At 71.7% G+C, this 57,671-nt stretch carries 50 protein-coding genes and 1 riboswitch (2 of these 51 only partly in view); of the genes, 32 read left to right on the top strand and 18 right to left on the bottom strand.

The annotated features are described in order from the left end of the window. Positions 1–622 carry the 3' portion of a sulfite oxidase-like oxidoreductase gene (locus ACRAKF_RS11610; protein WP_447036884.1) on the top strand. Its footprint begins 11 nt before the window's first position, so only the last 622 of its 633 coding nucleotides appear in the window; its start codon lies beyond the left edge, outside the window; the stop codon is at positions 620–622. A gap of 6 nt (positions 623–628) precedes the next feature. Here the strand turns inward: ACRAKF_RS11610 and ACRAKF_RS11605 are convergent, their stop codons facing one another. The 5 genes from ACRAKF_RS11605 to thiO all read right to left on the bottom strand — a co-directional run bounded on the left by ACRAKF_RS11605 (position 629) and on the right by thiO (position 5,959). Continuing rightward, on the bottom strand, positions 629–1,513 hold the full coding sequence (locus ACRAKF_RS11605) for a deoxyribonuclease IV (RefSeq protein ID WP_447036882.1): 885 nt from the start codon (positions 1,511–1,513) through the stop codon (positions 629–631). Between the two features lie 236 nt (positions 1,514–1,749). Continuing rightward, positions 1,750–3,711, bottom strand: coding sequence for a Stk1 family PASTA domain-containing Ser/Thr kinase (gene pknB / locus ACRAKF_RS11600; RefSeq protein ID WP_447036881.1), 1,962 nt, complete (start codon positions 3,709–3,711; stop codon positions 1,750–1,752). An 87-nt stretch (positions 3,712–3,798) separates the two neighbouring features. Continuing rightward, positions 3,799–4,593 carry a thiazole synthase gene (locus ACRAKF_RS11595; RefSeq protein WP_447036879.1) on the bottom strand — a complete coding sequence of 265 codons (795 nt, stop codon included), beginning with the start codon at positions 4,591–4,593 and terminating at the stop codon, positions 3,799–3,801. Positions 4,594–4,595: 2 nt separating this feature from the next. Beyond that, positions 4,596–4,808: a sulfur carrier protein ThiS gene (gene thiS / locus ACRAKF_RS11590; protein ID WP_447036877.1), complete on the bottom strand. Its 213-nt coding sequence runs from the start codon at positions 4,806–4,808 to the stop codon at positions 4,596–4,598. After that, positions 4,805–5,959, bottom strand: coding sequence for a glycine oxidase ThiO (gene thiO, locus ACRAKF_RS11585; RefSeq protein ID WP_447036875.1), 1,155 nt, complete (start codon positions 5,957–5,959; stop codon positions 4,805–4,807). The genes thiS and thiO overlap by 4 nt, the downstream gene beginning before the upstream one ends. Positions 5,960–6,058: 99 nt before the next feature. After that, positions 6,059–6,171: riboswitch (TPP riboswitch) on the bottom strand. A gap of 184 nt (positions 6,172–6,355) precedes the next feature. Here thiO and ACRAKF_RS11580 point away from each other — a divergent pair. From ACRAKF_RS11580 to ACRAKF_RS11560, 5 genes are all read left to right on the top strand, one after another. Then, a complete protein-coding gene (locus ACRAKF_RS11580; protein WP_447041926.1) occupies positions 6,356–7,519 on the top strand; it encodes an NAD(P)/FAD-dependent oxidoreductase in 1,164 nt (387 codons plus the stop codon). A 70-nt stretch (positions 7,520–7,589) separates the two neighbouring features. Continuing rightward, positions 7,590–7,955: an Rv2175c family DNA-binding protein gene (locus tag ACRAKF_RS11575; protein ID WP_447036873.1), complete on the top strand. Its 366-nt coding sequence runs from the start codon at positions 7,590–7,592 to the stop codon at positions 7,953–7,955. 302 nt (positions 7,956–8,257) lie between these two features. Then, the gene (thiE, locus tag ACRAKF_RS11570; RefSeq protein WP_447036871.1) at positions 8,258–8,929 is read left to right on the top strand and encodes a thiamine phosphate synthase; all 672 of its coding nucleotides are present in this window, start codon (positions 8,258–8,260) and stop codon (positions 8,927–8,929) included. Positions 8,930–9,106: 177 nt separating this feature from the next. Continuing rightward, the gene (gene metF, locus ACRAKF_RS11565) at positions 9,107–10,024 is read left to right on the top strand and encodes a methylenetetrahydrofolate reductase [NAD(P)H] (protein ID WP_447036869.1); all 918 of its coding nucleotides are present in this window, start codon (positions 9,107–9,109) and stop codon (positions 10,022–10,024) included. A gap of 51 nt (positions 10,025–10,075) precedes the next feature. Then, a complete protein-coding gene (locus tag ACRAKF_RS11560; RefSeq protein ID WP_447036867.1) occupies positions 10,076–11,002 on the top strand; it encodes a hypothetical protein in 927 nt (308 codons plus the stop codon). 12 nt (positions 11,003–11,014) lie between these two features. Here the strand turns inward: ACRAKF_RS11560 and ACRAKF_RS11555 are convergent, their stop codons facing one another. The 3 genes from ACRAKF_RS11555 to ACRAKF_RS11545 all read right to left on the bottom strand — a co-directional run bounded on the left by ACRAKF_RS11555 (position 11,015) and on the right by ACRAKF_RS11545 (position 14,180). Beyond that, positions 11,015–12,517, bottom strand: a complete 1,503-nt coding sequence (locus tag ACRAKF_RS11555) for a phytoene desaturase family protein (RefSeq protein ID WP_447036865.1) — start codon at positions 12,515–12,517, stop codon at positions 11,015–11,017. A 51-nt stretch (positions 12,518–12,568) separates the two neighbouring features. Next, complete coding sequence (locus tag ACRAKF_RS11550) at positions 12,569–13,183, bottom strand: DUF4126 domain-containing protein (protein WP_447036864.1); 615 nt, start codon at positions 13,181–13,183, stop codon at positions 12,569–12,571. 376 nt (positions 13,184–13,559) lie between these two features. Then, complete coding sequence (locus tag ACRAKF_RS11545) at positions 13,560–14,180, bottom strand: TetR/AcrR family transcriptional regulator (protein WP_447036863.1); 621 nt, start codon at positions 14,178–14,180, stop codon at positions 13,560–13,562. 186 nt (positions 14,181–14,366) lie between these two features. On the opposite strand from ACRAKF_RS11545, the gene ACRAKF_RS11540 reads away from it, so the two are divergent. From ACRAKF_RS11540 to ACRAKF_RS11530, 3 genes are all read left to right on the top strand, one after another. Further along, positions 14,367–14,918 (top strand): SAV_6107 family HEPN domain-containing protein, encoded by a 552-nt coding sequence (locus ACRAKF_RS11540; RefSeq protein WP_447036862.1) that lies wholly within the window; start codon positions 14,367–14,369, stop codon positions 14,916–14,918. A gap of 43 nt (positions 14,919–14,961) precedes the next feature. Further along, a complete protein-coding gene (locus ACRAKF_RS11535; RefSeq protein WP_447036861.1) occupies positions 14,962–15,798 on the top strand; it encodes a class I SAM-dependent methyltransferase in 837 nt (278 codons plus the stop codon). 274 nt (positions 15,799–16,072) lie between these two features. Continuing rightward, a complete protein-coding gene (locus ACRAKF_RS11530; RefSeq protein ID WP_447036860.1) occupies positions 16,073–16,483 on the top strand; it encodes a DUF3040 domain-containing protein in 411 nt (136 codons plus the stop codon). 144 nt (positions 16,484–16,627) lie between these two features. Here the strand turns inward: ACRAKF_RS11530 and ACRAKF_RS11525 are convergent, their stop codons facing one another. The 4 genes from ACRAKF_RS11525 to ACRAKF_RS11510 all read right to left on the bottom strand — a co-directional run bounded on the left by ACRAKF_RS11525 (position 16,628) and on the right by ACRAKF_RS11510 (position 22,351). After that, positions 16,628–19,099 carry a transglutaminase family protein gene (locus ACRAKF_RS11525; RefSeq protein ID WP_447036859.1) on the bottom strand — a complete coding sequence of 824 codons (2,472 nt, stop codon included), beginning with the start codon at positions 19,097–19,099 and terminating at the stop codon, positions 16,628–16,630. Between the two features lie 58 nt (positions 19,100–19,157). After that, positions 19,158–20,525: a DUF58 domain-containing protein gene (locus ACRAKF_RS11520; protein ID WP_447036858.1), complete on the bottom strand. Its 1,368-nt coding sequence runs from the start codon at positions 20,523–20,525 to the stop codon at positions 19,158–19,160. Continuing rightward, on the bottom strand, positions 20,525–21,547 hold the full coding sequence (locus ACRAKF_RS11515) for an AAA family ATPase (RefSeq protein ID WP_447036857.1): 1,023 nt from the start codon (positions 21,545–21,547) through the stop codon (positions 20,525–20,527). The genes ACRAKF_RS11520 and ACRAKF_RS11515 overlap by 1 nt, the downstream gene beginning before the upstream one ends. Positions 21,548–21,793: 246 nt before the next feature. After that, positions 21,794–22,351: a beta-class carbonic anhydrase gene (locus ACRAKF_RS11510; protein ID WP_447036856.1), complete on the bottom strand. Its 558-nt coding sequence runs from the start codon at positions 22,349–22,351 to the stop codon at positions 21,794–21,796. Positions 22,352–22,768: 417 nt separating this feature from the next. Between ACRAKF_RS11510 and rsmH the strand changes: the two genes are divergently transcribed. The 16 genes from rsmH (at position 22,769) to ACRAKF_RS11430 (ending at position 40,422) form a co-directional block, all read left to right on the top strand. After that, positions 22,769–23,728, top strand: a complete 960-nt coding sequence (gene rsmH / locus ACRAKF_RS11505) for a 16S rRNA (cytosine(1402)-N(4))-methyltransferase RsmH (protein ID WP_447036855.1) — start codon at positions 22,769–22,771, stop codon at positions 23,726–23,728. A 67-nt stretch (positions 23,729–23,795) separates the two neighbouring features. Then, entirely contained in the window at positions 23,796–24,284 is a 489-nt protein-coding gene (locus ACRAKF_RS11500) for a cell division protein FtsL (protein ID WP_447036854.1), read from the top strand. Positions 24,285–24,290: 6 nt separating this feature from the next. Then, the gene (locus tag ACRAKF_RS11495; protein WP_447036853.1) at positions 24,291–26,252 is read left to right on the top strand and encodes a penicillin-binding transpeptidase domain-containing protein; all 1,962 of its coding nucleotides are present in this window, start codon (positions 24,291–24,293) and stop codon (positions 26,250–26,252) included. Between the two features lie 77 nt (positions 26,253–26,329). Next, a complete protein-coding gene (locus ACRAKF_RS11490; RefSeq protein ID WP_447036852.1) occupies positions 26,330–27,982 on the top strand; it encodes a UDP-N-acetylmuramoyl-L-alanyl-D-glutamate--2,6-diaminopimelate ligase in 1,653 nt (550 codons plus the stop codon). Between the two features lie 4 nt (positions 27,983–27,986). Continuing rightward, entirely contained in the window at positions 27,987–29,402 is a 1,416-nt protein-coding gene (locus ACRAKF_RS11485) for a UDP-N-acetylmuramoyl-tripeptide--D-alanyl-D-alanine ligase (RefSeq protein WP_447036851.1), read from the top strand. Further along, positions 29,399–30,469: a phospho-N-acetylmuramoyl-pentapeptide-transferase gene (gene mraY / locus ACRAKF_RS11480; RefSeq protein ID WP_358584294.1), complete on the top strand. Its 1,071-nt coding sequence runs from the start codon at positions 29,399–29,401 to the stop codon at positions 30,467–30,469. The genes ACRAKF_RS11485 and mraY overlap by 4 nt, the downstream gene beginning before the upstream one ends. After that, positions 30,451–31,890, top strand: coding sequence for a UDP-N-acetylmuramoyl-L-alanine--D-glutamate ligase (murD, locus tag ACRAKF_RS11475; protein WP_447036850.1), 1,440 nt, complete (start codon positions 30,451–30,453; stop codon positions 31,888–31,890). The genes mraY and murD overlap by 19 nt, the downstream gene beginning before the upstream one ends. 48 nt (positions 31,891–31,938) lie before the next feature. Further along, positions 31,939–33,249 carry a putative lipid II flippase FtsW gene (gene ftsW, locus ACRAKF_RS11470; RefSeq protein WP_447036849.1) on the top strand — a complete coding sequence of 437 codons (1,311 nt, stop codon included), beginning with the start codon at positions 31,939–31,941 and terminating at the stop codon, positions 33,247–33,249. 6 nt (positions 33,250–33,255) lie between these two features. Continuing rightward, the gene (murG, locus tag ACRAKF_RS11465; protein ID WP_447036848.1) at positions 33,256–34,350 is read left to right on the top strand and encodes an undecaprenyldiphospho-muramoylpentapeptide beta-N-acetylglucosaminyltransferase; all 1,095 of its coding nucleotides are present in this window, start codon (positions 33,256–33,258) and stop codon (positions 34,348–34,350) included. Between the two features lie 14 nt (positions 34,351–34,364). Beyond that, complete coding sequence (locus tag ACRAKF_RS11460) at positions 34,365–35,159, top strand: cell division protein FtsQ/DivIB (RefSeq protein WP_447036847.1); 795 nt, start codon at positions 34,365–34,367, stop codon at positions 35,157–35,159. A 275-nt stretch (positions 35,160–35,434) separates the two neighbouring features. Further along, positions 35,435–36,676: a cell division protein FtsZ gene (gene ftsZ / locus ACRAKF_RS11455; RefSeq protein WP_447036846.1), complete on the top strand. Its 1,242-nt coding sequence runs from the start codon at positions 35,435–35,437 to the stop codon at positions 36,674–36,676. 16 nt (positions 36,677–36,692) lie between these two features. After that, on the top strand, positions 36,693–37,424 hold the full coding sequence (gene pgeF / locus ACRAKF_RS11450; RefSeq protein WP_447036845.1) for a peptidoglycan editing factor PgeF: 732 nt from the start codon (positions 36,693–36,695) through the stop codon (positions 37,422–37,424). Positions 37,425–37,430: 6 nt separating this feature from the next. Beyond that, positions 37,431–38,150 (top strand): YggS family pyridoxal phosphate-dependent enzyme, encoded by a 720-nt coding sequence (locus ACRAKF_RS11445; protein WP_447036844.1) that lies wholly within the window; start codon positions 37,431–37,433, stop codon positions 38,148–38,150. Between the two features lie 125 nt (positions 38,151–38,275). Continuing rightward, positions 38,276–38,902 carry a cell division protein SepF gene (locus ACRAKF_RS11440; protein WP_369216023.1) on the top strand — a complete coding sequence of 209 codons (627 nt, stop codon included), beginning with the start codon at positions 38,276–38,278 and terminating at the stop codon, positions 38,900–38,902. 82 nt (positions 38,903–38,984) lie between these two features. Beyond that, positions 38,985–39,269, top strand: coding sequence for a YggT family protein (locus tag ACRAKF_RS11435; protein WP_447036843.1), 285 nt, complete (start codon positions 38,985–38,987; stop codon positions 39,267–39,269). Between the two features lie 46 nt (positions 39,270–39,315). After that, positions 39,316–40,422 (top strand): DivIVA domain-containing protein, encoded by a 1,107-nt coding sequence (locus ACRAKF_RS11430; RefSeq protein WP_447036842.1) that lies wholly within the window; start codon positions 39,316–39,318, stop codon positions 40,420–40,422. Between the two features lie 174 nt (positions 40,423–40,596). Here ACRAKF_RS11430 and ileS read toward each other — a convergent pair whose 3' ends face one another. After that, positions 40,597–43,743 (bottom strand): isoleucine--tRNA ligase, encoded by a 3,147-nt coding sequence (ileS, locus tag ACRAKF_RS11425; RefSeq protein ID WP_447036841.1) that lies wholly within the window; start codon positions 43,741–43,743, stop codon positions 40,597–40,599. A 593-nt stretch (positions 43,744–44,336) separates the two neighbouring features. On the opposite strand from ileS, the gene ACRAKF_RS11420 reads away from it, so the two are divergent. From ACRAKF_RS11420 to ACRAKF_RS11400, 5 genes are all read left to right on the top strand, one after another. After that, the gene (locus tag ACRAKF_RS11420) at positions 44,337–45,602 is read left to right on the top strand and encodes a TraR/DksA C4-type zinc finger protein (protein WP_447036840.1); all 1,266 of its coding nucleotides are present in this window, start codon (positions 44,337–44,339) and stop codon (positions 45,600–45,602) included. A 174-nt stretch (positions 45,603–45,776) separates the two neighbouring features. Further along, positions 45,777–46,430, top strand: coding sequence for a signal peptidase II (lspA, locus tag ACRAKF_RS11415; protein WP_447036839.1), 654 nt, complete (start codon positions 45,777–45,779; stop codon positions 46,428–46,430). Positions 46,431–46,479: 49 nt separating this feature from the next. Then, the gene (locus ACRAKF_RS11410) at positions 46,480–47,421 is read left to right on the top strand and encodes an RluA family pseudouridine synthase (protein WP_447036838.1); all 942 of its coding nucleotides are present in this window, start codon (positions 46,480–46,482) and stop codon (positions 47,419–47,421) included. Continuing rightward, a complete protein-coding gene (locus tag ACRAKF_RS11405; protein ID WP_447036837.1) occupies positions 47,418–47,951 on the top strand; it encodes a GNAT family N-acetyltransferase in 534 nt (177 codons plus the stop codon). Before ACRAKF_RS11410 ends, ACRAKF_RS11405 begins: the two co-directional genes overlap by 4 nt. A gap of 85 nt (positions 47,952–48,036) precedes the next feature. Continuing rightward, on the top strand, positions 48,037–49,623 hold the full coding sequence (locus ACRAKF_RS11400; protein ID WP_447036836.1) for a Na+/H+ antiporter: 1,587 nt from the start codon (positions 48,037–48,039) through the stop codon (positions 49,621–49,623). A 25-nt stretch (positions 49,624–49,648) separates the two neighbouring features. On the opposite strand, the gene ACRAKF_RS11395 is transcribed toward ACRAKF_RS11400, so the two are convergent. Further along, the gene (locus ACRAKF_RS11395; protein ID WP_447036835.1) at positions 49,649–50,761 is read right to left on the bottom strand and encodes a mechanosensitive ion channel family protein; all 1,113 of its coding nucleotides are present in this window, start codon (positions 50,759–50,761) and stop codon (positions 49,649–49,651) included. A 73-nt stretch (positions 50,762–50,834) separates the two neighbouring features. Between ACRAKF_RS11395 and ACRAKF_RS11390 the strand changes: the two genes are divergently transcribed. Further along, positions 50,835–51,404: a dienelactone hydrolase family protein gene (locus ACRAKF_RS11390; protein ID WP_447036834.1), complete on the top strand. Its 570-nt coding sequence runs from the start codon at positions 50,835–50,837 to the stop codon at positions 51,402–51,404. A gap of 15 nt (positions 51,405–51,419) precedes the next feature. On the opposite strand, the gene ACRAKF_RS11385 is transcribed toward ACRAKF_RS11390, so the two are convergent. From ACRAKF_RS11385 to ACRAKF_RS11370, 4 genes are all read right to left on the bottom strand, one after another. Next, the gene (locus ACRAKF_RS11385; RefSeq protein ID WP_447036833.1) at positions 51,420–53,102 is read right to left on the bottom strand and encodes an alkaline phosphatase D family protein; all 1,683 of its coding nucleotides are present in this window, start codon (positions 53,100–53,102) and stop codon (positions 51,420–51,422) included. An 80-nt stretch (positions 53,103–53,182) separates the two neighbouring features. Continuing rightward, on the bottom strand, positions 53,183–53,983 hold the full coding sequence (locus tag ACRAKF_RS11380) for a DsbA family protein (RefSeq protein WP_447036832.1): 801 nt from the start codon (positions 53,981–53,983) through the stop codon (positions 53,183–53,185). A 41-nt stretch (positions 53,984–54,024) separates the two neighbouring features. After that, a complete protein-coding gene (locus tag ACRAKF_RS11375) occupies positions 54,025–54,711 on the bottom strand; it encodes a hypothetical protein (RefSeq protein ID WP_447036831.1) in 687 nt (228 codons plus the stop codon). A gap of 51 nt (positions 54,712–54,762) precedes the next feature. Further along, on the bottom strand, positions 54,763–56,091 hold the full coding sequence (locus tag ACRAKF_RS11370) for a DUF2252 domain-containing protein (RefSeq protein ID WP_447036830.1): 1,329 nt from the start codon (positions 56,089–56,091) through the stop codon (positions 54,763–54,765). A 208-nt stretch (positions 56,092–56,299) separates the two neighbouring features. On the opposite strand from ACRAKF_RS11370, the gene dnaE reads away from it, so the two are divergent. After that, positions 56,300–57,671: the start of a DNA polymerase III subunit alpha gene (gene dnaE / locus ACRAKF_RS11365; protein ID WP_447036829.1), read on the top strand. Its footprint extends 2,171 nt past the window's final position; only the first 1,372 of its 3,543 coding nucleotides appear in the window; its start codon is at positions 56,300–56,302; the stop codon falls past the right edge of the window.

Genomic DNA, 57,671 nt, shown 5'->3' with positions numbered 1-57,671 from the left:
GGCGGAACGCGCATCTGGAGAGGCGGCGGAGCCGGAGCTTCCGCCGGGTCAGCGGTTGCAGCGTGGCTGGCCGGTCACGCACTACGGCCCGGTGCCGAAGTTCCGCCCCGAGCGCTGGGAGTTCCGGGTCTTCGGGGCCACCGCCGACGGCGAGAAACACTGCTGGACGCACGAGGAGTTCTCCGCCCTGCCGTACGAGACGGTGATCGGCGATCTGCACTGCGTCACGAAGTTCAGCATGCTGAGCGCAGAGTGGGGCGGCGTACCGGCCCGTACGCTCCTCGAACTCGCGCCGCCCGCGGCCGACGCCACCCATGTCATGGTCTGGGCCGAGTACGGCTTCAGCTCCAACCTCCGGATGGCGGACTTCGCCTCCGACCGCACAATCTTCGCCACGCACAAGGGCGGCGAGCTGCTCACCGCGGAGCACGGGTTCCCGCTGCGGCTCGTCGTGCCCCAGTTGTACGCCTGGAAGGGCCCGAAGTGGGTCCGCGGCATCGAGTACATGACCGCCGACCGCCGCGGCTTCTGGGAGGAGCGCGGCTACCACAACCTCGGCGACCCCTGGCGCGAGCAGCGCTACTCCTACCAGGAGGAGCCCGGGGAGGGCCCCGAGCTCTGACGGTGTCTAGATGCTCCTGAGGGCCTGGAGCCGTGCCACGTCCGCCGCGTGCCCCTCCTTGCCGCCGGGCGTCTCGATGACCAGGGGCACGCCCTCCGTGGCGGGGTGCAGCATCAGCTCGCGGAAGGGCTCCTCGCCGATGTGGCCGGTGCCGATGTTCTCGTGGCGGTCCTTGTGGGCGCCCGCGACGTCCTTGGAGTCGTTGGCGTGCACGAGCTTGAGGCGGCCCTCGCCGACCGTGTCCACCAGGAGGTCGAGGGTCTGCTTCATGCCGCTCGGCCCCGTCAGGTCGTGGCCCGCGGCGAAGATGTGACACGTGTCCAGGCAGACGCCGAGCTTCGGGTGCGAGTCGAGCGCCTCGAAGTAGGGGCCGAAGTCCCACGTGCGGGAGCAGAGCGAGGCGCCCTGGCCCGCGGTCGACTCCAGGAGCAGGAACGGGTCGTCGTCGTGCGTCAGCTCGTCGAGCAGCGGCAGCATGCGCTCGCGCACCTGCTGGAGGGCGACCGCGCGGTCCCGGCCGCCGGTCGCCGAGCCGGTGTGCACGACGACGCCGAGCGCGCCTATGTCGCGGGCCCTGCGCAGCGAGTGGCGCAGGGAGTCCACGGACTTCTCCGCGGTCGCCTCGGTGTGCGAACCGAAGTTGATCAGATAGGGCGCGTGGACGTACGCGGGGATGTTCCCGGCGGCGCAGGCCTCGCGGAACGCCTCGTCCTGCTTCGGGTTGCCCACGGGCGTCGCCCAGCCGCGCGGGTTGGCGACGAAGACCTGGACGGCCTCCGCGCCGATCTCACGGGCGTACGAGAGACCCACGGAGGACAGACCGCCGGCCACGGGGACGTGACCGCCGACGGGGTTGCGGGACGCTGCAAGGGGGAGGTTGTCGCTGCTCACGCCGTCAAGGGTGGCATGCCCGGCGGCCTGCTATGACCGCACCCGGGGGGCGGGCGACGCCGGTCACATCGGGCCCCGCGGGCCCCATAGGGGCGCGGGGAACTGCGCGCCCAGCCCGAGGCGACCCGGGGACGGGGATGCGCGGTCGGTCCCCGGACGCTGCCCGGACACTCCGGAAGCCCGCCGCGGGCGAAAATACCGCGCAGCCGAAAACACCGCCCAGCCGAAGGCGAAGCTCAGCGGATCTTGATGGTGATCGACGAACCCTTGGGGGCCTTGTCGCCGCCGTCCACCGACTGTTCCTTCACGGTGTCGCCGAAGAAGCCGAGCAGACCCCGGTCCTCGTCCGCCTCGAAGCCCGCCCGCTCCAGCTCGTCCGTGGCCTCGCCGACCTCCATGCCGGTCACGTCGGGGACCTCGATCATCTCGGGGCCCTTGGAGAGGGTCAGCGTGACCGCGTCGCCCTCGGCGAGCGACGTGTCCGGGGCGGGTGACTGCCGGACGACCCCGCCCTTGTCCACGTCCGTGGAGTACACCCGGGCCGGGGCGATCCGCACCTTGAGCCCGTCCTCCTCGAGGTCCTCCCTGGCGTCGTCCAGGGCGTCGCCCCGCACGTCCGGGACCTTGATCTCCTCGCCCTTGCTGACGACCAGGGCGACGGCGGAGTCCGCCTTGCGGGTGAAGCCGGCCCGCGGGTCCGTGCTCACCACGGAGCCCTTCTCGATCTCGTCGCTGAACACCTTCTTGACCATGCCCGGCGCGAGACCGGCGTTCTTCAGCTCCTGCCTGGCCTTGGCCAGCGGGAGATCCTTGACGTTCGGCACCTTCACCGTCTCCGGGCCACGCGAGACGGTCAGCGTCACCTTGCCGTTCTGCCGGATGCGCTCGCCCGCCCCGGGGTCGGTGGCCATGACCGTGCCGCGCTTGTCCGTGTCGCTGAACTCGCGCTCGACGCCCTTCACGTCGAGACCGGCCGCTTCCAGCCGCTGCTTCGCCTGCGCCTCGGTCTTCGTGAGCAGCGGCGGGACCTCCGTGAACTGCCCGGAGTTGATGTACCAGACCCCCGCCCCGAGGCCGAGGACCAGCAGGACGGCGGTCACCACCGCGACCATGCGGCGCCGGGGGTCGAGCCGCCGGCGCGAGGCCCGCGCGGGCGCGGGCGGCTCGGGCGGCGACGTCGACAGGATGCTGGTGCGGTTCAGCGGAGCCTGCGGGTCCGCCGCCTCGGCCTCGGCCTCGGAGGGCAGCGGAAGCTGTACGGAGCGCGCCGCGCGCGGGATCACGCTGGTGCGGTCATCGGCGTTGTCGTGCTCGGTCGCGTGGGCCTGCGGCGGCACCGCGTCGAGCTGCCGCTCGCTGAGGGCGGCCCGCGCCTCCCTGAGCCGGGCCAGGAGCGCCACCGCGTCGTACGGGCGCACGTCTGGCGTGCGGGCGGTCGCGGCGGCGACGAGATCGTCCAGCCCGGCGGCGAGACCCGGCACGGCCGCCGACGGGGGCGGCACGTCCTCGTTGAGGTGCTGGTAGAGCACCTGGGCGGGGGAGTCCCCGGAGTGCGGCTTGGCCCCGGTGAGCATTTCGTAGAGCAGGACCCCGCACGCGTACACGTCCACGCGCGTGTCCGACGTGCCGTGCTCGATCTGCTCGGGCGCCATGTAGGAGACGGTGCCGAGGACGGTGCCGGTGGTGTTCGTGACGGTGTCCACCGCGCGCACGAGACCGAAGTCGGCGACCTTGACCCGGCCGTCGTCCCCTATGAGCACGTTCTCGGGCTTCATGTCGCGGTGCACGAAGCCGGCCCGGTGCGCGGAGCCGAGCGCGGCGAGCACCGGCTCCAGGATGTCCAGCGCGGCCCGCGGCTGGAGCGCTCCGCGCTCGCGCAGGACGTCACGCAGGGTGCAGCCCGCGACGTACTCCATCGCCAGATAGACATACGAACCGTCGGTGCCCTGGTCGAAGACGCCCACCACGTTCGGATGCGAGAGGCGGGCGACCGACTTGGCCTCACGGATGAAGCGCTCCACGAAGGAGGCGTCGGCCGCCAGCGTGGGGTGCATCACCTTGAGCGCGAGCACACGGTCGAGGCGGGTGTCCACGGCCCGGTAGACCGTGGCCATCCCGCCGACCGCGATACGGCCGTCGATGCGGTAACGGCTGTCGAGCAGCTGCCCGACGAGCGGGTCCTGAAGGGTCGTGTCCACGCAGGGGAGTCTACGAGCCACCGCCGACACCCCGTCCCGGGCGGGCGTATTCACCGCTGGACTGCAGCCGAGCTGTAACAGGCGCTCTCAGAACGCGGGCCGCTCCGGGTCCAGCCGGGCCATGCCCTCCACCGGCGACGACGCCTCCGCGAAGTGCCGCCGCGGAATCCGCCCGGCCCGGTGCGCGAGGCGCCCCGCCTCGACCCCGTGCCGCATGGCCTCCGCCATCAGGACCGGCTCCTGCGCCCGCGTCACCGCGGAGGCGAGCATCACACCCGCGCACCCCAGCTCCATGGCGAGCGTCGCGTCGGAGGCGGTGCCCGCGCCCGCGTCGAGGATCACCGGCACGCGCGCGTGCTCGACGATGAGCTGGAAGTTGTGCGGATTGCGGATGCCGAGCCCGGAGCCGATCGGGGAGCCGAGCGGCATGATCGCCGCGCACCCCACGTCCTGGAGCTTTCGCGCGAGCACCGGGTCGTCGTTCGTGTACGGCAGGACCGTGAAGCCGTCGTCGACCAGCGTCTCGGCGGCGTCCAGGAGCTCGATGGGGTCGGGCAGCAGCGTCCGCTCGTCCGCGATCACCTCCAGCTTCACCAGATCCGTGCCGAGCGCCTCACGGGCCAGCCGGGCGGTCAGCACGGCCTCCCCGGCGGTGAAGCAGCCCGCCGTGTTCGGCAGGACGCGGATGCCGAGCCGGTCGAGCACGGAGAGCACCGAGCCCCGCACGCCCGGGTCCAGGCGGCGCATCGCGACGGTGGTCAGCTCCGTGCCGGAGGCGACGAGGGAGCGTTCGAGGACATCGAGGCTCGGCGCCCCGCCCGTGCCCATGATCAGGCGCGAGGAGAGGGTGAGCCCGCCGATGACGAAGGGGTCGTCCGCCATGGTCAGCCTCCCTGGACGGCGGTGAGTACTTCGACGCGGTCACCGGCGGCGAGCGCCGTGGTGGACCACCGCGCGCGCGGGACGACGGTTTCGTTGAGGGCCGCCGCGACACCGGAGTGGGCGGTCGTGAGGGTGGCGACGAGCGCGTCGAGGGTGGTGCCCGACGCCACGTCGCGCACCTCTCCATTGAGGGAAACGGTGAAGGGCGTACTCATGCGGGCTGCTCCGTGAACGACTGCGTGGGGAAGGCGGGGGAGGGCTCGGCGAAGCGGCACGGGGTGAAGGGCCGCGCCTCGTCGGGCAGCTCACCGCTGGTCAGCGCCTGCGCCATGACGTCACCCGTGACCGGGGTCAGGAGGACGCCGTTGCGGTAGTGCCCGGTGGCGAGGTGAAGCCCGGGCAGGCGCGTCGGGCCGAGCAGCGGCGCGTTGTCGGGCGAGCCGGGGCGCAGACCCGCGCGGGTCTCGGTGAGCGGCAGCTCGGTGATGCCGGGCACCAGCTCATGGGCGTCCCGGAGCAGCTCGTACACGCCGCCCGCGGTGACCGTGGTGTCCCAGCCGAGCTCCTCGCTGGTGGCGCCGACGACGAGCTCGCCGTTCTCGCGCGGTACGAGATAGACGTGGCTGCCGCGGACCACCGCGCGGACCGTGCGGCTCAGGAACGGCGCGTACGCCTTCGGCACCGTCAGGCGGCAGACCTGCCCCTTCACCGGCCGCACGGGCGGCAGCACGGCATCGGGCACGCCCGCGAGGCGCCCGCTGAGGCTGCCCGCCGCGAGCACGGTCTGGCCGGCGTGCAGCGCGGCGCCGTCCGCGAGGACCACCCCGCGGGCCCGGTCGCCCGCCACGTCGAGGCGCTCGGCCCACGCGCGGCGGAAGACCACGCCCGCCCGCTCGCAGGCGATCACGAGCGCCGCGGTGAGCCTTCTCGGGTCGATCTGGTGGTCGCCGTCGACCCGCAGCCCGCCGCGCACCCCCGGTGCCAGCATCGGCTCAAGGCGCCGGCACTCACGGCCGCTCAGCCACTCCGACTCCAGGCCCGACCGGCTCTGCAACGCGTGCAGCTCCCGGAGGTGGGCGCGGTCGTCGGAGTCCAGGGCGACGGCCAGCGTGCCGCAGGTGCGGTAGCCGAGGTCCCGGCCGCTCGCCTCGGTCAGCTCGGCGGCGAAGGCGGGGTAGCGGCGGGCGGAGGCGAGGTTGAGGCCGAGCAGCGCCTGCTCGCCGTGGTGCAGCTCGGTGACGGCGGCCAGCATGCCCGCGGCGACCTGCGCGGCGCCGCCGCCGGGCTCGGGGTCGACGACCGTGACGGAGAGCCCGCGCTGGGCGGCCCGCCAGGCCGTGACCAGGCCGATGATGCCGCCGCCCACGACGAGAACGTCCGCCGGGCGCGTCGATTCCTCGGGTGCCGACTCAGGCGCTGGCTCAGGCGCCGACTCAGGTTCTGCCTCAGATGATGTACGTGGATGCATGGGCGTCCAGCCCCTCCCTTCGCCGGCATGACCCGGATCAGGTTCGTACGGTCGGAGGCCGCCCAGCCTCCCTCTCAGCCCGGTCCGTCCGGGCTCCCGCGAGTGCTCTGCACGGACCACCCTAGCCCGTCACCCGGCGCGACAGTAGGGGAGCTGTCCGGATATGGGCGGTGACGGTGTGTCAGAGATCTCCTCGCCCGCCCCTGAGGGCGACCTCGTCCGCCGCCCTAGAGTGATCGGGTGAGTGAGCAGCGGAGGCAGGCAGAGCGGCACGTCGTCATCGTCGGTGCGGGGATGGCCGGCGTGCAGACCGCCGTGGCCCTGCGGGAACAGGGGCACGCGGGCCCGGTCACCCTCGTGGGGGCCGAGATCCACCAGCCGTACGACAGGCCGCCGCTGTCCAAGGCGGTGCTGCTCGGCAAGGCGGAGGGCTCCGCCTTCGACATCGACTTCGAGGCCCTCGGCATCGGGCTGCGCCTGGGCCTTGAGGTCACCGGGGTGCGCCTTGCCGACCACGAGCTGGACACCGCGGCGGGCCCCGTCCCGTACGACGTGCTGGTCCTCGCCTCCGGCGCCGAACCGATCCGGCTGCCCGGCACGGAAGGCGTCCCCGGGGTGCATTTCCTGCGCACGCTGGACGACGCCGAGCGGCTGCGGCCCGTCCTCGCCGAGCAGCACGACATCGTGGTCGTGGGGGCGGGCTGGATCGGCGCCGAGTTCGCCACCGCCGCGCGTGAGGCGGGCTGTTCCGTCACCGTGGTGGAGGCCGCGGGCCGACCGCTCGCCGGGGCGCTGCCCGCGGAGGTCGCGGCGCCCATGGCCGCCTGGTACGCGCACTCCGGGGCCGAGCTGCGCACCCACGCGCGCGTGGAGCGCGTCGAGCCGGGCGCCGTGCTCCTCGACGACGGCACCCGGCTGCCCGCCGGCGCCGTCGTCGTCGGCATCGGGGCGCGGCCCGCCACCGGCTGGCTCGCCGGCTCGGGCATCGAGCTCGGCGCCCACGGCGAGGTCGTCGCCGACGACCACCTGCGCGCGTCGGCGCCCGACGTCTACGCGGTCGGCGACTGCTCCTCGTTCCCCTCGGGCAGATACGGCGAGCGCCTCCTGGTCCACCACTGGGACAACGCCTTGCAGGGCCCTCGCACGGTGGCCTCCAACATCGTCGGGGACACCCCGGTGGCGTACGACCCGGTGCCGTATTTCTGGTCGGAGCAATTCGGCCGCTTCGTCCAGTACGCGGGCCACCACACGGCGGCCGACGAACTCGTCTGGCGCGGCGACCCCACCGGTGTGGCCTGGTCCGTCTGCTGGCTCAGGGGCGGCGCCCTGGCGGCGGTCCTCGCGGTGGGCCGCCCGAGGGATCTGGCCCAGGGCCGCAGACTGATCGAGTCGGCGATCCCGCTGGACCCGGCCCTGGCGGCGGACCCGTCGATCCCGCTCAAGAAGGCGGCGCTGTAGAGGGCGCCGCCGCGGAGGGCGCGCCGAGGCCGCGCGGTACGGGCTCCCGCCCGGCGCTACGCTTGGTCACGTGACCGAGATTGACGCAAAGACCGACGCACTCGTCCCCGCCTGGCTCCACCTCCCCGACATCGCGGAGATGCTCGACGTCGAGGTGACCCGCGTGCGCCAGCTGGTCAAGGAGGGCCAGCTGATCGCCGTACGCCGCGGTGAGAACAGGGCTCTCCAGGTGCCGGCCGCCTTCATCGACGACGACAAGGTCGTCAAGGGCCTGGTCGGCACGCTGACGCTGCTGAGGGACGACGGTTTCTCCGACGAAGAGATGCTGGAGTGGCTTTTCACCCCCGACCCGTCCCTGCCCGGCACCCCCGCGCAGGCTCTCAGCGAGAATCGTGGCACGGAGGTGAAGCGCCGCGCCCAGGCGCTCGCCGTCTGAGAGCCTGTGTCATAACCCCGGCCGGGCGTGCGACGCCTGGCACGCACGCTCGCAGCGTTGCCAAAACGCCCTAGTAGCTCCGCTACGAGGACGCTCCGGCGCCTTGCGATCGCACGCACCAGACGCCGCACGCTGATCCGACCGGGGTCATGACACAGGCTCTGGGCGAACGCGGCGGCCGCAGCGGGTGGCCGCCCGAGTGACAGGCGGGCGCCGAGCCGCCCGCACGAACATGCCGTCCGGCGCGCCGGCCGCACTCCGCGCGGCCCGCGCGCCGAACCGAACCCCGGGGGGACCTCTCCATGGCCGCAGACAAGATGGCCGCAGACAAGCGTGCCCAGCTCGCCGACGCCCGGCTGTACCTGTGTGTGGACGCCCGCAGGCGCCAGGGAGACCTCCAGGAGTTCCTCGACGCCGTCCTCGCGGGCGGCGTCGACATCGTGCAGCTCCGCGACAAAGGCATGGAGGCCGCCGAGGAGCTCGAACACCTCCAGGTCTTCGCCGACGCCGCCCGGCGGCACGGCAAGCTCCTCGCCGTCAACGACCGCGCGGACATCGCGCACGCCATCGGCGCCGACGTGCTGCACCTGGGCCAGGGCGACCTGCCCGTCCCCGCCGCCCGCGCCATCCTCGGCGGCAGCGACGACGTGCTGATCGGCCGCTCCACGCACGCCGAGTCCGAGGCCGCCGCGGCCGCGGTCCAGGAGGGCGTCGACTACTTCTGCACAGGACCCTGCTGGCCCACCCCCACCAAGCCGGGCCGCCACGCCCCGGGCCTCGACCTGGTCAGGTACACGGCCTCGCTCGGCACGGACCGCCCCTGGTTCGCCATCGGCGGCATCGACGCGGCCAACCTCGACGAGGTGCTCGAAGCGGGCGCCCGCCGCGTGGTCGTCGTACGGGCGATCACCGAGGCCGACGACCCGGGAGCCGCCGCCGCGGAATTCGCGAAGCGGCTGCGTACGGCCGTCTGAGCCGCGCTGCCGGCGGTCCACGGCTCATGTCGGGCCGAGGCCCGGCCCGTGTCCGGTCCGTGTCCGGTCGGTGTCCGGTCCGTTCCGGCCGTCCGGTCCGTGGACAAGAAAGCGGCAAAACAGGCCATTTCGCCAGGCCCAGTTGGGTGACCGCCGAGGCCTGGCTAACCTGCCGGTATGGCCCTAGGCACTGCTTCCACCAGGACTGACCGCGCACGCACCGTGCGCGACATGCTCGCGACCGGCAAGGCGACGTACTCGTTCGAGTTCTCCGCGCCGAAGACCCCGAAGGGCGAGCGGAATCTGTGGAACGCGCTGCGCCGGGTGGAGGCGGTCGCCCCCGACTTCGTCTCCGTCACCTATGGAGCGGGCGGCTCCACGCGCACCGGCACGGTCAAGGAGACGCAGCAGATCGTCGCCGACACCACGCTGACGCCCGTCGCCCACCTGACCGCCGTCGACCACTCCGTGGCCGAGCTGCGCAACATCATCGGGCAGTACGCGGACGCCGGGATCCGCAACATGCTCGCGGTCCGCGGCGACCCGCCGGGCGACCCGCTCGGCGACTGGGTCGCGCACCCCGAGGGCCTCACGTACGCCGCCGAACTGGTCGAGCTCATCAAGGAGTCGGGTGACTTCTGCGTGGGCGTCGCGGCGTTCCCCGCGATGCACCCGCGCTCGCCCGACTGGGAGAGCGACACCCGGCACTTCATCGACAAGTGCCGCGCCGGCGCGGACTACGCGATCACGCAGATGTTCTTCGACCCCGAGGAGTACCTGCGGCTGCGCGACCGCGTCGAGGCGGCGGGCTGCGACACGCCGATCATCCCCGAGATGATGCCGGTCACCAACGTCCGCCAGCTCGACCGGCTGCCCCAGCTCAGCAACGCCGTTTTCCCGGCCGAGCTGAAAGAGAGGATCCTCTCGGTCAAAGACGATCCTGCCGCTGTACGCTCCATTGGCATCGAGTTCGCGACGGAGTTCTGCGCGCGGTTGCTGGCCGAAGGTGTCCCTGGGCTGCACTTCATCACGCTCAACAACTCCACGGCGACGCTGGAAATCTACGAGAATCTGGGCCTGCACCGCCGGGCCTGAACGGCCCTACCCCCGTGCCCACGGGCGGCGGCCGTAGGGGAGAGGGGCGTAATGGGCTGGACGGTCCTCTACATCGCGTTCGGATGCGTCGCGCTGTGGCTGCTCGGCGAGGTGCTGCTGCAGTACAAGGCCAGGCTGCGCTGGCGGCTCCTGGCGTTCGTGGGCTTCCTCTGCGTGGTCGTCGGCGTGCTCATGCCGTCGGTGTGGGTCATCGGGCTCGGCGCCATCGCCTTCGCCACCGGCCAGACGTACGTGACGCTCTCGTTCCGCCAGGGCTTCTCCACCGGCTGGGCGCTCGGCGGCAAGCCGGGGCTGAGCAGGCGCCGCAAGGCGTCCGGCAGGTCAGCGGCCGTGCAGGAGCCGACGCTCCAGGTCTCCGACCTGGAGTACGAGCAGGCTCCCGACCAGCAGTTCGAGCCGGTCCCGCCGCCGCCCGCGCACGACCCGGGGGTCTACGCACCGGAGCCGATGCCCGACGACACCGGCCAGTACGGCGTCTACGACGACGCGGCGCACGCCCCGCCCGCCACCGGTGACGCCCACCAGGGCGCCGACCACGGCTACGACACCGCGGCCTTCGCGGGCTACGACCAGCCGGGTTACGACCAGCAGGGCTACGCGTACGGCGAGAGCGGGCAGCAGCAGTACGCCCCGTACTCCGACCCGTACATCGGCGGGCAGGGCTACGGCGCAGGGCAGGGCTACGACGCCTACGGCGGGCAGCAGCAGTACGCCCCGTACGGCGGCGACACCTACGGCGGGCTCGACGAGGTCTACAACGAGACCCCGCCCGGCGGCGTCTGGGTGCCCCAGCAGCGCTCCACCGAGGCGCAGTACGGCGGGGAGCTCCCGCAGGAGCAGCCGTATCCGTACGGGCACGGCGACGGCTACGACGGCCCGGACCAGGGCCCGAACTCGGGCTCAGGCTCGGGCCCGGGCCACCACCCGGACCAGAACGAGCAGCAGTACCGCTACTGACCCTCCGCCCGCTCACTGCGAGCCGCGGAACTCCGGCCCTTCGACGATCAGCCCGGCGACCAGCGCCCCCGACATACCCGCGTGGGGCAGTCCGCCACCCGGATGCGACCAGCCGCCGACGGCGAAGAGCCCCGGCAGCCGGGTGCCGTTGGCCGGATGCAGGAGCCCGCCGTCCGCCGCGGCGAGAGCGGGGGCGGGCACCGAGCCGCCGTCGGCGCCCGTGGCCTCGGCCACGTCGGCCGGCGTACGCACCTCGTGCCACAGCAGGCGGCTCCGCAGGCCGGGGACGGCGGCCTCGGCGCGGTCGATCAGCCGCTCCACGTCGGCCGGGGTGACCTCCAGACGCGCGGGCACCGTCACCGTGAGCGTCACCGCCTCGTGCGCGTCGTCCGGAGCGAGGCCGGGTCCTTCGGGGCGCAGCACCGTGAGGGAGGGGGCGGCGGCGAGGCCCGGCCGCTCCCCGAAGAGGTGGTCGAGCTCGGCCCCGCGGTCCGCCGCGTGCACCACCGTGCGGTGCGGTGCGGACTCGGGGCGGCCGCCGGACAGGGCCAGCAGAACCGTCAGGCGGCTCGGTGTCCCGGAGCGTCCGGGCACGTCACCCGCCGCCCGCACGTCCACGCCGCCCGGCAGCAGCCCGGCAAGCGCGGTGGGCGCGACGCCCGCGACCACGAAGTCGGCTTCCTCCGCCGTGCCGTCCGCGAGCTCCACGCCCGCGGCGCGGCCGTCCTTCTCCACGATCCGCGTCACCGCGGCGCCGAACACGAACTCGACCCGCCGGGCCAGGCACCGCTCGTACAGCGCCCGGGCCAGCTCACGCATGCCGCCCCGCACCGCCCAGACACCGAAGGTCTGTTCCATGTACGGCAGGACGGCCGCGCTCGCCGGGGTCGTCCGTGGGTCGAGGCCGTGCGCCAGGGCGAAGTGTTCGAGGAGCGCCACGAGGCGGGGGTCGCCGCCCAGCTCCAGCTCGCCGATCTCGCTGACCGTGGCCGCGCGGCGGTCGCGGCGCAGCAGCCGCTTGTGGACCACGGCGGGATACGGCTCGCGGGCGCCGAGCACCGTCCAGTCGTCGAAGAGCGGCTCCTCCAGGAGGGGGCGGCGGGTGCGGTCCCACGTCTCCCTCGCACGGTTCATGAACGCCGCCCAGCGGGCCCCCGAGCCGTCGCCGAGCGCCTTGTCCAGGGCCTCGCCGATGCCCGCGCGCGAGGCGTTCGGCAGGTCGGTGACGGTGCCGTCCGCGAAGACGTGCCGCACGGCGGGCTCCACCTGGGTGAGCTCGACGCACTTCTCCAGGGGCTCCTTGCCGGTCTTGACGAACACGTCGCGGTAGACCGCGGGGAGCTGGAGCAGTCCCGGTCCCGTGTCGAAGGCGAAGCCGTCCCGCTCGAAGCGGCCGAGCGCGCCGCCGTACGTCTCCCCGCGTTCGTACACCACCACCCGGTGGCCCGCGACGGCGAGCCGGGCGGCGGCCGTCATCGCGCCCATCCCGGCGCCGATCACCACAATCCGTGCCATGCCAGGGACTTTATCGGCCGCCACTGACAGTGACACCGGAGCCCCTCGCGCTCAGCCGGGCGGCGGCCCCGCGCGGCCCGCGAGCCGCCTCTCCTCGCGCCGCTGCGCCCTGCGCCGCAGGAACCGGCGGATGCGGGAGACGAGGAGGACGAGGAGGAACAGGCCGAGCACCAGGAGTACACCCGCGATGATCGCGGCGGCCTCCGGATGGAACATGGCGAAGGAGATGATCCCGCCGACCCCGAGGTCCTCCGCGATGCTCAGCACGACGTTGCTGAACGGCTCCGGCGAGGTGTTGACCGCCATCCGCGTCCCGGCCTTCACCGCGTGGCTGGCCAGCGCGGTCGAGCCGCCGACGGCCCCCGCCGCCAGATCGGGGAGCGAACCGCTCTGCCCCGCGAGCAGCGCCCCGACCACGGCTCCGGAGACCGGCCGGATCACGGTGTGCACGGAGTCCCACACCGAGTCGACGTAGGGGATCTTGTCGGCGACGGCCTCGCAGGCGAAGAGCGCTCCGGCGGCGATCAGGACGTCCGGCCGCTGGAGCGCCTCAGGGACCTCGTCGCTGACGCCGGTCGCGCCGAAGACGCCGAGCAGCAGGACAACGGCGTACGCGTTGATCCCGCTGGCCCAGCCGCTGGTGAACACCAGGGGGAGTACGGACACGGACGCGATCGTAACCACTGCCGGAGCGGACCGGCCTGAGGTCGCGCGCGCATGCCTGAGTACGCGTACCTAGGAGAAGAGATGAGTACGCGCGCGGATGGGCCCTCACCTGCAAAGACGGAAGAGTGAGGGCCACGGAGAAGGGCGTGGCGCCGGTACCGCCGACACGGGGCGGCGGAACAGGCGCCACACCCTTGCCCGCTCCTCCCGCCACCAGGCGGGGGCGAGGTACGGGGGTGACTCGGGGGACGACCACACGGGGGTCGCACGGGGGTCACGGGGGACGTGAGAGGCGCCGGTCCGGTGCCGCCCGGAGACGGGGGGCCGACGGACCGGCGCTGTCGCGCGCGGCCCTTGAGCGGACGGGCGAGCGCCGCTACGCGCGCGTGCCGCTCACACGGCCCTGGAGCAGCCGGGACAGCGCCGCGTGCACGTCGTCGAGCGAGCGCTGGGGCTGGAAGGCCTGCCAGTCGAGGGCGGCGACCAGCACCATGCCGACGAGCGCGGCGGCCGTCAGCGGGATGTCGATCTCCTCGCTCAGCTCGCCGTTGCCGACGCCCGCGCGCAGCACGTCCTCGACCACCGCGACCGCCTGCTGTCTGACCACCAGGAGCGTGGACTGCCAGGCCCGGTTGGTCCGCCAGAGCTCGGCCACGTAGAGCTGCGTGAAGGCGGGGTAGCGGTTGATGAAGACCAGGCCGGCCCTGATCATCGCGTCGAGCGCGTCGACCTTGCTGCCGCCGGCCCGGTCCGTCTCCTCTGCCGCCTCCTTCAGCGAGGCGGCCAGCAGGCCGACACCGTGCCGCAGCAGCTCTTCGAAGAGGACGGACTTGCTCGCGAAGTTGTAGTAGACGGTGCCCTTCGCGACCCCCGCACGCTCGGCGATCTCGTCGACCGTCGTCGCGGAGAAGCCCTGTTCCGCGATGAGGGTGACGGCGGCTTCGTAGAGCTTCTGCCGGGTGGCCTCTCGCCGACTGCCGGCCGCACTGCTGTCCATGGCCCTGATTCTCACAGGTCCCGCCGCGCCCCCAGCGCGGGCTCCGGGCGGACCCGGCCCCGGGCCACGCCTTCCCGCACACCGGCGATATGGGCGAAAGGCCAGGTCAAGGCCGATTGTCAGTGGGGTACTTCACCATGGGCACATACGGCCACTGTGCCGTCACACGACGACAGGAGGTTCGTCATGGCCAGCTCTTCCGCAGCAGCCGCACGCCGGCACCGCGCCGTCGGCGCCGCTCCCTCACTGACCGGCCCGGCGAGCGATGTCCACCCCGTCCTGCGCCGCGCGACCGCCCCGCCCGCCGCCCTCGAACTGCTCGGCCAGGCCCGCGCCGGAATCGAAGAGGCGGCCCGCCTCGACGCCCCGAACGAGCGCTATGCCACCGCCCACCTCGCCGCCCTGCGCACCGCGGCCGCCGTCCTCGCCGCGCGCGGCCGGCCCGAGACGACCCCGCGCCGCAGGCAGCGCATCCGAAGCGCCTGGGAAGTCCTCCCCGAGATAGCACCCGAACTGACCGAGTGGAGCGCCCTCTTCGCCTCCGGCGCCGCCCGCAGGGCCCGCGCCGAGGCGGGCATCCGGGACGCCGCCACCGCCCGCGACGCCGACGACCTGTTGCGGGACGTGGCGATGTTCCTGCGTCTGGTCGAGCGGATGCTGGTGCTCCAGCCCGTACTGCCCCAGCCGAGGCAGGAGCCGCCCGCGGCCGGAGAGGGGCCGCCCTTCACTTCCCATTAGGGTGGGAGCTGTTCGCACCCCACGCGCCGAGGAGTCAACTGCCGTGTCGGACCCGATGCGCCCGCCCGTCTCCCACCACCACGCTCAAACGGCATCGCTGCGCTCCGACCCCTCCCGTCCCCGCGCCTCTCTCCGTACCGCCGTGGTCTGGGACGTCCTGAAGGAAGCCCTCGACCGCCGCGTCAAGGTCACGGGCCGGGAGTCGCGCGCCGAGCTCGACGTGCTCGACACCGGGGGCGGCAGCGGCAACTTCGCGGTGCCCGTCGCCCGCCTCGGGCACCGCGTCACGGTCGTCGACCCCAGCCCCAACGCGCTGTTCGCGCTGGAGCGCCGGGCCGCCGAGGCCGGAGTCGCCGACCGGGTGCGCGGTGTCCAGGGCGATGTGCTCGGCCTCTTCGACGTGGTCGGGCGCGGCGGCTTCGACGCCGTCCTGTGCCACGGCGTCCTGGAGTACGTGGACGACCCGGCCGAGGGCGTGCGCCTCGCCGTCGACGCGCTGCGCCCCGGCGGCATCCTCAGCCTGCTCGGCGCCGGACTCGGCGGTGCCGTGCTCGCGCGGGCCCTCGCGGGCCACTTCACGGAGGCGCGGACGGCCCTCGCCGACCCGGCGGGCCGCTGGGGCGAGGGCGACCCCGTGCCGCGCCGCTTCACCGCCGAGCAGCTCACCGCGCTCGTCGAGGCCGCGGGCGTCCGCGTCGACGCGGTGCACGGTGTCCGGGTCTTCGCCGACCTGGTCCCGGGCGTCCTCGTGGACACCGAGCCCGGCGCCATGGAGGCCCTGCTCAAGCTGGAGGCCGCGGCCGCCGAGCTGCCCGCCTTCCACGCCGTGGCCACCCAGCTCCATGTGCTCGGCGAGGTCCAGGAGACGGCCGGAGCCTGAGGTGCGCCGGTGGCTGCCCCGCTGATCAGGGGCGCAGCCGCACATGGAGTACGCCACAGGCCCCCCGAACGGGCTACTGGCGCCGTATGATCGAGGGACACCGTCCTGCATGACAGTCCGGCCGCTGGGGAATGCACGCTTCAGCGGGCCGGAGGGGCATGAAGGCCGGTTTGGCGAAGTTGGCGCAGAGGGGCGGGTTTCACGGGGGCGATTCCCTGCCTATCCTGAAGGGGACCCCCGGTCGCCCCGGCGACTGCACGATGAGGAGGACTCCGTGCCGCTCTCGGAGCACGAGCAGCGCATGCTCGAGCAAATGGAGCGAGCGCTGTACGCCGAAGATCCCAAGTTCGCGACAGCGCTTGAGGGAAGCGGGCTGCGTACGTACACCCGGAAGCGGGTCTACCAAGCGGTCGCGGGCTTCCTGGTGGGCATCGCCCTTCTCATGGCCGGAATGGTCGCCCAGCAGATCTGGATCAGCGTGGTGGGTTTTCTCGTCATGCTGGGCTGTGCGGTGCTCGCCGTCACCGGTTGGCGCAAGGCCCCGAAGCCCGGTGAACAGGGCTCTGGAGCCGCCGCCGCGCAGGGTGGGCCGCAGGCTCGACGGCAGACAAGGCAGCGCCGCTCCGTCATGGACCGTATCGAACAGCGGTGGCAGCGCCGCCGCGACGAGCAGGGCGGCCAGTGAGCGAGGCCCTGCCGGGCTGAGCCGGAAGGCATTGTGCTGTACGTGAGGGGTGACCGCCACCGGGCGGTCACCCCTCACGCGCGTGCGCGCCACGGGTAGGACAGGCCCCCAGCCCCCAGGGCAGCCTCCCGTGGCCCCGACCCCTCAGCCCTCCTGCCGCGCCCGGCGCGGCAGCTTCCTCGTCAGGGCCGTCCACCGCTCGGTGACCCGCTCGCTCCACCGTTCGCTCAGCGCCGACCAGCGTTCCGAGGCCGCCCACACCACCCGAGCGGTGGAACGCGGGGCGAGCGTCGCCCGCAACCGGATGGAGCGGGTCGCCGAGGCGCGCAGCCCCTGGCGTATCCGTCGTACGTCGTCGGAGAGCCCCGACACGGGCTGCGGGGACGGGGCGTACAGCACCTGTTCCACCGCGGTCGCCAGCCGGTGCGCGGCCGCCGCGGGCTCCGTCGACAGCTTGCCGATGCGGACGATCCGGGCGGCGGCCTTGCGCGGCGTCAGCGACTCGTCGGGCAGGATGCCGTGGTCCCACGCGGTGTCGGTCGCTTCGAGCCAGGCGGCGAGTGTCCGCGCCGCCGCGGCTTCCGGTGTGGGACCGCCGGCCCCACGCGCCCAGCCGCCGACCGGGGCCTGTCCGTGCGGCCCCGTCGCCAGCCGCACCGACTGCACCCGGGTCCGCCACAGCAGCGGCGACAAGAGCGCGAACAGCAGGAGCAGCGCGGCCACCGAGAGGGCCACGATCTTCCCGACGGGCGGCCCGCCGCTGCCCGACCCGGCCGCGATCTCCGGAGCCGCGCTGGTGCAGCCGCCCTGCTTCGCCAGGTCGGGCGGGCAGCTCTCGGCGGCCGAAGGCGCCGTGGAGGGCTCGGCGGCGGCCGAGGGCTCCGGCATGTCGGGGTCACCGGCGTCGCCGGGGACGACGTCGGAGCGGGTGTACTCCGGCACCGAGCCGCGGTTGGGCGTCGGCTCGAAGCGGGTCCAGCCCACGCCCTCGAAGTACAGCTCGGGCCAGGCGTGCGCGTCCCGCAGCCCCACCGACATGGTGCCGTCCGCCTGCGCGGAGCCCGGCGTGAAGCCCACGGCGACGCGGGCCGGGATGCCGAGCGTCCGCGCCATGGAGGCCATCGCGAAGGAGAAGTGGACGCAGAAGCCCTCCTTCTGCTCCAGGAACCTCCGGATCGCGGAAGGACCACTGCCCGCCTTGACCTGGGTGTTGTACGTGAAGCCGCCGTCGGAGGCGAAGTAGTCCTGGAGCTTGACCGCCTGCTCGTACGGGTTCGCGGCGCCCTTGGTGACCTGGCGGGCCCGGTCCGCGACCATCCCCGGCAGGGACTCCGGGACCTCGGTGAACTCCTCCCGCAGATCGCTGGGCGGCGCGGAGGCGTTCGCGAGCTGCTCGGCCGTGGGCTCCACCACCAGGCTCGTGACCTGGTACTTCGCGCCCCGCGTGGTCTGTCCCCGGTCGCCGACGAGAGCGCGGCCCACCGGCTCGTACCGCCAGCGGCCGCCGATCTGCACGTTGCTGGCGGGGAAGGGCATGGGCAGCCAGTTCTGCGCATAGCTCTCGGAGGCCGAGAGGGTCGTCCGGACCTCGCTCCTGCGCACGTCGGCGGCGAGCCCCCGGGGGGTCGGCAGCGGTGAGGGCACGTCCTCGATGCGCCGCACGGTCGTCTTCCAGGTCGTACCGTCGAACTGGTCGAGCGAGACGATGCGCAGATACTGCTCCGCGGTCCGCTCGGCGTTCGTGCGGTACGAGATGACCTCGCGGTCCTCCGGCTGGTTCAGGCTGTCCTGGAGGGCGACCAGCGGGTTCACGGCGGAGATCGTCCCGCCGCCGCCCGAGCCGTCGCCCCCGGGGCCGCCGTCGCCGCCCAGCAGCCCGCCGTCGAGGGCGGGCAGCGCGAGCGGCACCACCAGGGCGATGCCCAGGGCCAGGGCGCCGATACGCCGTCCGGTGCGGACCGGGGCGATCACCCCGGTGCTGCTCTCCAGGCCGCCCGAGACCCGCCCCGGCGCGCGCGCCGCGCCGCCGAACACCCGGCCCCACTGCGAGAGCCTGTCGCGGCCCTCCGCGAGCAGGAGCAGCAGATACCCGGCGGCGGCCAGCAGGAACCACAGCCATCCGGCGCCGTCACCGGAGAGGCCCGCCGCGACCGAGTACAGCGCGAGCAGCGGGAGCCCGGCGGGGGCCGCCGTACGGAAGGTCACCGCGAGGGCGTCCACCGCGAGGCCTATCACCAGGACGCCGCCGACCAGCATCAGCCGGATGCCGTCGCTGAGCGGCGCCGGGATCGCGTACCGCCCGACGTCGTCGGCGCCCGCCTCCAGGAGCAGCCCGAAGCGGCGGAACACGTCGGGGCCCGGCAGGAACCCGGCGACGGCCTGCCGGCGGGCGAAGACCAGGGTGAGCAGCAGCAGCGTCACCAGCGCCTGCACCGCCACGGTGAGCGGCCTGGCCAGCGGCGCCCGGCGGGCCAGCGCGCCCACGCCGCTCTGCAGCGCGAGCAGGATCACCGCTTGCAGGAACCACGTCGCGGGGTCGACGAGCGGCAGCATCGCGCTCGACGCCATCAGCGTGGCCGCGGTGGCGCAGAGCGACAGCCGCGCGCGTCCGCTCATGACGGTCCCCCTACTGTCGTACCCACTGTCGTACGTACTCGCCGTCCGGGACGGCCTCTCATGCCCAGCCCCCGGTCGTCGTCCCGGTGGCGGGTGCGGGGCCCGCGCTGGTGCGGGCGAGGTCCGCCTGGCGCCACAGGTCCGTCAGGCTCGCGCCCGGCGGCACGGGCAGGGCCGTCCAGCCGGCCTCGCGCAGCATCCGCACGCGCGCGTCACCGTTATCGGGGGGAGCGTTGCCCGGGCCCTGGGCCCAGGCCGTGCTGTCCAGGACGAAGGCGACCGCGGAGCCGCTGCGCTGGCGCATCTTGCCGACCACGGCCGCCTGCTCCTCGTCGAGGTCGCCGACGAAGGCGACGAGGAGGCCTTCGTTGCCCCCGCGCAGGACGTCGTAGGCGCGGGAGAGTCCGGCGCCGTCGGAGTGGTCGATCACCGCGAGGGTGTCCATCATCAGCCCGGCCGCGTCCGCCGACTCCTGGCCGGCACCCGCGAAGCCGTCCGAGCCCTCGCCGGGCAACGATGTCCCGGTGTCGGTGAGGAGCCGGACCGAGAAGCCGCGCTCCAGCATGTGCACCAGGGTGGAGGCCGTGCCCGAGACCGCCCATTCGAAGGCCGAGTCGGGGCCCGCGCCCCGGAAGCCGACGCCCCGGGTGTCCAGGAGCACCGTGCAGCGGGCGCGCTGCGGCTGCTCCTCGCGGCGGACCATCAGCTCGCCGTAGCGCGCGGTGGAGCGCCAGTGCACCCGGCGCAGGTCGTCGCCGTGGCGGTACCCGCGCGGGATGACGTCGTCCTCGCCGGCGAGGGCCAGCGAGCGGTTGCGCCCGTCGCCGTACCCCTTGGCCTCGCCGGTGAGCCGCACCGGGGGCAGCGCCTCCACGCGCGGGATGACGGTGAGGGTGTCGTACGTCGAGAAGGAACGCGTCAGCTCGCACATGCCGAACGGGTCCGAGAGGCGCAGTTGCAGCGGGCCGAGCGGATAGCGCCCGCGCAGGTCGGAGCGGACGCGGTAGGACACCTCGCGGCGGCCGCCCGCCTCGACGCGGTCGAGCACGAACCGGGGCCGGGGTCCGAGGACGTAGGGCACCCGGTCCTGGAGCATCAGGAGACCGGTGGGCAGCCGGGAGACGTTGTCCATGCGCAGGTGGACGCGGGCCTCGGAACCCGCGGGCACGCGCGCGGGGGAGAGCCTGCGGCTGCCCGCGACGCGGTACCGGGTGCGGAAGAGGACGACGGCGCAGACCAGCGGCAGCACGGCGAGCAGCAGCCCCACCCGCAGCAGATCGCTCTGGCCGAGGACATAGGCACAGATGGCGGCGGCGACGCCGGCCGCGAGGAAGGAGCGCCCGCGGGTGGTCAGACCCGCGAGGGCCGTGCGCAGCCCGCCCTTGTCGTCGTCGGCGGGACCGCTCGGCTGCCCCCCGGCAGCCATCACAGCCTCCGGGCGCCGGGCGGCTGCTGGTTGAAGAACCCGCCGGGGGCGGGCTGGGCGGCGGCGGGGACCGGGGTGTGCTGGAGGATCTCCAGGACGACCTGCTCGGCCGTGCGCCGGTTCAACTGGGCCTGTGCCGTGGGCAGCAGGCGGTGCGCGAGGACCGCGACGGCCAGGGCCTGCACGTCGTCAGGGAGGGCGAACTCCCGGCCGCTGAGAGCCGCGGACGCCTTGGCGGCGCGCAGCAGGTGCAGCGTCGCGCGCGGGGACGCCCCGAGTCTCAGGTCCGGGTGGTTGCGGGTCGCCGCGACCAGGTCCACCGCGTACCTGCGCACGGTGTCGGCGACGTGGACGGTGCGGACGGCGTCGATGAGCTTGACGATCTCGTGGGCGTGCGCCACCGGCTGGAGGTCGTCCAGAGGGGAGGCGCCGCCGTGGATGTCGAGCATCTGAAGCTCGGCCTCCGGGCCCGGATAGCCGATGGAGACGCGTGCCATGAAGCGGTCGCGCTGCGCCTCGGGCAGGGGGTACGTGCCCTCCATCTCCACCGGGTTCTGGGTGGCGATCACCATGAATGGGCTCGGCAGTTCATAGGTCTGCCCGTCGATCGTGACCTGGCGCTCCTCCATGGACTCCAGGAGCGCGGACTGCGTCTTCGGCGACGCGCGGTTGATCTCGTCGCCGATCACGATCTGCGCGAAGATCGCGCCCGGCTTGAACTCGAAGTCCCGGCGCTGCTGGTCGAAGATGGACACACCCGTGATGTCCGAAGGCAGCAGGTCCGGCGTGAACTGGATCCGCCGCACGGAACAGTCGATGGAGCGCGCGAGCGCCTTGGCCAGCATGGTCTTGCCGACGCCCGGCACATCCTCGATGAGCAGGTGCCCCTCGGCGAGCAGCACGGTCAGCGAAAGCCGTACGACCTCCGGCTTGCCCTCGATCACGCCTTCCACCGATCCGCGGACGCGCTCCGCGGTGGTGGTCAGATCAGTGAGGCTCGCTCGATCGTCATAGGTCGTCACCCGGCCCTCCTCGGCCCTTCCCCAAGCTCTCAAGGAGCAGGGATTCCCCATTTCCGGGCCGCTCATTGCGCGCGGCCCGGCCCACCCCGAATTCACCGGCACCACGCGTGATGGTTCCGCGTGGTGCCACCCCCGCATTGTTGTTGGGCATAAGGGGTTGTGTCACTCGCCTGTGGATAACTGGCGCCGATTTGTCGGGTCTTACGACTCTTTGTCAGTCATGCACGGTGTCACGTGGGATCGGTGTCACGCGGGATCGATCTCGCGCAGGAGACCCGTCTTCACGTCGAACACGAATCCGCGTACGTCGTCGGTGTGGAGGAGGAAGGGGGAGGTCCGCACGCGGCGGATGGACTGCCGGACGTCCTGGTCGACGTCGCGGAACGACTCCACCGCCCACGCCGGACGCTGTCCGACCTCCATCTCCAGGTCGTGCCGGAACTCCTCGGTGAGGGATTCGAGGCCGCAGGTGGTGTGGTGGATGAGGGCGACGCTGCGGGTGCCGAGGGCGCGCTGGCTGATGGTCAGCGAGCGGATGACGTCGTCGGTGACGACACCGCCCGCGTTGCGGATGGTGTGGCAGTCGCCCAGTTCGAGGCCGAGCGCCTCGTGCAGGTCCAGGCGCGCGTCCATGCAGGCGACGACGGCGACGCGCAGGACGGGGCGGGCGTCCATGCCGGGATCGGCGAAGCCGGCGGCGTACCTCGCGTTGGCTTCGACCAGGCGGTCGGTGACCGAGCCGACGGCTATGTCGCCGAGCGGCTCTGCGGGAGTGGGGCCCGAGGGAGATGCGGAAGTCGACATGGGGACGACGTTAGTGCGCACTGATCGCCGCGGCGCGTCGTGGGAAGGGACAAAGAACGTCAAAGACTCTTGTTGTGAGGTAACCCACACGAGTGTCGTAAGGGGCACTGTTCGAGTGACTTCTCCCTTTTCGTCGCCTTTATCGGTTTGGTCGGCGACGCGCAGGCCGGTTGATTGACCGGGAGACGCGGTGGACTAAAGTGACGCGAAGCGGGAGCCGCGACCTGCTCCCCGCTGGACCGCACATCCCGGGGGTTCCCCGGAACCCCCACGTGCGCGGCGCGTACGTACGGCTCGGCCTCCTCCCGCTCCGGTCGGCTGACGCCATTTCCCGGCGCCGGCGGGCCATTCCCCTTCACGGAGCGGGCGGGGACCCGGCAGTGCGTACGGACGCCGCGCCGGACCTGAGAGGGCCCCTTGACCGACAACAGCCGACACGTCCCGGTGATGCTCCAGCGGTGCCTGGACATGTTGGCCCCCTCGCTCGCCGAGCCGGGCGCGGTCGTCGTGGACTGCACCCTCGGCCTCGGCGGCCACAGCGAGGCCCTGCTCTCCACCTTCCCCGCCGCCCGCCTCATCGCCCTGGACCGGGACAAGGAGGCCCTGCGCCTCTCCGGTGAGCGGCTCGCCCCCTTCGGCGACCGGGCCACCCTCGTCCACGCCGTCTACGACGAACTGCCCGAGGTGCTCGACCGCCTCGGCGTCCGGCGCGTGCAGGGCGTCCTCTTCGACCTCGGCGTCTCCTCCATGCAACTCGACGAGGCCGACCGGGGGTTCGCGTACGCCCAGGACGCGCCCCTGGACATGCGCATGGACCAGACGACCGGCATGAGCGCCGCCGAGGTCCTCAACACGTACGCGCCCGGCGAACTGGTGCGGATCCTGCGCCAGTACGGCGAGGAGAAGCAGGCCAAGCGGATCGTGGGCGCCGTCGTGCGCGAGCGCGAGAAGGAGCCGTTCACCAACAGCGCCCGCCTCGTCGAGCTGATCCGCGACTCCCTGCCGCAGGCCGCCAAGCGCACCGGCGGCAACCCCGCCAAGCGCACCTTCCAGGCCCTGCGCATCGAGGTCAACGGCGAGTTGAGCGTCCTGGAGCGGGCCATCCCCGCGGCCGTCAAGACGCTCGCCGTCGGCGGCCGTATCGCCGTCCTCTCGTACCACTCGCTCGAAGACCGGCTGGTGAAACAGGTCTTCGCGGCCGGTGCGACGAACAGCGCGCCCGCCGGTCTGCCCGTGGTCCCGGAGCGTTACCAGCCGCGGCTCAAGCTGCTGACCCGCGGTGCCGAACTGCCCACCGAGGAAGAGGTCGCCGAGAACCGCAGGGCGGCGCCCGCCCGGCTGCGCGGCGCCCAGCGCGTACGCGAAGACGTCGGTTGAGCCGGTAGGCCCGCAGAGGGCGGATCAGGCCGCCAGGCCCCATGAGCAGAGTCCGCGAGGAGGCTCCATGAGCAGGAAACCCGAGCTGCGGGGGAGGGCCGCCCGCCTCGCGCGACTGCTGCCGCAGGGCCCGGCCCAGGCCGCACGGGCCCCCTTCGTCCTCCTCGTCGTGCTGCTCCTCGGCGGCGGCCTGATCATGCTGCTCATCCTGAACTCCTCGCTCAACGAAGGCTCCTTCCAGCTCAGCGAGCTGAAGAAGCGGACCAAGGACCTCACCGAGGAGGAACAGCAGCTCCAGCGCGAGGTGGACGGCTACGCGGCCCCCGACGCCCTCCAGCGCCGCGCCGACGAGCTCGGCATGGTCCCCGGCGGCGACCCCGCCTTCCTGAACCCCGACGGAAGCGTGCGCGGCGTGCCCCGCACCGCCACCGGGCAGCCCGCGCCCCGCCCGCAGGGGGCGCCCGCCCCGGTCGTCATCCCGCAGGCCCCGGCCGCGCCCCCCGCGCCGCGGCCGCAGGCCCCGGCGCCGCCCGCCCCCACGAACCCCGGCAGGTGATGACAAGTGTCCGACAGGGAACCCCCGCGGCGCCGCGTGCCAGGGCCGGCGAAGCCCGTGCGCCCCGCCGCCGCCCGCCGCCCGGCGTCCGGCAAGCGGCCCGCGTCCGGCAAGCGCCCCGCCGCCCGCCGCCCCGCGGCCAAGGGCAGGGCCCGCACCATCCGCCTCGGCAGCCCCCGGCCCCGGCTGCGCATGGTCAGCCTCGGCCTGACCCTGGTGATGCTCGCCTTCGTCGTACGGCTGCTCCAGGTGCAGGCCGTCGACGCCGGCGCGTACGCGGCCAAGGCCGAGGAGAACCGCTATTTCACCCACACCCTGACGCCCGAGCGCGGGCGCATCACCGACCGCGGCGGCGTCGAGCTGGCGGCCAGTGAGGACGCGTACGACATCACGGCCGACCCCTCGCTGTTCACGCCGAAGGAGATGGAGATCAAGGACGCGCCGGAGCAGGCCGCCGCGCTCCTTGCCCCCATCCTCGGCCAGGACGCGGCGAAGATCACCGCGAAGCTCAAGACCCCGGACACCCGGTACGTCCTGCTGGCCCGCCGCCAGACCCCCCAGGTGTGGAAGCAGATCAAGGACCTGCGCGGAGCCCTCGCGGAGAAGGCGACCGCCGACCCGGACTCGCCGAACGTGCTGGCCGGCGTCCTCGCGGACCCCAGCAGCAAGCGGGTCTACCCCAACGACGACCTCGCCGCCGGGATACTGGGCTGGGTCAACGCCGAGGGCAAGGGCGCGGGCGGCCTCGAACAGAAGCTCAACAAGAAGCTGGCGGGCGAGGAGGGCAAGATCCGCTATGCCCAGTCCGGTGGCCGGCAGGTGCCGACCGCGGGCTCCATGGAGACGCCCGCCGTGCCCGGCTCCGACGTCGAGCTCACCATCGACCGTGACATCCAGTGGGCCGCGCAGAACGCCATCAGCGAGCAGGTCGAGAAGTCCGGGGCCGACCGCGGCTACGTGCTGGTGCAGGACACGCGGACCGGTGAGGTCCTCGCGATGGCCAACGCGCCCGGCTTCGACCCCAATGACCTCTCGCAGGCCAACGGCAGGGCGCTCGGCAACGCCGCGCTCCAGGACGCCTTCGAGCCCGGCTCCACCGCCAAGGTCATGTCGATGGCCGCGGTCCTCGAGGAGAACGCGGCCACGCCCGACACCCATGTCACCGTGCCCAACCGGCTGCACCGCGGCGACCGCCTCTTCCAGGACGACATCGACCACCCCACCTGGTCCCTGACGCTCAACGGCGTGCTCGCCAAGTCCTCCAACATCGGCACCATCCTGGCCACCGGCGAGCTGGGCAAGACGCAGAAGGAGGCCAACGAGGTCCTCCACTCCTACCTGCGCAAGTTCGGCATCGGCAGGGAGACCGGGCTCGGCTTCCCCGGCGAGACGCCCGGCATCTTCGCCTCCGCCGACAAGTGGTCGACCTCGCAGCAGTACACGATCCCGTTCGGCCAGGGCTTCTCGATCAACGCCATGCAGGCCACCTCGGTCTACTCGACCATCGCCAACAACGGCGTACGCGTGGAGCCCACGCTCGTGCGCGGCACCAAGGGCCCCGACGGCCGCTTCACGCCCGCCCCCAGGCCGAAGAAGACCCGGGTGGTGAGCGACAAGACGGCCAAGACCCTGGCGCGGATGCTGGAGTCGGTGGTCGACGACGAAGAGGGCACCGGCAACAAGGCCCGCATCCCCGGCTACCGCGTCGCGGGCAAGACCGGTACGGCCAACCGGGTCGACCCCGTGACCGGCCGCTACCAGGGCTACACCTCGTCGTTCGCCGGTTTCGCGCCGGCCGACAAGCCGCGCGTCACCGTCTACTGCGCGATCCAGAACGCCACCCGGGGCAGCTACTTCGGTGGCCAGATCTGTGGCCCCATCCACAAGAAAGTCATGGAGTTCGCCCTCAAGACGCTCCAAGTCCCGCCCACCGGCAAGGGCCCGGCCCGCCTTCCGGTGACCTTCTAGCCCTCGGACCGACTCCCCGGGCCGACTGCCCGGACCGACTTCCCAGACCGACTCCCCAGACCGACCAGGAACCGCCCGTGACAACGATCACTCCCGGCCCGGGGAACCACCCCTCGCCACACCGCCCGCTTCGCCCCGCGGGGGGTGAGCCCGGTACGCTCACCGCCGTGCCACACGCTGATCAGTCCCAAACCACCCAGAAGGGCGCTCCCGTGACATACCCGGGACCGCCGCGGCCTGAGCAGGTCTCCGCGGCTTCACTGACGGAGCTCGCAGGCGGTCTCGGCGTCGATGTCCAGGGCGACGCGGAGATCACGGGCATCACGCACGATTCCCGCGCGGTGCGCCCCGGTGACATCTACGCCGCGCTGCCCGGCGCCCGCATGCACGGCGCCGACTTCGTCGCGCAGGCCGCCGACCTCGGGGCCGCGGCCATCCTCACCGACCCGACGGGCGCCGAACGCGCGGCCGTGAGCGGTCTGCCGGTCCTGGTCGTCGACAGCCCCCGCGCCGTCATGGGCGAGCTGGCGGCCACGGTCTACGGCCGGCCGGGCCGCGGCCTGCTCCAGATCGGCATCACCGGCACGTCCGGCAAGACCACGACCGCGTACCTCATCGAGGGCGGCCTCAAGGGACTGCGCTCGACCGGGCTGATCGGCACCGTCGAGACACGCATCGGCGACGAGCGCATCAAGTCCGAGCGGACGACCCCCGAAGCCACCGACCTCCAGGCGATGTTCGCGGTGATGCGCGAGCGTGGCGTCGAGGCCGTCGCGATGGAGGTCTCCAGCCACGCCCTGGTGCTCGGCCGGGTGGACGGCTGCGTCTTCGACGTCGCCGTCTTCAACAACCTCAGCCCGGAGCACATGGAGTTCCACTCCGGCATGGAGGACTACTTCCAGGCCAAGGCGCAGCTCTTCACCGAGCGCCGCTCCCGCCTCGGCGTGGTCAACTTCGACGACGAGTACGGGCGCCGGCTCATCACCGAGTCGGAGGTGCCCGTCACCACCTTCTCCGCCGAGGGCCACCCCGACGCCGACTGGCGCGCCGAGGACGTCCACGTCGGACCGCTCGACTCGACGTTCGTCGCCGTCGGACCCAAGGGCGAGCGGATCAACGCCAAGTCGCCGCTCGCGGGCCCCTTCAACGTCGCCAACACCCTCGCCGCGATCGTCTCGCTGGCCGTCGCGGGCATCGACCCGCAGCAGGCCGCCGACGGCATCGGCGCGGTGCCCGGCGTGCCGGGCCGCCTGGAGCGCGTCGACGCGGGCCAGCCCTACCTCGCCGTCGTCGACTACGCCCACAAGACGGACGCCGTCGAATCGGTCCTGCGCGCGCTGCGCAAGGTCACCGAGGGCAAGCTGCACATCGTGCTCGGCTGCGGCGGCGACCGCGACAAGACCAAGCGGATGCCGATGGGCGCGGCCGCGGCCCGCCTCGCCGACACCGCCGTACTGACCTCCGACAACCCCCGTGGTGAGGACCCCCTCGCGATTCTCGCCACGATGCTCGCCGGCGCCGCCGACGTGCCGGCCCACGAGCGCGGCGACGTCGCCGTCTTCGAGGACCGGGCCGAGGCGATCCGCGCGGCCGTGGTCCGTGCCAGGCCCGGTGACACCGTGCTCGTCGCGGGCAAGGGCCATGAGCAGGGACAGGACATCGCCGGGGTGGTGCGTCCCTTCGACGACCGCCTCGTGCTTCGCGAAGCTATCCAGCAAACCCAGGGATGAAGTTGTGATCGCCCTCTCCCTCGCCGAGATCGCCACTGTCGTCGGCGGGCAGACGTACGACATACCGGATCCGGCCACCTCGGTGACCGGACCGGTCGTCCGTGACTCCCGTGAAGTGGCGCCCGGCAGCCTCTTCGTCGCCTTCGTCGGCGAGCGCGTCGACGGCCACGACTACGCGGCCGACGTGATCGCCGCGGGTGCGGTCGCCGTGCTCGCCTCGCGGCCGGTCGGCGTGCCCGCCATCGTCGTGGACGACGTGCAGGCCGCGCTCGGCGCCCTCGCCCGCCATGTCGTGGAGCGGCTCGGCGCGACCCTCGTGGCGCTGACGGGCTCCGTCGGCAAGACCAGTTCCAAGGACCTGCTCGCGCAGGTGCTCCGGCGCAAGGCACCCACGGTCTTCACGCCGGGCTCGCTCAACAACGAGATCGGCCTGCCGCTGACCGCGCTGAGCGCCACCGACGAGACGCGCTTCCTCGTCCTGGAGATGGGGGCGCGCGGAATCGGCCATATTCGCTACCTCACGGAACTGACGCCGCCGAAGATCGGCCTCGTCCTGAACGTCGGCACCGCCCACATCGGCGAGTTCGGCGGCCGCGAGCAGATCGCGCAAGCGAAGGGTGAACTGGTCGAGTCGCTGCCCGAGGACGGCGCCGCCGTCCTCAACGCCGACGACCCGCTGGTGCGCGCCATGGCTTCGCGCACGAAGGCCCGCGTGCTCCTCTTCGGAGAGGCCGACGACGCCGACGTACGTGCCGAGAATGTCCGGCTCACAGAGAACGGACAGCCCGCTTTTACGCTGCACACACCCTCCGGGTGCAGCGACGTGACCTTGCGGCTGTACGGTGAGCACCACGTGTCGAACGCGCTTGCCGCGGCCGCCGTCGCCCATGAGCTGGGCATGTCCGTGGAAGAGATCGCCCTCGCGCTCTCCGAGGCGGGCACGCTGTCCCGCTGGCGGATGGAGGTCACCGAGCGCCCGGACGGTGTGACGGTCGTCAACGACGCCTACAACGCGAACCCCGAGTCCATGCGAGCGGCCCTGCGCGCGCTCGCGGCCATGGGCAAGGGACGTCGTACGTGGGCGGTGCTCGGTCACATGGCCGAGCTCGGGGACGAAGGTCTCGTCGAGCACGACGCGGTCGGACGCCTTGCCGTCCGGCTCAACGTGAGCAAGCTCGTGGCAGTCGGGGGCAGGGAAGCGTCCTGGCTCCAACTGGGCGCATACAACGAGGGTTCGTGGGGTGAGGAGTCGGTGCACGTGTCCGACGCACAGGCGGCGATCGACCTGCTGCGCAGCGAGCTGCGCCCAGGAGACGTCGTGCTGGTGAAGGCTTCCAGATCGGTCGGGCTCGAGCGGGTCGCCACGGCGCTGCTCGACGACGCCGCGGCGTCTTCTGAGGGGCAGGTCTCCGGCCGATGAGGCAGATCCTCTTCGCGGGTGTGATCGGGCTCTTCCTGACCCTGGTCGGCACTCCGCTGCTGATCAAACTGCTCGCCCGCAAGGGCTACGGCCAGTTCATCCGGGACGACGGCCCGCGCGAGCACCACAGCAAGCGCGGTACGCCGACCATGGGTGGCATCGCCTTCATCCTGGCCACGCTCATCGCGTACTTCCTCACGAAGATCATCACCGGCACGGAGACCACGCTCTCCGGCCTCCTGGTGCTCTTCCTGATGGCGGGCATGGGCCTCGTCGGCTTCCTCGACGACTACATCAAGATCGTCAAGCAGCGGTCGCTCGGTCTGCGCGCCAAGGCGAAGATGGCCGGTCAGCTCATCGTCGGCATCGGCTTCGCGGTGCTCGCGCTCAACTGGCCGGACAACCGCAACCAGACCCCGGCCTCCACCAAGCTGTCGTTCGTCACGGACTTCGGCTGGTCGATCGGCCCGGTCCTGTTCGTGGTCTGGGCGCTGTTCATGATCCTCGCGATGTCGAACGGCGTGAACCTCACCGACGGCCTGGACGGCCTCGCCACCGGCGCCTCGGTGATGGTCTTCGGCGCGTACACCTTCATCGGTGTCTGGCAGTACCAGGAGTCCTGCGCCAACGCCACGACGCTGACCAACCCGCAGGCGTGCTTCGAGGTCAGAGACCCGCTCGACCTGGCGGTCGTGGCCTCCGCGCTGATGGGCGCCTGCTTCGGCTTCCTGTGGTGGAACACCTCGCCCGCCAAGATCTTCATGGGCGACACCGGCTCGCTCGCCCTCGGCGGCGCGCTCGCCGGCCTCGCGATCTGCTCCCGCACGGAGCTGCTGCTCGCGCTGCTCGGCGGCCTCTTCGTGATGATCACCATGTCGGTGGTCATCCAGGTCGGCTCGTTCAAGATGACCGGCAAGCGGGTCTTCCGGATGGCGCCACTCCAGCACCACTTCGAACTCAAGGGGTGGTCCGAAGTCCTTGTCGTGGTCCGCTTCTGGATCATCCAGGGCATGTGCGTGATCGTCGGCCTCGGACTCTTCTACGCGGGATGGGCAGCCGAAAAGTGACCACTGCGCCCGACTGGCAGGGCATGAACATCACCGTCGCCGGTCTCGGCGTGAGCGGCGTCAGCGCCGCCCGCGCCCTGGCCGGCCTCGGCGCGTCGGTGACCGTCGTGGACGGCGGCTCGTCGGCGGGGCACGAGGAGCGCGCCGCCGCCCTGCGGGCCGACGGCGTCTTGGTACGCCTGGGGGACGCGGCGACCCTGCCGCCCGGCACCGACCTGGTGGTGACCTCTCCCGGCTGGCCGCCGTCGGCGCCGCTCTTCGCGGCGGCCGCGCGGGCGGGCGTGTCCGTCGTCGGCGACGTCGAGATCGCCTGGCTGCTGCGCGGCCCCGACGCGGCGCCCTGGCTGGCCGTCACGGGCACCAACGGCAAGACGACGACCACGCAGATGCTCGCCTCGATCCTCGCCGCAGAGGGCCTGCGCACGGCCGCCGTCGGCAACATCGGCACCCCGATCGTCGACGTGGTCCTGGAGGGCGACGACGCGTACGACGTGCTCGCCGTCGAGCTGTCCTCCTACCAGCTCCACTGGGCGCCCTCCCTGCGCGCCCACTCCGCGGCCGTCCTGAACCTGGCGCCCGACCACCTCGACTGGCACGGCTCCATGGAGGCCTACGCGGCCGACAAGGGGCGCGTCTACGAGGGCAACCACGTGGCCTGCGTCTACAACGTCGCCGACGAGGCGACGGAGGACCTGGTCCGCGGGGCCGACGTCGAAGAGGGCTGCCGCGCCATCGGTTTCACGCTGAACGCGCCCGCGCCCTCGCAACTCGGCGTCGTCGAGGGCATCCTCGTCGACCGTGCCTTCGTGCCGGACCGCCAGAAGCAGGCCCAGGAGCTCGCCGAGGTCTCCGACGTGCGCCCGCCCGCGCCCCACAACATCGCCAACGCGCTGGCCGCCGCGGCCCTCGCGCGCGCCTTCGGCGTGCGCGCCACGGCCGTCCGCGACGGGCTGCGCGCCTTCCGCCCCGACGCCCACCGCATCGAGCACGTCACCGACGTGGCCGGCGTCGCCTACGTGGACGACTCCAAGGCCACCAACACCCACGCGGCCCAGGCCTCGTTGGCGGCGTACGAGTCGATCGTCTGGATCGCCGGCGGCCTCGCCAAGGGCGCCACCTTCGACGAGCTCGTCGCCGGGTCGGCGAAGCGGCTGCGCGGGGTCGTGCTGATCGGCGCGGACCGGGCGCTCATCCGCGAAGCCCTCGCGCGACACGCCCCCGAGGTCCCGGTCGTCGACCTCGACCGGACCGACACTGGGGCGATGTCCGAGGCGGTACGGCGGGCGGCGGAGCTTGCCGGGCCCGGAGACACCGTCCTGATGGCCCCGGCCTGCGCGTCGATGGACATGTTCACCAACTACAACAAGCGTGGTGAAGCGTTCGCGGAGGCCGTCCGCGAACTCGGCCCCACGCGCGCCTGACCGGGTCTGAAGGTCCGGCCGGCGCCGGACACATCCTTGGGAGGGAACGTGGCCAGGTCTTCCGTGCGGGTCGCCAAACGACCGGCTCCCGTACGCGCCAGAGGCGCCTCCCACCCGCCGGGCGAGAGCGGGCCGCGGCGGCTCGTCACCAGGGTCCGCCGCGCGTGGGACCGGCCGTTGACGGCGTATTACCTGATCTTCGGCAGCAGCCTTCTGATCACCGTACTCGGCCTGGTGATGGTCTACTCGGCCTCGATGATCCAGGCGCTCCAGCTCGACCTGCCCGCGTCGTACTTCTTCCGCAAGCAGTTCGTGGCCGCCGTGATCGGCACCGGGCTGCTGCTCGTCGCGATGCGGATGCCCGTCAAGCTGCACCGGGCGCTGGCCTATCCGATGCTCGCGGTGACCGTCTTCCTGATGGTCCTCGTCCAGATCCCGGGGATAGGGCGCAGCGTCAACGGCAACCAGAACTGGATCTACCTGGGCGGCCCCTTCCAGCTCCAGCCCAGTGAGTTCGGCAAGCTCGCCCTGGTCCTGTGGGGCGCTGACCTGCTGGCGCGCAAACACGACAAGCGGCTCCTGATCCAGTGGAAACACATGCTGGTGCCGCTCGTCCCCGTCGCCTTCATGCTGCTCGGCCTCATCATGCTCGGCGGCGACATGGGGACCGCGATCATTCTCACCGCGGTCCTCTTCGGCCTGCTCTGGCTGGCGGGTGCGCCCACCCGGCTCTTCGCCGGGGTGCTCGGCGTCGCGGCCCTCCTCGGTGTGATCCTCATCAAAACGAGCCCCAACCGCATGGCCAGGCTCGCCTGCATCGGCGCCACGGAGCCCGGCCCCTCGGACCAGTGCTGGCAGGCCGTGCACGGCATCTACGCCCTGGCCTCCGGCGGATTCTTCGGTTCCGGCCTCGGCGCGAGTGTGGAAAAATGGGGTCAACTGCCGGAACCGCACACCGACTTCATCTTCGCCATCACGGGAGAGGAACTCGGCCTGGCAGGGACACTGTCGGTGCTCGCCCTCTTCGCGGCTCTAGGCTATGCGGGTATCCGCGTGGCCGGACGCACGGAGGACCCCTTCGTGAGGTATGCCGCGGGAGGCGTGACCACCTGGATCACGGCGCAGGCCGTGATCAATGTCGGTGCGGTGCTCGGTCTGCTGCCGATCGCCGGTGTCCCGCTCCCGCTGTTCTCCTACGGGGGGTCGGCCCTGCTGCCGACCATGTTCGCCATCGGGCTCCTCATCGCCTTCGCGCGATCGGACCCCGCTGCGAAGGCGGCCCTGGCCATGCGGCAACCTCGGGTGAAGTGGAACACGATGCGACGGCGCGCCAAGGCGCGTTCGTCCGGAGAGCGGTGAATTTCGGTGCATGTCGTACTCGCCGGCGGGGGGACCGCCGGCCACATCGAGCCCGCGCTCGCCCTCGCGGACGCCCTGCGGAGGCAGGACCCCACCGTGGGCATCACGGCCCTGGGCACGGAGCGTGGACTCGAGACCCGACTCGTACCCGAGCGGGGCTACGAACTGGCGCTGATCCCGGCCGTACCCCTGCCGCGCAAGCCCACCCCTGAGCTGATCACCGTCCCGGGACGGCTGCGCGGCACCATCAAGGCGGCCGAGCAGATCCTGGAGCGCACCAAGGCGGACTGCGTCGTCGGCTTCGGCGGCTACGTGGCCCTGCCCGGCTATCTCGCGGCCAAGCGGGCCGGGGTGCCGATCGTGGTGCACGAGGCCAACGCGCGGCCCGGTCTCGCCAACAAGATCGGTTCGCGGTACGCCCACGGGGTGGCCGTCGCGACGCCCGACAGCAAGCTGCGCAACTCCCGGTACATCGGCATCCCGCTGCGCCACACCATCGCCACGCTCGACAGGGCCCGGGTCCGCCCGGAGGCGCGCGCCGCCTTCGGCCTCGACCCCAACCTGCCGACGCTGCTCGTGTCGGGCGGCTCCCAGGGCGCCCGGCGGCTCAACGAGGTCGTCCAGCAGGCCGCGCCGGTGCTCCAGCGGGCGGGCATCCAGATCCTGCACGCGGTCGGCCCGAAGAACGAATTGCCGCAGGTGCAGCAGATGCCGGGGATGCCCCCCTACATCCCGGTACCGTACGTGGACCGGATGGACCTCGCGTACGCCGCGGCCGACATGATGCTCTGCCGCGCGGGCGCGATGACCGTCGCCGAACTCTCCGCCGTAGGGCTCCCCGCCGCGTACGTCCCGCTGCCGATCGGCAACGGCGAACAGCGGCTCAACGCCCAGCCGGTGGTCAAGGCGGGCGGCGGACTGCTGGTCGACGACGCGGAACTGACGCCCGAGTGGGTGCAGGGCAACGTCCTGCCCGTACTGGCCGACCCGCACCGGCTGTACGAGATGTCCCGCGCCGCCTCGGAGTTCGGCCGCAGGGACGCCGACGAGCTGCTCGTCGGCATGGTGTACGAGGCGATTGCGTCACGCCGCAACGCGTGAGAAGGCAGGGGACCGTGGCCGGACCGACCACCGCCGAACGGCAGCAGAAGAAGTCCGGCCCGCCCCGCCCGCAGCGTGTCCGGCGTCTGAAGCTGCCGCCGCGCTCGCGCAAGCCGATCGCGCTCCTGGCCCTCGTCGTCCTCGTCGCGGCCGGGGGCGCCTGGGTGTTCTACGGGTCTCCGTGGCTGCGTCTGGAGCGGGTGGAGACCTCGGGCACCGACGTCCTGAAGGACCGGAAGGTGGTCGAAGCGGCGGGCGCCCCCGTCGACGCCCCGCTGATTTCGGTCGATACGGACGCTCTTGAAGACCGGCTCCGCTCAAAATTGCCCCGAATTGACTCGGTTGAGGTCACCCGGTCATGGCCGGACGGAATCCGCCTCAAAGTGACGGAACGCAAGCCGGCTCTCCTCGTCGAAAAGGGCGGAAAGTTCATCGAAGTGGACGCCAAGGGAGTGCGATTCGCCACGGTCGAGCGCGCGCCCAAGGGCGTTCCGCGTCTCGAATGGGCGCTGGACCGCAAGAGCGGTGCGGCGAGCCTGCGCAGGTTCGGCACCGACCGGCTGCTGCGCGAGGCGGTCCGGGTCGCCGGTGACCTGCCGGAAACCGTCGCGCGCGATACACGGAGCGTCAAGGTCCGTTCGTACGACTCCATCTCGCTGGAGTTGAGCGGTGACCGCACCGTCGAGTGGGGCAGTGGCGAGAAGGGGCGTACGAAAGCCACCACGCTCTCGGCGCTGATGAAAGCGACCCCGAAGGCCCGGCACTTCGATGTGAGTGTCCCCACCGCACCGGCCTCGGCGGCGAGTTGACGGCCGTCACCGCAGGCCAGCACCCTGATTCGGCAGCGCTACGGCTGATCACATAGGGTGAAAAGAAAAACGGGAGGTTCGGCGTGTTCGTTGAACGTGCGCCACTTGTCGACTTAGTGTCCTGTTCGGAAGAGTCCATGGAACAGACACACTGGTAACCCTAAACTTCAGCGTTAGGGTTCGGGTCGGCGTTCGGACCGTCCCATTCGGCATCAGTCGCCGCATCGCGTCAGCGCGAAACGGCGACACGTAACTCGAGGCGAGAGGCCTTCGACGTGGCAGCACCGCAGAACTACCTCGCAGTCATCAAAGTCATCGGTGTCGGCGGCGGTGGTGTCAATGCCATCAACCGGATGATCGAGGTCGGTCTCAAGGGCGTCGAGTTCATCGCCATCAACACCGACGCGCAAGCCCTGTTGATGAGCGACGCCGACGTCAAGCTCGACGTCGGCCGTGAACTCACGCGCGGCCTCGGCGCCGGCGCCAACCCGGCCGTCGGCCGGAAGGCGGCGGAAGACCACCGCGAGGAGATCGAGGAGGTCCTCAAGGGGGCCGACATGGTCTTCGTCACCGCCGGCGAAGGCGGCGGCACCGGCACGGGCGGCGCACCCGTCGTCGCCAACATCGCGCGCTCGCTCGGCGCACTGACCATCGGCGTGGTCACCCGGCCGTTCACCTTCGAGGGCCGTCGCCGCGCCAACCAGGCCGAGGACGGCATCGCGGAGCTGCGCGAAGAGGTCGACACCCTCATCGTCATCCCCAACGACCGGCTGCTCTCCATCTCGGACCGGCAGGTCTCCGTCCTCGACGCCTTCAAGTCGGCGGACCAGGTCCTGCTCTCCGGTGTCCAGGGCATCACCGACCTCATCACCACGCCCGGCCTGATCAACCTCGACTTCGCCGACGTCAAGTCGGTCATGTCCGAGGCCGGTTCGGCACTCATGGGCATCGGGTCGGCCCGCGGCGACGACCGAGCGGTGGCCGCCGCCGAGATGGCGATCTCCTCGCCGCTCCTCGAGGCATCCATCGACGGCGCGCGCGGCGTGCTGCTCTCCATCTCCGGCGGCTCCGACCTCGGCCTCTTCGAGATCAACGAAGCGGCCCAGCTCGTCAGCGAGGCGGCGCACCCCGAGGCCAACATCATCTTCGGCGCGGTCATCGACGACGCGCTCGGCGACGAGGTCAGGGTCACCGTCATCGCGGCCGGGTTCGACGGCGGGCAGCCGCCGTCCAAGCGGGACACCGTCCTCGGCTCGGCATCCGGATCCGCGAAGCGCGACGAGTCGGCGCCGCCGGCTGCCGCGCCCGCCCGGCCCGCCGAATCGTCCCGCCCCGCCTTCGGCGGTCTCGGCAGCGTCACCCCGCGCGACGAGCCGTCCATCCCGGAGCCGGCGGAGGCGGCACCGACGGCCGGTGAGACCCCGTCCGCGCCCGTGGCACCGCCGCAGGTGCCGCCGGCCCGTCCGTACCAGGACAGCCAGGCCGAAGAGCTGGACGTCCCGGACTTCCTGAAGTGATGGCGGACTTCTCGAAGTGATAAGCGAGCACAGCACCACGAGCGGCGCGCACTTCGCCTTCACCGACCGGTGGGGCGGGGTGAGCGCCGTTCCGTACGAGGAGCTCAATCTCGGCGGTGCCGTCGGCGACGACCCCGGGGCGGTGCGCGCCAACCGCGCGCTGGCCGCCAGGTCCCTCGGCATCGAACCGGACCACGTGGTCTGGATGAACCAGGTGCACGGCCGTGACGTCGCGGTGGTCGACGGGCCCTGGGGGCGCGACGCCGACATCCCGGCCGTCGACGCGGTGGTCACCGCCCGCAGGGGTCTCGCCCTCGCCGTGCTGACCGCCGACTGCACGCCCGTCCTGCTCGCCGACCCGGTGGCCGGGGTGGTGGCGGCGGCGCACGCCGGGCGCCCCGGCATGGTGGCGGGGGTCGTCCCCGCCGCCGTCGAGGCGATGGTGAAGCTCGGGGCCGACCCGGCCCGCGTCGTGGCGCGCACCGGACCCGCAGTCTGCGGGCGTTGCTACGAAGTCCCGGGAGCGATGCGCGCCGAAGTCGCCGCCGTCGAGCCCGCGGCGCACGCCGAGACGAGTTGGGGCACGCCGGCGGTCGACGTGACCGCGGGGGTGCACGCCCAACTGGAACGGCTCGGGGTGCACGACCGGGAGCGTTCCCCGGCGTGCACGCGCGAATCCGGTGACCACTTCTCGTACCGCCGCGACCGCACGACCGGTCGCCTGGCGGGCTATGTCTGGCTGGACTGATAGGGCATGACTGACCGTAAGAGCGAACTCGCGGCAAATCTGGCGCAGGTCGAGGAGCGCATCGCCGCGGCGTGCGCGGCGGCCGGCCGCAAGCGCGAGGAAGTGACCCTCATCGTGGTCACGAAGACCTACCCCGCGAGCGATGTGCGCATCCTCTCGGAACTCGGCGTGCGCCATGTCGCGGAGAACCGCGACCAGGACGCGGCGCCCAAGGCCGCCCAGTGCGCGGATCTTCCCCTCGTCTGGCACTTCGTCGGTCAATTGCAGACCAACAAGGTCCGTTCCGTGGTCGGTTATGCCGATTTGGTGCAGTCCGTGGACCGCCCCAAGCTGGTCACGGCGCTCTCGTCGGCCGCCGTGCGAGCGGAGCGGGAGATCGGCTGTCTGCTCCAGGTCGCGCTCGACGCCGAGGAGCACGGGCGCGGTGAGCGCGGGGGCGTCGGGGCGGGCGGCGTCGAGGAGTTGGCCGCACTCGTGGCCGGGGCACCGGGGCTGCGTCTGGACGGTCTGATGACCGTCGCGCCGCTCACCGGGCCCTACGCGGGGCGGCGACAGGCGGCGTTCGAGCGGGTGATGGAATTCTCAACCCTCATGCGCGCGACCCATCCGGCTGCGAACATGGTGTCGGCAGGGATGAGCGCGGACCTTGAGCAGGCCGTAGCGGCAGGAGCGACACATGTACGCGTCGGTACGGCGGTACTCGGAGTCCGACCCGGGCTCGGGTAACGTCGCCAAGAAGTCGGACCACAGCAGAAAATATGGTCATTCCCGCTGATCCGGCGGGGATACCTCGTGGATCGCGGGCAGTTGGTGACGACAGCCGATCCACCACAGAGCGGAGGACTCAGAGCATGGCCGGCGCGATGCGCAAGATGGCGGTCTACCTCGGCCTCGTGGAGGACGATGGGTACGACGGTCCGGGGTTCGACCCCGATGACGAGTTCGAGCCCGAGCCGGAGCCCGAGCGGGAGCGCAGGCGGCACGATCCGCCGCGTCAGTCGCACCAGTCCCAACGGGACGAATCGGTACGAGTGGTGCAGCCCCCCGCCCCGCGCGAACCGGCGGCCCATTCCGCTTCGCTAGCCGCGGAATCCGGACGTCCGGCACGAATCGCCCCCGTGGCGTCCATCACACCTGAACGCCAGAGCCTGGAGAAGAACGCACCGGTGATCATGCCCAAGGTCGTGTCCGAGCGGGAGCCCTACCGCATCACCACGCTGCACCCGCGGACGTACAACGAGGCCCGTACCATCGGGGAACACTTCCGCGAGGGCACTCCGGTGATCATGAATCTGACCGAGATGGACGACACCGACGCGAAGCGACTTGTCGACTTTGCCGCCGGTCTCGTCTTCGGTCTCCATGGCAGCATTGAACGCGTGACGCAGAAGGTGTTCCTGTTGTCGCCTGCTAACGTCGATGTAACGGCGGAGGACAAGGCTCGCATCGCAGAGGGCGGGTTCTTCAACCAGAGCTGAGGCACAGTAGCTGCGGTAGTGGCCGTAGACGCAGTACCGGAACGACGAAACACGAGTTGGCAGGGGAGAGGGAAACGCGGACATGAGCGTGTTCTTGCAGGTGCTCTACATCGCGCTGATGTGCTTCCTCATCGTGCTGATCTTCCGGTTGGTCATGGACTACGTCTTCCAGTTCGCCCGCTCATGGCAACCCGGTAAGGCGATGGTGGTCGTTCTGGAGGCCACCTACACTGTCACTGATCCACCGCTCAAGCTTCTGCGGCGGTTCATTCCGCCGCTGCGTCTCGGGGGCGTGGCGCTCGACCTGTCCTTCTTCGTACTGATGATCATCGTCTACATCCTGATCACCGTCGTGAGCGGCTTGTGAACGATACGGTCTTGCCGAATGCCGACGACTACGTTGAGGTGAAGAGATGCCGTTGACCCCCGAGGACGTGCGGAACAAGCAGTTCACGACCGTCCGCCTCCGAGAAGGCTATGACGAGGACGAGGTCGATGCCTTCCTCGATGAGGTCGAAGCCGAACTGACCCGCCTGCTCCGCGAGAACGAGGACCTGCGCGCCAAGCTGGCCGCCGCCACTCGTGCCGCTGCTCAGAACCAGCAGCAGGGCGGGATGCGCAAGGGCCCCGACGGGCCGCCGCAGGACCAGCGAGGTCCCGGTGCCCCGGTGCCCGCCGCCATATCGGGCCCGCAGCCGGTCCCGCCGCAGCAGCAGCAGCAGATGGGTGGCCCCATGGGCGGCCCGCCTCAGCTGCCCGGCGGCGCACCGCAGCTGCCCGCAGGTCCGAGCGGCCACGGCCCGCAGGGCGGTCCGCAGGGTCCCGGCCCGATGGGCCAGGGTCCGATGGGTGGCCCCATGGGTGGTCCCATGGGCGGCCACGGTGGTCCCCCGCAGATGCAGCAGCCCGGTCAGGGCCCCGGTGGCGACAGCGCCGCCCGGGTGCTCTCCCTGGCGCAGCAGACCGCCGACCAGGCGATCGCGGAGGCCCGCTCCGAGGCCAACAAGATCGTCGGCGAGGCCCGTTCGCGCGCCGAGGGTCTTGAGCGTGACGCCCGTGCCAAGGCCGACGCCCTGGAGCGGGACGCGCAGGAGAAGCACCGCGTCGCGATGGGCTCCCTGGAGTCCGCCCGCGCCACGCTGGAGCGCAAGGTCGAGGACCTGCGCGGCTTCGAGCGCGAGTACCGCACGCGTCTGAAGTCGTACCTGGAGTCGCAGCTCCGTCAGCTGGAGACCCAGGCCGACGACTCGCTGGCCCCGCCGCGCACTCCGGCCACCGCCTCGCTGCCGCCGTCCCCGGCGCCGTCGATGGCTCCGGCCGGTGCGGGTGCCCCGTCCTACGGCGGCAACCAGTCGATGGGCAACAACCAGCCCGGCGGCGGCCCGTCCTACGGCGGTCAGCAGCAGATGTCCCCGGCGATGACCCAGCCGATGGCGCCGGTGCGGCCGCAGGGCCAGCAGCCGATGCAGCAGGCTCCGTCGCCGATGCGTGGCTTCCTCATCGACGAGGACGACAACTGACGGGCGATCCCACGCCGTAGAGGCGTCGGCAGCGTTCAGGGCCGGGCCCCCAGATTCTCTGGGGGCCCGGCCCTTTTGTACGCTGCGGCCTTGTGTGCGCTGTGGGTGTGCGAACAGCACGAAGGCCCGGTCCCGCCGGCAGATGCCGGCGGGACCGGGCCTTCGTCGGAGCACCTACGCCTTGCGGAGGCGGAAGGTCAGCTTCAGGGGCTCATCGGTGAACGTCTGACCGAATGTGTCATCCGCCTCACCCTGGGCGAAGTCCGTCGCGAGGACCTCGTCCGCGATGAGTCCGGCGTGGTCGGACAGGGCGGTGAGCACCACCGGGTCCGTGGACGTCCAGCGCAGGGCGATACGGTCCGCGACGTCCAGGCCGCTGTTCTTGCGGGCCTCCTGGATCAGCCGGATCGCGTCACGGGCCAGGCCCGCGCGGCGCAGCTCCTCGGTGATCTCCAGGTCGAGCGCGACCGTGGCTCCGGAGTCGGAGGCCACGGACCAGCCCTCGCGCGGGGTCTCCGTGATGATCACCTCGTCCGGGGCGAGCGTCACGGTTTCGCCGTCGACCTCGACCGAGGCCGTGCCCTCGCGCAGCGCCAGGGAGAGCGCGGCGGCGTCGGCGTCGGCCACGGCCTTGGCGACCGCCTGGACGCCCTTGCCGAAGCGCTTGCCGAGGGCCCGGAAGTTGGCCTTCGCCGTGGTGTCGACCAGGGACCCGCCGACCTCGGAGAGTGACGCCAGGGAGGAGACGTTCAGCTCCTCGGTGATCTGGGCGTGCAGTTCGGGGCCCAGCGAGTCGAAGCCGGAGGCGGCCACCAGCGCGCGGGACAGCGGCTGACGGGTCTTGACGCCCGACTCCGCGCGCGTGGCACGGCCGAGCTCCACGAGGCGGCGCACGAGGACCATCTGCTTCGAGAGCTCCGGGTCGATCGCCGACAGGTCGGCCTCGGGCCAGGTGGACAGGTGGACCGACTCCGGCGCGTCCGGGGTGACCGGCACGATCAGGTCCTGCCAGACACGCTCGGTGATGAACGGTGTCAGGGGGGCCATCAGGCGCGTGACCGTCTCGAGGACCTCGTGCAGGGTGCGCAGGGCCGCCTTGTCGCCCTGCCAGAAGCGGCGACGGGAGCGGCGTACGTACCAGTTGGAGAGGTTGTCGACGAAGACGGACAGGAGCTTGCCGGCACGCTGGGTGTCGTAGCCCTCAAGGGCCTGGGTGACCTGGTCGGTGAGCGCGTGCAGCTCGCTGAGCAGCCAGCGGTCCAGGAGGGGGCGGTCGGCGGGCGCCGGGTCGGCTCCGCTGGGGGCCCACTTCGACGTACGGGCGTACAGCGCCTGGAAGGCGACCGTGTTCCAGTACGTGAGGAGCGTCTTGCGGACGACCTCCTGGATGGTGCCGTGGCCCACGCGCCGGGCCGCCCACGGGGAGCCGCCGGCCGCCATGAACCAGCGGACGGCGTCGGCGCCGTGCTGGTCCATGAGCGGGATGGGCTGAAGGATGTTGCCCAGGTGCTTGGACATCTTGCGGCCGTCCTCGGCGAGGATGTGGCCGAGGCAGACCACGTTCTCGTAGGACGACTTGTCGAAGACCAGGGTGCCGACGGCCATCATCGTGTAGAACCAGCCGCGCGTCTGGTCGATGGCCTCCGAGATGAACTGCGCGGGGTAGCGGCTCTCGAAGAGTTCCTTGTTCTTGTACGGGTAGCCCCACTGCGCGAACGGCATCGAGCCCGAGTCGTACCAGGCGTCGATGACCTCGGGCACGCGCGTGGCCGTCGATCCGCAGCCCTCGTGCGGGCAGGCGAAGGTGATCTCGTCGATGAACGGGCGGTGCGGGTCGAGGTCCGACTGGTCGGTGCCCGTCAGGTCGGAGAGCTCCGCGCGCGAGCCGACGCAGGTCAGGTGGGACTCCTCGCAGCGCCAGATGGGCAGAGGGGTGCCCCAGTAGCGGTTGCGGGACAGGGCCCAGTCGACGTTGTTGGTCAGCCAGTCGCCGAAGCGGCCGTGCTTGACCGAGTCGGGGAACCAGTTGGTCTTCTCGTTCTCCTGGAGGAGACGGTCCTTGATGGCGGTGGTGCGGATGTACCAGGACGGCTGCGCGTAGTAGAGCAGGGCCGTGTGGCAGCGCCAGCAGTGCGGGTAGCTGTGCTCGTACGCGATGTGCCGGAAGAGCAGGCCGCGGTCGTCCAGGTCCTTGGTGAGGGTTTCGTCGGCCTTCTTGAAGAAGACACCGCCCACGAGCGGGACGTCCTCCTCGAAGGTGCCGTCGGGGCGCACCGGGTTGACGACCGGCAGGCCGTACGCGCGGCAGACCTTGAGGTCGTCCTCACCGAAGGCGGGGGACTGGTGGACCAGACCGGTGCCGTCCTCCGTCGTCACGTATTCGGCGTTCACGACGTAGTGCGCCGGAGCCGGGAACTCGACGAGGTCGAACGGACGTTGGTAGTTCCAGCGCTCCATCTCGGTGCCGGTGAAGGTCTCGCCGGTGGTCTCCCACTCCTCGCCGAGGGCCTTCTCGACGAGCGGCTGGGCGACGACCAGCTTCTCCTCGCCGTTCGTCGCGACGACGTAGGTGACGTCGGGGTGCGCGGCGACGGCGGTGTTGGAGACCAGGGTCCAGGGGGTCGTCGTCCAGACCAGGAGGGCGGCCTCGCCCGCGAGCGGACCGGAGGTGAGCGGGAAACGGACGTAGACGGAGGGGTCGACGACCGTCTCGTAGCCCTGCGCCAGTTCGTGGTCGGACAGGCCCGTGCCGCAGCGCGGGCACCAGGGGGCGACGCGGTGGTCCTGGACGAGCAGGTCCTTGTTGAAGATCTCCTTCAGGGACCACCAGACGGAGTCCACGTACTCGGGGTTCATCGTGCGGTACGCGTCGTCGAGGTCGACCCAGTAGCCCATGCGGGTCGTCAGCTCGGCGAAGGCGTCGGTGTGCCGGGTCACGGACTCACGGCACTTGGCGTTGAACGCGGCGATGCCGTACGCCTCGATGTCCTTCTTGCCGTTGAAGCCGAGCTCCTTCTCGACCGCGAGCTCCACGGGGAGGCCGTGGCAGTCCCAGCCGGCCTTGCGGGCCACGTGATAGCCCCGCATGGTGCGAAAGCGCGGGAAGACGTCCTTGAAGACGCGGGCCTCGATGTGGTGGGCGCCCGGCATGCCGTTGGCGGTGGGCGGGCCCTCGTAGAACACCCACTCGGGGCGCCCCTCGGACTGTTCGAGGCTCCTGGCGAAGATCTTCTGCTCGCGCCAGAAGTCGAGCACGGCGTGCTCGAGGGCGGGCAGGTCGACCTGGGCGGGCACCTGACGGTACTGCGGCGACGTGTTCAACGAGTCCTCCGGCGGATGTGCTGCCTTCCGTCGGAGGGACGAGAGCCGTGTGCGCCTGGTGCGGCGCGCTCCCGCGGTACCACCCTCCTTGGCTCTCCGGTACGAGGTCCGTGCCGGTGAGCCCCCTCATTGGGGTCGCGAAACCGGGTCTACTGGCCTGGGCTGTCACGCCTCGGCGTTCTTCCGGCGGCTCCGGGGTGATCTTCACGTCGCGCCGGCCCCCGGGCTCGCACCGTCCCCGGGTCGCTCATGGCTGCGTACGCCGCTACTCGTCCCCATCCACGCTTCTCGCTGGCGCCCAGTGTACGGCGCCCGGGGCGGCGCGGCCGACCGGTTTTCCGGGAGCCGCGCGGGGTGCCGGGCCGGGGCCGTCGGGTGACCCGAATGGCGACATGCGGGGCGAGGTGATCGCCGCGGGCGCGTGGCGGCGGATTACCCGCCGGGGAGCTGGGCACAACGCTTGCAGGCTCGCCGCGCGGGACCCGCGTGGCGGGCGGATCGGGCGGCGTGCCCCGTTGCCGCGGGCCTGGAGTCGATTTATCGTCCCAGCACGATTCGCGTGCAAGATCACAATATGTGAAGGGGCCGCGGCCATGGTGGCGAAGAAGACCGCCGTACAGCATTCGGTGTCCGGCAGATCCACCGCGGGCGACGAGGCACAGACCGGGCCCGCGCCGAAGCCCGCGGTGGCGAAGGCGGCGGCCAAGAAGACCGCGGGCAAGAAGGCGGCGGCCGAGGAGCCCCCCGCGAAGAAGACGGCCACCAAGGCCCCGGCGAAGAAGGCGGTGGCCAAGAAGGCGGCGGCGAAGAAGGCGGTGGCCAAGAAGGCGGCGGCGAAGAAGGCGGTGGCCAAGAAGGCGGTGGCCAAGAAGGCGGCGGCGAAGAAGGCCCCGGCGAAAAAGGCCCCGGCCAAGAAAGCCGTGGCCAGGGAGGCGGGGAACGGCACGGACACCGAGAGCGCCGCCCCGAAGCCGGGCCCCGTGAAGAAGGCGGCCGTCGAGAGGAGCGCCCCGGAACCGGAGACGCCCGGGCGGGGCACGGCGGCCGGGCAAGGCACGGCCGAGGAGGGCACGGCTGGGGAAGACGCGGCCGGGCAGGACGCGGCCGGGCAGGACGCGGTCGGGCAAGGCGCGACCGAGCAGGACACGGCCGGGCAGGACGCGGCCGGGCAGGACACGGTCGGGCAGGACACGGTCGGGCAAGGCGCGACCGAGCAGGACACGGCCGGGCGCGACATGGCCGGGCAAGGAACGGCTGAGCAAGGCGCGGCTGAGCAAGGTGCTCGGAAGGTGCGTGGGGCCGGGCGGAGCTCGGAAGAATCGGTCGCGTCCGCGGCCGAAGGTGCGGCTGAGGCCGCGGAGACGACGGGAGCCACGACAGTGGTTGCGAAGAAGACTCCGGGCACGGCGACCGCGGCGAAGAATCCGTCGGCGGTCCCCAAGGCGCGTGCCGCCGCGGCGGAGCCCGGCGAGCTCGCGGTCCGTCCCGGCGAGGACCCATGGACCCCGGACGAGGTCGACGAGGCGCGCGCCGAGCTACAGAGCGAGGCACTGCGGCTGAGCAGCGAGATCGCGTCCTCGGAGACGGCCCTCGCGGGCCTGATGCGGGACTCCGGCGACGGGGCGGGCGACGACGAGGCGGACACCGGTACGAAGAACATCACGCGGGAGCACGAGATGGCGCTGGCCGCCAACGCGCGCGAGATGCTGGAGCAGACCGAGCGCGCCCTTGAGCGGCTCGACGCGGGGACGTACGGACTCTGCGAGAACTGCGGCAACCCCATCGGCAAGGCGCGCATGCAGGCCTTCCCGCGCGCGACCCTGTGCGTGGAGTGCAAGCAGAAGCAGGAACGGCGCTGATGAACACACAGGGGGAGCAGGGCGCGCAGGAGCGGGAGCGACGCCACTGAGCCCACAGGGGGCGCGGAAGCGGGAGCCGCGCCCCCTGAGCGCCCTGTGGACCTGAGCGCCTGTGCCCGTACGTGTGTGCCGTACCCTCGTCCCCAGTCAGGTACCTAAGGTTGAGGGACTCACGTGGCAGAGGCGGAGCGCATCATCGGTACGCCGGACATCCCCGGGACGGCCGGGTCCGAGCCGGAGCGGTCCGGCTCGGACGCGGATGAGACGGCGGCCGGCACATCCGGCGACCCCGCGGCGGAGAAGCCGGACGAGGACGCCGGCCAGGACGGGACGAAGTCCAGGGGCAGGCGCAGGATCGCCGTGCTCTTCGCCGTGGCCACCGTCGCGTACGCCCTCGACCTGATCAGCAAGATGATCGTGGTCGCGAAGCTGGAGCACCACGAGCCGATCGACATCCTCGGCGAGTGGCTGCGCTTCAACGCCATCCGCAACGCGGGCGCCGCCTTCGGCTTCGGCGAGGCCTTCACGATCATCTTCACCTGCATCGCGGCGGGTGTCATCGTGGTGATCGCCCGGCTCGCCCGCAAGCTCTACAGCCTGCCCTGGGCGATCGCGCTCGGCCTGCTGCTCGGCGGGGCGCTCGGCAACCTCACCGACCGGATCTTCCGCGCGCCCGGCGTCTTCGAGGGCGCGGTGGTCGACTTCATCGCCCCCAAGGGCTTCGCGGTCTTCAACCTCGCGGACTCGGCGATCGTCTGCGGCGGCATCCTGATCGTGCTGCTGTCCTTCCGCGGACTCGACCCGGACGGCACCGTCCACAAGGACTGACGGCACCGCGTGGTGCGGGAGTGTCGGTGGGCTCCTGCATACTCAATGGGTGAGTACGATTCCCGAGATCCGCACCCTGCCCGTGCCGGACGGCCTGGAGGGCGAGCGCGTCGACGCCGCCATCTCGCGCATGTTCGGTTTCTCCCGTACGAAGGCCGCCGAGCTCGCCGCGGCGGGGAAGGTCTCGGTCGACGGCTCGGTGGTCGGGAAGTCGGAGCGGGTGCACGGCGGCGCCTGGCTGGAAGTGGAGATGCCGCAGGCGGCCGCGCCGGTGCAGATCGTGGCCGAGCCCGTCGAAGGCATGGAGATCGTCCATGACGACGACGACATCGTCGTGATCGCCAAGCCGGTCGGCGTGGCCGCGCACCCGAGCCCCGGCTGGACCGGCACGACCGTGATCGGCGGCCTCGCCGCCGCGGGGTACCGCATCTCGACGTCCGGCGCCGCCGAGCGCCAGGGCATCGTGCACCGCCTGGACGTGGGCACCTCCGGCCTCATGGTGGTCGCCAAGTCCGAGCGGGCGTACACGTCGCTGAAGCGCCAGTTCAAGGAGCGCACGGTCGACAAGCGGTACAACGCGCTGGTGCAGGGCCACCCCGACCCGATGAGCGGCACCATCGACGCCCCCATCGGCCGCCACCCCAACCACGACTACAAGTGGGCGGTCACGGCCGAGGGCAAGCCCTCCGTCACGCACTACGACCTCATAGAGGCCTTCCGCGCCGCCTCCCTGCTCGACATCAAGCTGGAGACCGGCCGCACGCACCAGATCCGCGTCCACATGGCGGCACACCGCCACCCCTGCGTCGGCGACCTGACGTACGGCGCGGACCCCACGCTCGCCAAGCGGCTCGGTCTCACCCGCCAGTGGCTGCACGCCGTCCGGCTCGGTTTCGAGCACCCGGGCGACGGCCGGTGGGTCGAGTTCGAGAGCCAGTACCCCGAGGACCTCCAGCAGGCCCTCGACCGGGTGCGGGCGGAGAGCTCGTGAGCGAGGTCACGGTCCGGGTCACCCACGCCCCGGACGACCTGGAGGCCTGCTTCGCGGTCCGCAAAGAGGTCTTCGTGGTCGAGCAGCAGGTGCCCCACGACCTTGAGTACGACGCGTACGACGCCGGGGCGGTCCACGTCCTGGCCGTGCGCGAGGACGGCACCCCGCTCGGCACGGGCCGCCTCCTGACCGGCGCCGCCGCCGCCGCGAAGAACGGCGGGGAGACCGGGATCGGCGCGCTCGGACGCCTCGCGGTGCTCCAGAGCGCGCGCGGGCTCGGCGTGGGGGCGAAGCTGGTCGCGGCCATCGAGGACGAGGCACGCGCGCGTGGCCTGACGGCGGTCGACCTGCACGCGCAGACCCACGCCCTGGGTTTCTACGAACGCCTGGGGTACGAGGCGTACGGCCCGGTCTTCCCTGACGCGGACATCCCGCACCGCGCGATGCGGAAGTCCCTCAAAGCCTGTGTCACCCGGCACCCCCTCCGGACCGGGCAAGAGCCGTCGGAGGCCGTCGCCGCGAGCGGGTGACCGGGGGGCATTGATCCGGTTCGTGGGTGACGCGTGGCAGGGTTGAGGTCTTGATCGTCCCTTTCTCGACCTCGGAGGGCGCACCGTGGACCAACTGGCGCTGCTGCTCATCTTGCTGCTGGGTGCCGTGGTCAGCGTGCCCCTCGGGGACCGGCTCGGGCTGCCCGCACCGGTCCTGATGACGCTGGCCGGGATCGGCATGGCCCTGCTGCCGTTCGTGCCCAATGTGGAGATCCCGCCGGACTACATCCTTCCGCTGGTCCTGCCCCCGCTGCTCTACGCCGCCGTGCAGCGCACCTCGTGGCGGCAGTTCGCGGCCAACAGACGGCCCATCTTCCTGCTCGCCGTGGCGCTGGTGTTCGTGACGACCGCGGTGGTCGCCGCGGTGGCCAGTACCGTCGTGCCCGGCCTGCCGATCGCCGCGGCCGTCGCGCTCGGGGCGCTCGTCGCGCCGCCCGACCCGGTCGCCGCGACCGCCGTGGCGGGCTCGCTCGGACTGCCCCGCAGGCTCGTGTCGATCCTGGAGGGCGAGGGGCTGTTCAACGACGTCACGGCGATCGTCCTCTACCACGTGGCGATCGCGGCGGCGGTGAGCGGCACCTTCTCCTGGCCGTCCGCCGTGGGCCGGCTCGTGCTGTCCGCCGTGGTGGCCGTGGCCGTCGGGCTCGTCCTCGGCTGGATCACCAACAAGGTCATGGGGCTGCTCGGCGACGCCACGTTGCAGACCGGCCTGACGCTGCTCGTGCCGTTCGTCAGCTATGTGCTCGCCGAGGAGCTGCTCGGCTCCGGTGTGCTCGCCGTCCTCACCACCGCGCTCTACCTCGCGGAGAACGCGGTCGACGCCGACGACGTCCTCGGCCGGATCACCGGCCAGACCTTCTGGCAGATCGTCGACACCCTGGTGACCGGCGCCGCCTTCGGACTCATCGGCCTGGAGCTGCACAACGTCTTCGGCGTCGCGAGCGGCCGCGAGTGGGAGATGGCCGGCTGGGGCGCGGCGATCGTCGTGACCGTCGTCGGCGTACGGCTGCTGTGGCTGCTGCCCGCGACCTGGCTCGCCAAGCGGCTGCACCGGCGCAGGGACGTCGAGGAGGAGATCCCGACGACCTGGCGCGAGACGGTCGTGATGTGGTGGGCCGGCATGCGCGGCGTGGCGTCCGTGGCCCTGGCGCTCGCCATCCCGCTCAAGACGGACGACGGCTCCCCGTTCCCGGCCCGCGACGAGATCATCTTCATCGCGTTCTGCGTCATCATGGCGACCCTCGTCGTGCAGGGGCTCACCTTGCCCCTGCTGGTCAGGAAGCTCGGCGTACGCGCCGACGGGCAGGTGGAGCGGGAGATCGAGCGCGATCTCGCGATCCGGGCCGCCAAGGCCGCCAAGCGCCGCCTCAAGGAGATCGAGGAGGTCGAGGAGCTGCCGGAGGAGGTCTCCGAGCGGCTGCTGCGCGGCGCCTTCGACATCGGGGTGAGGATCAGCCCCGACATGGTCGACGCGGAGCGGCGCGAGCGGTACGCCAAGCGCGTGGACCGTGTGAAGGCCGTGCAGCGCATCCAGCGGGAGATGATGTCGGCCGCCCGCCACGAGGTCCTCGCGGCGCGCAGCGAGCCCGGCGCAGACCCGGAGGTCGTCGACCGGGTGCTGCACCAGCTGGACGTACGCAGTCTGCGCTGAGCCGGGGCCCGTGGGGTGCGGGCGGTCAGCCGCGGCCCGTGCGCGGCATTTCCTTGTGGAGGGGCCGCGGGACGTGGCCGTTCGACGACGGCGGCCTCGCGTCGGGCGACGGCTCCGCCCAGGCCGTGGTGACCCGCGGCAGCGCGTAGGGGTGGTGCGCGGTCAGCCACTGGATGAGCTGCTCGCGCACCGTGACCCGCACCGTCCAGATGTCGTCGGCGTCCTTCGCGGTGACCACGGCGCGGACCTGCATCGTGGTCGGCGTGGTGTCCGTCACGGCGAGACCCCAGTCACGGCCGTCCCAGGCCGCGCAGTCCCGCAGGACGTCCCTGAGCTTCTCGCGCATCTGGTGGACCGGCGCCGAGTGGTCCAGGTGGAAGAAGACCGTGCCGGTCATCTGGGCCCCGCCGCGCGACCAGTTCTCGAACGGCTTCGACGTGAAGTACGACACGGGCATCGTGATCCGGCGCTCGTCCCAGGTGCGCACGGCGAGGAAGGTCAGCGTGATCTCCTCGACGGTGCCCCACTCGCCGTCCACGACGACGGTGTCCCCGATGCGCACCATGTCGCCGAAGGCGATCTGCAGGCCGGCGAAGAGGTTGCCGAGGGTGGACTGGGCGGCGACACCGGCGACGATGCCGATGATGCCCGCCGAGGCAAGGAGCGAGGTGCCCGCGGCCTTCATCGCGGGGAAGGTCAGCAGCATCGCGCCGACGGCCACGGTCCCGACGATGGCCGAGACGACGCGCTGGATGAGCGTGACCTGCGTACGCACCCGGCGGACCCGGGCGGGGTCGCGGTGGGCCGCCGCGTAACGGGCGTACGAGGACTCGACGACCGCGGCGGAGATACGGGTCACCAGCCAGGCCGCGGAGCCGATGAGGACCAGGTTGAGGATCTGGCCCACGGTCGATGAGTTCTCGTCGGTGAGATCGGCCTGGTCGTACGAGCTGCGCAGCAGGGCGGTGCACAGGGTGAGGTGGAGGGGGATGCGGCAGCGGCGCAGCAGCCCCCAGAGCGGGGTGTCGTGGTGCTGTTCGTCGGCTCGGCGCAACAGCACGTCGGCCAGCCAGCCGACGATCACCGTGAGCACGACCGAGCCGCCGATCACGATCAACGGACGCAGTACGTTCTCCATGCCTTCGAGGGTAGGGGCACCGCCGTGAAGCCTCCTCGGGGAGGGGTACCGCCTCGGATGGCACGATGGCCTCATGAACATCATGCTTTTCCACTCGACGTACGGGCTGCGGCCCGCGGTGCACGCCGCCGCCGACCGGCTGCGCGCCGCGGGACACGAGGTGTGGACCCCCGACCTCTTCGAGGGCCGCACGTTCGACGACGTCGAGTCGGGAAGGGCCTTCAACGAGGAGGTCGGCAAGGACGAGCTCCTGAAGAGGGCGATCCTCGCCGCCGCGCCCTACTCCGAGCGCGGCCTGGTGTACGCGGGCTTCTCCCTCGGCGCCGCGACCGCGCAGACCCTCGCCCTGGGCGACGCCAAGGCGCGCGGTCTGCTCCTCCTGCACGGCACCTCCGACATCGCGGAGAACGCGTCCGTGGACGAGCTGCCGGTGCAGCTGCACGTGGCGGAGCCCGACCCGTTCGAGACGGACGACTGGCTGAGCGCCTGGTACTTGCGGATGGGCCGGGCCGGAGCCGACGTGGAGGTCTACCGCTACGCCGGCGCCGGGCACCTCTACACCGACCCCGACCTGGACGACTACGATGCCCTGGCCGCGGAGGCGACGTGGCGCACGGCGCTCGGCTTCCTGGAGACGCTCTGACCGACCCCGGGGGCCTCAGCGCACCGGGGCGCCCGCCCGCTCGACCTTCTGCGTGCCGCTGAGCGTGCGGTAGGAGCGCAGCCACGAGGAGGTCGCGTCGGGGTCGGTGCGGTCGGAGAGGGCGTAGTAGTCCATCTGCGAGCGCTCGGCGGTGACGTCGAGGACGCCGTAGCCGTGCGAGTCCATGTCCAGCCACTTCACATGGCGGTTGGCGGCCTTGACGGCGGCCGCGGCCACCAGGGAGACGGTGTGCGGGGCGACGCCCAGCATGTCGTCGACGTTGTCGGAGCTCACCGAGGTGACCACGAACTCCGTGGCGGCCGAGGGCGACAAGGGGTACGTGGCGGCCCTCACCGGCACGTTGTTCGCCCACGCCATGTGGATGTCACCGGTCAGGAAGACCGTGTTGCGGATGTCGTTGTCGCGCAGGTGGGAGATGAGCTCCTTGCGGTCGTCGGTGTAGCCGTCCCACTGGTCGGCGTTAACCGCGATGCCCTCCTTGGGCAGGCCGAGCAGTTCCGCGAGGGGTTCCAGGAGATGGGCAGGCAGGGAACCGAAGGCGACCGGCGAGATCATCACCGAGGTGCCGACCAGCTTCCAGGCCGCGTCCGACGAGGCGAGGCCCGCCTTCAGCCAGTCGAGCTGGGCGCGGCCCGTGAGCGTGCGGTCCGGGTCGTCGACCTCGCCGCTGCCGGTGCCCGCCTGCTCGGAGCGGAAGGACCGCAGGTCGAGCAGGTGCAGATCGGCGAGCTTGCCGTAGCGCACGCGGCGGTAGACGGTGCCCTCGGTGGAGGGGCGCACGGGCATCCACTCGAAGTACGCCTGCTTGGCCGCGGCCATGCGCTGCGCCCAGGGCCCCTCGGTCTGGGGTGAGTGGTTCACGCCACCGCCCGACCAGGCGTTGTCGGCGAACTCGTGGTCGTCCCACATCGCGATGACCGGGTGCGTGGCGTGCATGGCCCGCGCGTCGGGGTCGGTCTTGTGGACGCCGTGCCGGGCGCGGTAGTCGGCGAGCGTGATGATCTCGTGCTTCGGCTCGTGCTGCCGCACGACGTCCTCGGCGGACGGGTACTCGCCGCTCTTGTACTCGTAGATGTAGTCCCCGAGGTGCAGGACCGCGTCGAGTTCGGTGCGGGCCGCGAGGTGGCGGTAGGCGGAGAAGTAGCCCGCCTCCCAGTTGGCGCAGGACACCACGCCGAAGCGGACGCCCGGCGCGGCGGCGTCGTGCGCCGGGGTGGTGCGGGTGCGGCCGACGGGGGAGCGGACGTCCCCCGCGTCGCCGTCGACCGAGAAGCGGAAGTAATAGGTGGCCGCCTGGCGCAGGCCCCTTACGTCGGCCTTGACCGTGTGATCCGAGGCCGCCCGCGCGATGGTGCTGCCGTGGCCGACGACCCGGGTGAACCCCTTGTCCTCGGCTATCTCCCAACGCACCGTGATGTCGGGGCCCTTGCCCGAGCCGGGCACGGCGTCGGCGGTGGGCGTCACGCGGGTCCACAGCAGGACCCCGTCGGGCAGCGGGTCCCCGGAGGCGACCCCGTGGTGAAAGGCGGGCCCCTGCGCGGCGTACGCGGGAGCCGCGGCGAGCGGGACGCCCAGCGCGGCGGTGGCCGCGGCGGCCGCCTTGACGACGGTACGACGGTCCGGGCCGTGGGGAGCCGGGGAGCTGAGCGACTGAAGAAGATCGTTTCGACTGGTCACGGGCGATCACGATACTGATCGGTAATCGCACAGGGGGGCGAACCCGATAAGTTCGCCCCCCTGTCAGGATGCGCGGTCCGCTACTTGGTGACGCCCGCCTTCTTCAAGGTGGCCTGCCAGGCGTCGGCGGTCTTCGGCGTCTCGACCACCTTGCCGTTGATCTTGATGGTGGGGGTGGACTCCACGCCCTCGGCCGACTGGAAGGAGTCGCTCATCTTGAGGGCCCAGGGGTCGAACTTCCCCTTCTCGACGGCGCTCTTGAACTCCTTGTTCCCCTTGAGGGAGTCCACGGTGTTCGCCACCTTGATCAGGTAGTCGTCCTTCGCGAAGTCGTCGGTGGACTCCGAGGGGTGGTACTTCGCCGAGAACAGGGCGGTCTTGAACTCGAGGAACGCGTCGGGGCTGACGTCCAGGGCGGCGCCGAGCGCACTGAGGGCGTTCTTGGACCCTTCGCCCGAGAGGTTGTTGTCGAGGAACGTCCCGATGGTGAAGGACAGCTTGTAGTCGCCGTCCTTCATGCCCTTGTCGACCGCGGAGCCGATGGACTGCTCCATGGCCGCGCAACCGGGGCAGCGCGGGTCCTCGTACAGGTGCACCGTGTTCTTGGTGGTGGACTTGCCGATCGTGACCGTGGTGCCGTCCTTGCCCGAGGTGTTGTCCGGGGTGACCACCTTCGCGTCGGCGGCCGACTCCCACGTCGAGGGCTCGTCGGACTTCATCACGGCATAGCCGACGCCGCCGGCTATCGCGAGGACGGCGACGATCGAGACGCCGACGATGGCCGCCTGCTTGCGCTTCTCGCGCTTGCGCTCGGCTTCCTGCTGGGCGCGGATCCGCTCGCGGGCGGCGGACTTGGCGGCCTGGCTGTTGCGCTTGCTCATGTTCGTTTCTCCGTGTGGGTGACTGCGTGGGGTGTGCGTGCTCAGGCGGTGAGGGCCGAGCACGGCGGTCCACGCCGCCCCACGAAGTGCACGAGCAGCCGCGTACGGGTGGCCCGCGCCCGGCGCCGCGGGCGCGGCAGCCGGCGTACGGGCGGCCGGGCGACGGTCACCCGGGCGACCGCGAGCAGCAGCGGCCGGAACGTGGCCGCCGCGACGGCGCACAGCAGCTGGGCGAGCGCCCGCTCGCCGCGCCGCAGCCAGGCCGCCGCGAGCAGGCCCACGCCGACGTGCGCCCCGAGGAGCAGCCAGGCGGCGCCCGGGTCGGCCTCGGCGAGCAGGACCGAGGCGCCGCCGTGCCCCTCGGCCGTCATCCGCGCCAGCGGCGTACCGACGGGCGTCCCGCCGCACAGCACGTCGAAGCCGACGGAGCGCAGCGGACCCGCCACGGGACCGCCCGCCTGGCCGTAACAGACGTGCTGGCCGGCGGTGAACACCGTGTCCGCGGCCAGCTCCAGCGGGATCAGCAGGGCGGCGATCCGCCCGAAGCCCCGCTCGCGGCCCGCCAGCGCGTACGCGAGGACGAAGACGGCGGCGGCGACCGCCATGACCGTGGCCGACGGCAGGGGGACCCGGGAGAGCAGCACGTGGGACGCGGCGGAGAGCGTCACGACGAGCGCCGTGAAGAGCGCGGCGCGCACGGCTCGTAGCTGGGGCCCGGATATGTCCATCGCGGAGGAGTGTGTCACGTGTTCCTGTGGGGGGTCCTCAAAGGGGGCGGCTCACAGCCCCGGAATGCGGCCGTTGCGGAAGAGGTCGACGAAGATCTGGTGGTCGGCCCGCGCCCGCGCGCCGTAGGAGTGCGCGAAGTCCACGAGCAGGTCCCCGAAGCTCGCCTCGTCGCCCGCGATGGCGGCGTCGATGGCGCGCTCCGTGGAGAACGGCACCAGATCGGAGTGGCCGCTCTCGTCGTCCGCGGCGGAGTGCATCGTGGCGGTGGCGCGGCCCAGGTCGGCGACGACCGAGGCGATCTCGTCCAGGTCGTCGATGTCCGACCAGTCCAGGTCCACCGCGTACGGCGACACCTCGGCGACGAGCTGGCCCACGCCGCCCAGCTCGGTCCAGCCCAGCCAGGGGTCGGCGTGCGCCTGGAGGGCGCGCTGCGAGATGACCGTGCGGTGGCCCTCGTGCTGGAAGTACCCGCGGACGGCCGGGTCGGTGATGTGGCGGGAGACCGCCGGGGTCTGCGCCTGCTTGAGGTAGATCACGACGTCGTTCTCCAGGGCGTCGCTGTTGCCCTCCAGGAGGATGTTGTACGAGGGCAGGCCCGCGGAGCCGATGCCGATGCCGCGCCGGCCCACGACGTCCTTGACGCGGTAGGAGTCCGGGCGGGTCAGGGAGGACTCCGGGAGGGTCTCCAGATAGCCGTCGAAGGCGGCGAGGACCTTGTACCGCGTGGCGGCGTCGAGCTCGATGGAGCCGCCGCCCGACGCGAAGCGGCGCTCGAAGTCACGGATCTCCGTCATCGAGTCGAGCAGCCCGAAGCGGGTCAGGGCGCGGGCGTCGCGCAGGGCGTCCAGGAGGGGCCCCTGGGCGGTGTCCAGCGTGAAGGGCGGCACCTCGTCGCTCTTGGCGCCCGTCGCGAGGTCGTGGATCCGCTCGCGGTAGGCCGCGGCGTAGATCCGCACCAGGTCGGTGATCTGCTCGTCGCTGAGCGCCTTCGTGTACCCGATGAGGGCCACCGAGGCGGCGAAGCGCTTCAGGTCCCAGGTGAAGGGGCCGACGTAGGCCTCGTCGAAGTCGTTCACGTTGAAGATCAGGCGGCCCTGGGCGTCCATGTACGTGCCGAAGTTCTCGGCGTGGAGGTCGCCGTGGATCCACACCCGGCCCGTGCGGTCGTCGAGATAGGGCCCGCCGTGCTGCTCGCGCTCCAGGTCGGCGTAGAACAGAGAGGCCGTGCCGCGGTAGAACGCGAAGGCGGAGGACGCCATCTTCCGGAACTTGACCCGGAAGGCCGCGGGGTCCGCGGCAAGCAGCTCGCCGAACGCCGTGCCGAAGACGGCGAGGATCTCCTCGCCGCGCTGCTCAGCCGTGGGCTGCGGGACCGACATCGCTGGGTGCCTCCTGGTACAGGATGGTGCGGGACATGAGGGACGGGGAAATTTTTTCCGCCCTGGCGGGACAGCCTTTCCGCCCCTTCAACGCACGACCGTACTCCCGAGTGCCCGTCCGCTGTCGGCACCCCGGATTAGACTTCGTCGCTGTCCCCCCAGACTGCCCGCAGCCTGTTCCCCGCCGTTTTCCCGGAGGCCTTCCGCCGTGACCAAGCCGCCCTTCACGCACCTGCACGTGCACACCCAGTACTCGCTGCTTGACGGTGCCGCGCGGCTCAAGGACATGTTCAATGCGGCCAATGAAATGGGCATGACGCACATCGCCATGTCCGACCACGGCAACCTCCACGGGGCGTACGACTTCTTCCACTCCGCGCAGAAGGCGGGCGTGACGCCGATCATCGGCATCGAGGCGTATGTGGCGCCGGAGTCGCGCAGGAACAAGCGGAAGATCCAGTGGGGCCAGCCGCACCAGAAGCGCGACGACGTGTCGGGCTCGGGCGGCTACACCCACAAGACGATCTGGGCGGCGAACAGCACGGGTCTGCACAACCTCTTCAAGCTGTCGTCGGACGCCTATGCCGAGGGCTGGCTGCAGAAGTGGCCCCGCATGGACAAGGAGACCATCTCCCAGTGGTCGGAGGGGCTCATCGCCTCCACCGGCTGCCCCTCGGGCGAGCTGCAGACCAGGCTCCGCCTCGGCCAGTTCGACGAGGCCGTGAAGGCGGCGGCGGAGTACCAGGACATCTTCGGCAAGGACCGGTATTTCCTGGAGCTGATGGACCACGGCATCGACATCGAGCGCCGGGTCCGCGACGACCTGCTGCGGGTCGGCAAGAAGCTGGGCATCCCGCCGCTGGTGACGAACGACTCGCACTACACGTACGCGCACGAGTCCGTCGCGCACGACGCCCTGCTCTGCATCCAGACCGGCAAGAACCTCTCCGACCCGGACCGCTTCCGCTTCGACGGCACCGGGTATTACCTGAAGTCGACGGACGAGATGTACGCCATCGACTCCTCCGACGCCTGGCAGGAGGGCTGCCGGAACACGCTCCTGGTGGCCGAGCAGATCGACACCACCGGCATGTTCGAGAAGCGCGACCTCATGCCGAAGTTCGACATCCCGGAGGGCTACACCGAGGTCACCTGGTTCCAGGAGGAGGTCCGGGTCGGCATGGAGCGCCGCTACCCGGGAGGTGTCCCCGAGGACCGGCAGAAGCAGGCCGAGTACGAGATGGACATCATCATCCAGATGGGGTTCCCGGGGTACTTCCTGGTCGTCGCCGACTTCATCATGTGGGCCAAGAACAACGGCATCGCGGTCGGCCCCGGCCGTGGCTCCGCGGCCGGATCGATCGTCGCGTACGCCATGGGCATCACCGACCTCGACCCGATCACGCACGGACTGATCTTCGAGCGGTTCCTCAACCCCGAGCGCGTCTCCATGCCCGATGTCGACATCGACTTCGACGAGCGCAGGCGCGTCGAGGTGATCAGGTACGTGACGGAGAAGTACGGCGCCGACAAGGTCGCCATGATCGGCACGTACGGAAAGATCAAGGCGAAGAACGCGA

The sequence above is a fragment of the Streptomyces sp. DSM 118878 genome (genome assembly GCF_052936595.1).
This window is presented reverse-complemented; position numbering and strand designations above follow the sequence as displayed.

What these genes read in the sequence shown, in the direction of transcription:
- thiS (WP_447036877.1), bottom strand. Translation starts at nt 4,808, where the DNA reads ATGAGTACGCCCTTCACCGTTTCCCTCAATGGAGAGGTGCGCGACGTG.
- ACRAKF_RS11545 (WP_447036863.1), bottom strand. Translation starts at nt 14,180, where the DNA reads ATGGACAGCAGTGCGGCCGGCAGTCGGCGAGAGGCCACCCGGCAGAAG.
- mraY (WP_358584294.1), top strand. Translation starts at nt 29,399, where the DNA reads ATGAGGCAGATCCTCTTCGCGGGTGTGATCGGGCTCTTCCTGACCCTG.
- ACRAKF_RS11430 (WP_447036842.1), top strand. Translation starts at nt 39,316, where the DNA reads ATGCCGTTGACCCCCGAGGACGTGCGGAACAAGCAGTTCACGACCGTC.
- ACRAKF_RS11420 (WP_447036840.1), top strand. Translation starts at nt 44,337, where the DNA reads ATGGTGGCGAAGAAGACCGCCGTACAGCATTCGGTGTCCGGCAGATCC.
- ACRAKF_RS11370 (WP_447036830.1), bottom strand. Translation starts at nt 56,091, where the DNA reads ATGTCGGTCCCGCAGCCCACGGCTGAGCAGCGCGGCGAGGAGATCCTC.
- ACRAKF_RS11560 (WP_447036867.1), top strand. Translation starts at nt 10,076, where the DNA reads ATGGGCTGGACGGTCCTCTACATCGCGTTCGGATGCGTCGCGCTGTGG.
- ACRAKF_RS11520 (WP_447036858.1), bottom strand. Translation starts at nt 20,525, where the DNA reads ATGGCTGCCGGGGGGCAGCCGAGCGGTCCCGCCGACGACGACAAGGGC.
- ACRAKF_RS11540 (WP_447036862.1), top strand. Translation starts at nt 14,367, where the DNA reads ATGGCCAGCTCTTCCGCAGCAGCCGCACGCCGGCACCGCGCCGTCGGC.
- ACRAKF_RS11440 (WP_369216023.1), top strand. Translation starts at nt 38,276, where the DNA reads ATGGCCGGCGCGATGCGCAAGATGGCGGTCTACCTCGGCCTCGTGGAG.
- thiE (WP_447036871.1), top strand. Translation starts at nt 8,258, where the DNA reads ATGGCCGCAGACAAGATGGCCGCAGACAAGCGTGCCCAGCTCGCCGAC.
- ACRAKF_RS11525 (WP_447036859.1), bottom strand. Translation starts at nt 19,099, where the DNA reads ATGAGCGGACGCGCGCGGCTGTCGCTCTGCGCCACCGCGGCCACGCTG.
- ACRAKF_RS11510 (WP_447036856.1), bottom strand. Translation starts at nt 22,351, where the DNA reads ATGTCGACTTCCGCATCTCCCTCGGGCCCCACTCCCGCAGAGCCGCTC.
- ACRAKF_RS11500 (WP_447036854.1), top strand. Translation starts at nt 23,796, where the DNA reads ATGAGCAGGAAACCCGAGCTGCGGGGGAGGGCCGCCCGCCTCGCGCGA.
- metF (WP_447036869.1), top strand. Translation starts at nt 9,107, where the DNA reads ATGGCCCTAGGCACTGCTTCCACCAGGACTGACCGCGCACGCACCGTG.
- murD (WP_447036850.1), top strand. Translation starts at nt 30,451, where the DNA reads ATGGGCAGCCGAAAAGTGACCACTGCGCCCGACTGGCAGGGCATGAAC.
- ACRAKF_RS11445 (WP_447036844.1), top strand. Translation starts at nt 37,431, where the DNA reads ATGACTGACCGTAAGAGCGAACTCGCGGCAAATCTGGCGCAGGTCGAG.
- ACRAKF_RS11595 (WP_447036879.1), bottom strand. Translation starts at nt 4,593, where the DNA reads ATGGCGGACGACCCCTTCGTCATCGGCGGGCTCACCCTCTCCTCGCGC.
- ACRAKF_RS11375 (WP_447036831.1), bottom strand. Translation starts at nt 54,711, where the DNA reads ATGGACATATCCGGGCCCCAGCTACGAGCCGTGCGCGCCGCGCTCTTC.
- ACRAKF_RS11395 (WP_447036835.1), bottom strand. Translation starts at nt 50,761, where the DNA reads ATGGAGAACGTACTGCGTCCGTTGATCGTGATCGGCGGCTCGGTCGTG.
- ACRAKF_RS11555 (WP_447036865.1), bottom strand. Translation starts at nt 12,517, where the DNA reads ATGGCACGGATTGTGGTGATCGGCGCCGGGATGGGCGCGATGACGGCC.
- ACRAKF_RS11380 (WP_447036832.1), bottom strand. Translation starts at nt 53,983, where the DNA reads ATGAGCAAGCGCAACAGCCAGGCCGCCAAGTCCGCCGCCCGCGAGCGG.
- ACRAKF_RS11435 (WP_447036843.1), top strand. Translation starts at nt 38,985, where the DNA reads ATGAGCGTGTTCTTGCAGGTGCTCTACATCGCGCTGATGTGCTTCCTC.
- ACRAKF_RS11390 (WP_447036834.1), top strand. Translation starts at nt 50,835, where the DNA reads ATGAACATCATGCTTTTCCACTCGACGTACGGGCTGCGGCCCGCGGTG.
- ACRAKF_RS11580 (WP_447041926.1), top strand. Translation starts at nt 6,356, where the DNA reads ATGGCCGGCGTGCAGACCGCCGTGGCCCTGCGGGAACAGGGGCACGCG.